At 59.3% G+C, this 57671-nt stretch carries 49 protein-coding genes, 1 tRNA gene and 1 pseudogene (2 of these 51 only partly in view); 35 read left to right on the forward strand and 16 right to left on the reverse strand.

The window, feature by feature from the left end:
- From F0184_RS01475 to F0184_RS01485, 3 genes are all read left to right on the forward strand, one after another.
- A protein-coding gene (locus tag F0184_RS01475) for a DUF294 nucleotidyltransferase-like domain-containing protein (protein WP_150493722.1) crosses the window boundary here: on the forward strand, window positions 1-1291 show its 3' portion. Its footprint begins 539 nt before the window's first position; 1291 of the gene's 1830 nt are visible here — the last part of the coding sequence; its start codon lies beyond the left edge, outside the window; it ends in the stop codon at window positions 1289-1291.
- A 151-nt stretch (window positions 1292-1442) separates the two neighbouring features.
- The gene (locus tag F0184_RS01480) at window positions 1443-1964 is read left to right on the forward strand and encodes a hypothetical protein (protein ID WP_150493724.1); all 522 of its coding nucleotides are present in this window, start codon (window positions 1443-1445) and stop codon (window positions 1962-1964) included.
- Complete coding sequence (locus tag F0184_RS01485; RefSeq protein WP_150493726.1) at window positions 1964-3376, forward strand: 3'-5' exonuclease; 1413 nt, start codon at window positions 1964-1966, stop codon at window positions 3374-3376. Before F0184_RS01480 ends, F0184_RS01485 begins: the two co-directional genes overlap by 1 nt.
- Window positions 3377-3456: 80 nt before the next feature.
- On the opposite strand, the gene F0184_RS01490 is transcribed toward F0184_RS01485, so the two are convergent.
- A complete protein-coding gene (locus F0184_RS01490; protein WP_244298947.1) occupies window positions 3457-3792 on the reverse strand; it encodes a hypothetical protein in 336 nt (111 codons plus the stop codon).
- Between the two features lie 228 nt (window positions 3793-4020).
- Window positions 4021-4680, reverse strand: coding sequence for a GntR family transcriptional regulator (locus F0184_RS01495; RefSeq protein WP_150493728.1), 660 nt, complete (start codon window positions 4678-4680; stop codon window positions 4021-4023).
- A gap of 190 nt (window positions 4681-4870) precedes the next feature.
- On the opposite strand from F0184_RS01495, the gene F0184_RS01500 reads away from it, so the two are divergent.
- The 10 genes from F0184_RS01500 (at window position 4871) to F0184_RS01545 (ending at window position 14627) form a co-directional block, all read left to right on the forward strand.
- A complete protein-coding gene (locus tag F0184_RS01500) occupies window positions 4871-5671 on the forward strand; it encodes a transporter substrate-binding domain-containing protein (RefSeq protein WP_150493730.1) in 801 nt (266 codons plus the stop codon).
- A gap of 64 nt (window positions 5672-5735) precedes the next feature.
- Window positions 5736-6398 (forward strand): amino acid ABC transporter permease, encoded by a 663-nt coding sequence (locus F0184_RS01505; RefSeq protein ID WP_150493732.1) that lies wholly within the window; start codon window positions 5736-5738, stop codon window positions 6396-6398.
- Window positions 6399-6408: 10 nt separating this feature from the next.
- Complete coding sequence (locus tag F0184_RS01510; RefSeq protein ID WP_150493734.1) at window positions 6409-7071, forward strand: amino acid ABC transporter permease; 663 nt, start codon at window positions 6409-6411, stop codon at window positions 7069-7071.
- Window positions 7068-7790, forward strand: coding sequence for an amino acid ABC transporter ATP-binding protein (locus F0184_RS01515; protein WP_150493736.1), 723 nt, complete (start codon window positions 7068-7070; stop codon window positions 7788-7790). Before F0184_RS01510 ends, F0184_RS01515 begins: the two co-directional genes overlap by 4 nt.
- Window positions 7791-7871: 81 nt before the next feature.
- The gene (locus F0184_RS01520) at window positions 7872-8831 is read left to right on the forward strand and encodes a dihydrodipicolinate synthase family protein (RefSeq protein ID WP_150493738.1); all 960 of its coding nucleotides are present in this window, start codon (window positions 7872-7874) and stop codon (window positions 8829-8831) included.
- The gene (locus F0184_RS01525) at window positions 8822-9754 is read left to right on the forward strand and encodes a 4-hydroxyproline epimerase (RefSeq protein WP_150493740.1); all 933 of its coding nucleotides are present in this window, start codon (window positions 8822-8824) and stop codon (window positions 9752-9754) included. The genes F0184_RS01520 and F0184_RS01525 overlap by 10 nt, the downstream gene beginning before the upstream one ends.
- A gap of 15 nt (window positions 9755-9769) precedes the next feature.
- A complete protein-coding gene (locus F0184_RS01530) occupies window positions 9770-11200 on the forward strand; it encodes an aldehyde dehydrogenase family protein (protein WP_150493742.1) in 1431 nt (476 codons plus the stop codon).
- A 38-nt stretch (window positions 11201-11238) separates the two neighbouring features.
- Window positions 11239-12477, forward strand: coding sequence for an NAD(P)/FAD-dependent oxidoreductase (locus F0184_RS01535; protein WP_150494596.1), 1239 nt, complete (start codon window positions 11239-11241; stop codon window positions 12475-12477).
- Between the two features lie 12 nt (window positions 12478-12489).
- The gene (locus F0184_RS01540; RefSeq protein ID WP_150493744.1) at window positions 12490-13593 is read left to right on the forward strand and encodes a cis-3-hydroxy-L-proline dehydratase; all 1104 of its coding nucleotides are present in this window, start codon (window positions 12490-12492) and stop codon (window positions 13591-13593) included.
- 8 nt (window positions 13594-13601) lie between these two features.
- Window positions 13602-14627, forward strand: a complete 1026-nt coding sequence (locus F0184_RS01545; protein WP_150493746.1) for a trans-3-hydroxy-L-proline dehydratase — start codon at window positions 13602-13604, stop codon at window positions 14625-14627.
- Between the two features lie 320 nt (window positions 14628-14947).
- On the opposite strand, the gene F0184_RS01550 is transcribed toward F0184_RS01545, so the two are convergent.
- Window positions 14948-18121, reverse strand: coding sequence for an efflux RND transporter permease subunit (locus F0184_RS01550; RefSeq protein ID WP_150493748.1), 3174 nt, complete (start codon window positions 18119-18121; stop codon window positions 14948-14950).
- A gap of 33 nt (window positions 18122-18154) precedes the next feature.
- Window positions 18155-19309 carry an efflux RND transporter periplasmic adaptor subunit gene (locus F0184_RS01555; RefSeq protein WP_150493750.1) on the reverse strand — a complete coding sequence of 385 codons (1155 nt, stop codon included), beginning with the start codon at window positions 19307-19309 and terminating at the stop codon, window positions 18155-18157.
- Between the two features lie 627 nt (window positions 19310-19936).
- Here F0184_RS01555 and urtA point away from each other — a divergent pair.
- From urtA to urtE, 5 genes are all read left to right on the forward strand, one after another.
- Entirely contained in the window at window positions 19937-21232 is a 1296-nt protein-coding gene (gene urtA, locus F0184_RS01560; RefSeq protein ID WP_150493752.1) for an urea ABC transporter substrate-binding protein, read from the forward strand.
- A gap of 69 nt (window positions 21233-21301) precedes the next feature.
- Entirely contained in the window at window positions 21302-23254 is a 1953-nt protein-coding gene (gene urtB, locus F0184_RS01565; protein WP_150493754.1) for an urea ABC transporter permease subunit UrtB, read from the forward strand.
- 3 nt (window positions 23255-23257) lie between these two features.
- A complete protein-coding gene (gene urtC, locus F0184_RS01570) occupies window positions 23258-24454 on the forward strand; it encodes an urea ABC transporter permease subunit UrtC (protein ID WP_150493756.1) in 1197 nt (398 codons plus the stop codon).
- Entirely contained in the window at window positions 24454-25194 is a 741-nt protein-coding gene (gene urtD / locus F0184_RS01575; RefSeq protein WP_150493758.1) for an urea ABC transporter ATP-binding protein UrtD, read from the forward strand. The genes urtC and urtD overlap by 1 nt, the downstream gene beginning before the upstream one ends.
- Before the next feature lie 5 nt (window positions 25195-25199).
- Window positions 25200-25895, forward strand: a complete 696-nt coding sequence (gene urtE / locus F0184_RS01580) for an urea ABC transporter ATP-binding subunit UrtE (RefSeq protein WP_150493760.1) — start codon at window positions 25200-25202, stop codon at window positions 25893-25895.
- 25 nt (window positions 25896-25920) lie between these two features.
- Here the strand turns inward: urtE and F0184_RS01585 are convergent, their stop codons facing one another.
- The gene (locus F0184_RS01585) at window positions 25921-26847 is read right to left on the reverse strand and encodes a LysR family transcriptional regulator (RefSeq protein ID WP_150493762.1); all 927 of its coding nucleotides are present in this window, start codon (window positions 26845-26847) and stop codon (window positions 25921-25923) included.
- A 138-nt stretch (window positions 26848-26985) separates the two neighbouring features.
- On the opposite strand from F0184_RS01585, the gene F0184_RS01590 reads away from it, so the two are divergent.
- The 8 genes and pseudogenes from F0184_RS01590 (at window position 26986) to F0184_RS01620 (ending at window position 31888) form a co-directional block, all read left to right on the forward strand.
- Window positions 26986-27531, forward strand: coding sequence for a phosphoribosyl-AMP cyclohydrolase (locus F0184_RS01590; protein ID WP_150493764.1), 546 nt, complete (start codon window positions 26986-26988; stop codon window positions 27529-27531).
- A 357-nt stretch (window positions 27532-27888) separates the two neighbouring features.
- Window positions 27889-28143, forward strand: a pseudogene (locus F0184_RS21100) (integrase arm-type DNA-binding domain-containing protein); the annotation flags it as partial.
- 105 nt (window positions 28144-28248) lie between these two features.
- Entirely contained in the window at window positions 28249-29367 is a 1119-nt protein-coding gene (locus tag F0184_RS01595) for a tyrosine-type recombinase/integrase (protein ID WP_244298948.1), read from the forward strand.
- Between the two features lie 485 nt (window positions 29368-29852).
- Entirely contained in the window at window positions 29853-30194 is a 342-nt protein-coding gene (locus F0184_RS01600; RefSeq protein WP_150493768.1) for a hypothetical protein, read from the forward strand.
- Between the two features lie 74 nt (window positions 30195-30268).
- Window positions 30269-30508, forward strand: coding sequence for a hypothetical protein (locus F0184_RS01605; protein WP_150493770.1), 240 nt, complete (start codon window positions 30269-30271; stop codon window positions 30506-30508).
- Between the two features lie 305 nt (window positions 30509-30813).
- On the forward strand, window positions 30814-31020 hold the full coding sequence (locus F0184_RS01610) for a hypothetical protein (RefSeq protein WP_150493772.1): 207 nt from the start codon (window positions 30814-30816) through the stop codon (window positions 31018-31020).
- Window positions 31007-31501 (forward strand): hypothetical protein, encoded by a 495-nt coding sequence (locus tag F0184_RS01615; RefSeq protein WP_150493774.1) that lies wholly within the window; start codon window positions 31007-31009, stop codon window positions 31499-31501. Before F0184_RS01610 ends, F0184_RS01615 begins: the two co-directional genes overlap by 14 nt.
- Window positions 31502-31888, forward strand: coding sequence for a hypothetical protein (locus F0184_RS01620; RefSeq protein ID WP_150493776.1), 387 nt, complete (start codon window positions 31502-31504; stop codon window positions 31886-31888).
- 170 nt (window positions 31889-32058) lie between these two features.
- On the opposite strand, the gene F0184_RS01625 is transcribed toward F0184_RS01620, so the two are convergent.
- The 3 genes from F0184_RS01625 to F0184_RS01635 all read right to left on the reverse strand — a co-directional run bounded on the left by F0184_RS01625 (window position 32059) and on the right by F0184_RS01635 (window position 34933).
- Window positions 32059-32433 carry a hypothetical protein gene (locus tag F0184_RS01625; RefSeq protein WP_150493778.1) on the reverse strand — a complete coding sequence of 125 codons (375 nt, stop codon included), beginning with the start codon at window positions 32431-32433 and terminating at the stop codon, window positions 32059-32061.
- A gap of 212 nt (window positions 32434-32645) precedes the next feature.
- Window positions 32646-34511 (reverse strand): relaxase/mobilization nuclease domain-containing protein, encoded by a 1866-nt coding sequence (locus F0184_RS01630; RefSeq protein WP_150493780.1) that lies wholly within the window; start codon window positions 34509-34511, stop codon window positions 32646-32648.
- Window positions 34508-34933 (reverse strand): MobC family plasmid mobilization relaxosome protein, encoded by a 426-nt coding sequence (locus F0184_RS01635; protein ID WP_172971943.1) that lies wholly within the window; start codon window positions 34931-34933, stop codon window positions 34508-34510. The genes F0184_RS01630 and F0184_RS01635 overlap by 4 nt, the downstream gene beginning before the upstream one ends.
- Before the next feature lie 484 nt (window positions 34934-35417).
- On the opposite strand from F0184_RS01635, the gene F0184_RS01640 reads away from it, so the two are divergent.
- Both F0184_RS01640 and F0184_RS01645 read left to right on the forward strand, forming a co-directional pair.
- Entirely contained in the window at window positions 35418-36611 is a 1194-nt protein-coding gene (locus F0184_RS01640; RefSeq protein WP_172971945.1) for a DUF262 domain-containing protein, read from the forward strand.
- A complete protein-coding gene (locus F0184_RS01645; protein WP_150493786.1) occupies window positions 36608-37363 on the forward strand; it encodes a HEPN domain-containing protein in 756 nt (251 codons plus the stop codon). The genes F0184_RS01640 and F0184_RS01645 overlap by 4 nt, the downstream gene beginning before the upstream one ends.
- A 354-nt stretch (window positions 37364-37717) precedes the next feature.
- Here the strand turns inward: F0184_RS01645 and F0184_RS01650 are convergent, their stop codons facing one another.
- Window positions 37718-38740, reverse strand: coding sequence for a hypothetical protein (locus F0184_RS01650; RefSeq protein ID WP_150493788.1), 1023 nt, complete (start codon window positions 38738-38740; stop codon window positions 37718-37720).
- Between the two features lie 48 nt (window positions 38741-38788).
- On the opposite strand from F0184_RS01650, the gene F0184_RS01655 reads away from it, so the two are divergent.
- Complete coding sequence (locus tag F0184_RS01655) at window positions 38789-38989, forward strand: hypothetical protein (protein WP_150493790.1); 201 nt, start codon at window positions 38789-38791, stop codon at window positions 38987-38989.
- A gap of 388 nt (window positions 38990-39377) precedes the next feature.
- Here F0184_RS01655 and F0184_RS01660 read toward each other — a convergent pair whose 3' ends face one another.
- The 7 genes from F0184_RS01660 to mnmA form a co-directional block, all read right to left on the reverse strand.
- Window positions 39378-40319 (reverse strand): hypothetical protein, encoded by a 942-nt coding sequence (locus F0184_RS01660; RefSeq protein WP_150493792.1) that lies wholly within the window; start codon window positions 40317-40319, stop codon window positions 39378-39380.
- 402 nt (window positions 40320-40721) lie between these two features.
- Window positions 40722-41942: a GIY-YIG nuclease family protein gene (locus F0184_RS01665; RefSeq protein ID WP_150493794.1), complete on the reverse strand. Its 1221-nt coding sequence runs from the start codon at window positions 41940-41942 to the stop codon at window positions 40722-40724.
- Window positions 41943-41945: 3 nt separating this feature from the next.
- A complete protein-coding gene (locus F0184_RS01670) occupies window positions 41946-43994 on the reverse strand; it encodes a DEAD/DEAH box helicase (RefSeq protein WP_150493796.1) in 2049 nt (682 codons plus the stop codon).
- Window positions 43995-43997: 3 nt separating this feature from the next.
- On the reverse strand, window positions 43998-46676 hold the full coding sequence (locus F0184_RS01675) for a class I SAM-dependent DNA methyltransferase (RefSeq protein WP_150493798.1): 2679 nt from the start codon (window positions 46674-46676) through the stop codon (window positions 43998-44000).
- 804 nt (window positions 46677-47480) lie between these two features.
- Window positions 47481-48383 carry a hypothetical protein gene (locus tag F0184_RS01680; protein ID WP_150493800.1) on the reverse strand — a complete coding sequence of 301 codons (903 nt, stop codon included), beginning with the start codon at window positions 48381-48383 and terminating at the stop codon, window positions 47481-47483.
- Window positions 48384-48711: 328 nt separating this feature from the next.
- Window positions 48712-48788 (reverse strand) — tRNA-Met (locus F0184_RS01685).
- Window positions 48789-48923: 135 nt separating this feature from the next.
- Entirely contained in the window at window positions 48924-50102 is a 1179-nt protein-coding gene (gene mnmA, locus F0184_RS01690; RefSeq protein WP_150493802.1) for a tRNA 2-thiouridine(34) synthase MnmA, read from the reverse strand.
- Between the two features lie 395 nt (window positions 50103-50497).
- Here mnmA and F0184_RS01695 point away from each other — a divergent pair, with 395 nt between their 5' ends.
- The 6 genes from F0184_RS01695 to F0184_RS01720 form a co-directional block, all read left to right on the forward strand.
- The gene (locus tag F0184_RS01695) at window positions 50498-52705 is read left to right on the forward strand and encodes a flagellar hook-length control protein FliK (RefSeq protein ID WP_244298962.1); all 2208 of its coding nucleotides are present in this window, start codon (window positions 50498-50500) and stop codon (window positions 52703-52705) included.
- A 60-nt stretch (window positions 52706-52765) separates the two neighbouring features.
- The gene (locus tag F0184_RS01700) at window positions 52766-53431 is read left to right on the forward strand and encodes a flagellar hook assembly protein FlgD (RefSeq protein ID WP_150493806.1); all 666 of its coding nucleotides are present in this window, start codon (window positions 52766-52768) and stop codon (window positions 53429-53431) included.
- Window positions 53432-53949: 518 nt separating this feature from the next.
- Window positions 53950-54225: a CtrA inhibitor SciP gene (gene sciP, locus F0184_RS01705; protein WP_150493808.1), complete on the forward strand. Its 276-nt coding sequence runs from the start codon at window positions 53950-53952 to the stop codon at window positions 54223-54225.
- 324 nt (window positions 54226-54549) lie between these two features.
- On the forward strand, window positions 54550-56166 hold the full coding sequence (gene fliF / locus F0184_RS01710) for a flagellar basal-body MS-ring/collar protein FliF (protein WP_150493810.1): 1617 nt from the start codon (window positions 54550-54552) through the stop codon (window positions 56164-56166).
- A complete protein-coding gene (fliG, locus tag F0184_RS01715) occupies window positions 56166-57215 on the forward strand; it encodes a flagellar motor switch protein FliG (protein WP_150493812.1) in 1050 nt (349 codons plus the stop codon). Before fliF ends, fliG begins: the two co-directional genes overlap by 1 nt.
- 33 nt (window positions 57216-57248) lie before the next feature.
- A protein-coding gene (locus tag F0184_RS01720) for a FliH/SctL family protein (protein ID WP_150494598.1) crosses the window boundary here: on the forward strand, window positions 57249-57671 show its 5' portion. 279 nt of this gene lie beyond the right edge of the window; the window shows 423 of its 702 coding nt (coding positions 1-423); its start codon is at window positions 57249-57251; its stop codon lies off the right edge, out of view.

Below are 57671 nucleotides of genomic sequence, written 5' to 3' on the forward strand. Positions count from 1 at the left end.
TGAAAACGGCGATCTGGCGGGGATCGTGACCCTGCGGGATCTGTCAGGCAAGGTTCTCGCCGAGGGCCTGCCGATTGAAACGGCTATCGAGAAGGTCATGACATCCGACCCCATGACGCTCGCACCGTCGGCAATCGGATCCGATGTTTTGCATTTGATGATGGAACGGCGGATCGGCCATGTGCCGATTGTCGAAGGACGCCGCCTCTCAGGAATTGTGACGCAAACCGATCTGACCCGTTTTCAGGCGGTGAACTCGGCGGAGCTTGTCAGCGAGATTACACGGGCGCAGTCGGCCGAGGACATCGCCAAGGTCACCGGCCGGATCCCAAAACTGCTGGTTCAACTTGTGGCCGGGGGGCGGCGCCATGAGGTGGTGACGCGTTTGATCACGGATATCGCGGATACCGCGACCCGCCGGCTTTTGGGATTGGCCGAACAAGAGCTCGGGCCTCCGCCTGTGCCTTACCTCTGGCTGGCCTGCGGATCACAGGGCCGCCAGGAGCAGACTGGGGTGAGCGATCAGGACAATTGCCTGTTTCTGGACGATGGGGTGAGCGTTGCCGATAGAACCGGGTATTTCGCCGATCTTGCGCGATTGGTGACGGATGGTTTGAACACCTGCGGCTATGTGTATTGTCCCGGAGACATGATGGCGACCAACCCGCGCTGGTGCCAGCCCATACATGTTTGGAAGAACTATTTCACTGGCTGGATCCACACTCCGGATCCGGAAGCGCAAATGCTGAGCTCGGTGATGTTCGACCTGCGCCCGATTGGCGGCGAGATGAGCCTGTTTCAGAACCTGCAGGCAGAAACCTTGGAGCTTGCTTCGAAAAATTCGATCTTCGTGGCCCATATGATTGCCAATTCCTTGAAGCACACACCTCCGCTGAACCTGCTTCGCGGGCTGGCGACGATCCGGTCCGGCGAGCACAAGAACTCCCTCGACATGAAGCTGAACGGCGTTGTTCCGGTCGTGGATCTGGCCCGGATTTATGCGCTCAGGGGGCAAATCACGGCCGTCAACACGCGTGCCCGGCTGGTGGAAGCCCGCGAGACCGGTCAACTCAGCAAATCGGGCGCCGGGGACTTGCTGGACGCCTATGACCTGATTGCCGAGACACGGCTTCAACATCAGGCCTCGCTTGTGAAGTCGGGGCAGGCGCCGGACAACTTTTTGTTGCCGTCCGCGTTGTCGGACTTTGAGCGGAGCCACCTGCGAGATGCTTTTGTCGTCGTCAAGACGATGCAGTCAGCGGTCGGGCACGGGCGCGGCATGCTAGGCTAGGTCATAGAGGGGCATTTTGCCGGAAACGCCCGAAGATGACCGGCCAATCAAATGGGATCACTTCGGGGCGTTCATGCAAGGCCCGCTGATCTTCAAAGGGACGACATGCGCAGGCCGGCGCAAGACCTGGCCGCGCTGAGGGAGGACCGGAATGTTCGTCGAACTCATCGCAACCCTGATTGCGGGGCTGGCCGGAGCCGGGTTGGTCATGTTGGCCAACCTGATGATCGGCCGCCGTTTGCCGCGATGGTTCGCGCCCGTCGGCGCCGGCGCGGCCATGCTCGCGACAACCATTTCCAGCGAGTATGGCTGGTACGCCCGAACCACGGAGACTCTTCCCGAGGGCCTGATTGTCGCTGAGACCGTCGAGAACCGGGCACTCTACCGCCCTTGGACTTACGTAAAGCCGTTCGTCGAACGGTTTGTCGCGGTCGATACCGTCACACTCCGCAATCATCCGGATCAGCCGGGCCTCAAACTCGCGGATGTCTACTTTTTCGGGCGCTGGGCGCCGGTGCATAAGCTTCCCGTGCTTGCCGATTGTCCCGGATCGCGGCGGGCGGCGCTGGCCGACGGAATTTCCTTCGGCACGAGTGGACAGATCGAGGGTGCGGATTGGATCCAAGTTCCGCCAGCCGACCCTGTCGTGCGGACGATTTGCGGGGCCGGGTGATGTTGCGCTCGCTTAGTCTGCGGCTTCGGATCTTCTTGATGTTTGCCGGTCTCGCGGCTGCGGGCTGCGCAGGTGTCGGAGGTGCTCTCTACGCGGGGTATCTACGGGCTTCAGAGGCCGGGCCGGAGGCGGGCTTCGTGTTTGCCGGAATTTTGGCCCTTTTCATTCTGGCGGCGATTTGCACCGGCGTTTGGCTGCTCTTTGATGAAAATGTCGCCAAGCCGATTCAGCGGATTTCGGCGGCCATGCGGGTCAAGGCCCATTCCGATCCGGGCATCTCCATCGATCTGGAACAGGCTCGCTACCTCGGCGATCTGGCGCCCGCGATCGGGGCGGTCACCGGCCGGCTCGCCAGCGTCATGGAAGATGCGGATCAGGAGGTGGCGGCGGAAACCTCCCGGCTTGCGGCTGAACGGGCCTATCTGGCACTGCTGTTGACCGAGATCCCCGTTGCGATTGTTCTTGTCAGTCCAACCCATCAAATCATGCTCTATGACGGCCAGTCGGCGGATATTCTCGGGCAAGTTCATGTTCCGCGCTTGAGTTCTTCGGCCTTTGACTATTTCAACGAAGGTGATCTTCGAGCCGCCTATGACCGTCTTTCGGGTCATGGCGGCGAGGTTGAAGCCGAGGTTCGGGGCGCGCGCGGCAATTTTTCCTTCCGGTTGAAACTGAAGAAGCTCAGTCAGGCCTCGGGTTACATGATCCTGATCGACAGCGCCGAATCCAAGCTGGCTCCGGCGGCCGGGCGCCCATTAATCTATGATTTCGATCTGTCGGAGCACGAATCGGAACGCGCCATCGAAGACCGGAAGCTGCGCGATCTGAGTTTCGCCGTTTTCGATACGGAGACCACCGGTTTGATGCCCAGCAAGGACGAGATCGTCCAGATCGGTGCCGTTCGGGTGGTCAATGGCCGGGTTGTCGTTGGCGAGGTGATGGATCAACTGGTGGACCCGGGCCGGCCGATTACACCTGCCTCCACGAAGGTCCATGGGATCACGGATGCCATGGTGGCCGGCGCGCCCGATGCTCCGACCGTGGTTGCGCGGTTTCACGAGTTTGCCGAAGGCTCTGTGATTGTCGCGCATAACGCACCGTTCGACATGGCCTTCCTCAAGCGGCACGGCCAGGCTACGGGCTTGGCGTTCGATCATCCGATTGTCGATACCGTGCTGCTTTCGGCGGTGGTGTTCGGGGCGACCGAGGACCACAGCCTGGATGCCGTTTGCGCGCGGCTGGGCGTTGTCATTCCTCCTGAAGACCGCCACACCGCTCTCGGCGATGCCAGGGTCACCGCCGCGGTCCTTTGCAAGTCGCTGCCTATCTTGAAATCGCGGGGGATAGACAGCTTCGGCGATCTGGTGCGGGAAACCCGAAAGCACGGCCGTTTGCTGAAAGACATGAATTAGACACTTGTCCCGACTGGACAGCGCCGGTTCATGGATTGGGCGCTCGTGCCTGGCCCGGCGCAGGTTTGACGCCGGTCTCGTCAGCGCCTGTTTACGGGCCGCTCCTGGCAGACAAAGCCGATGGTGCACGATGCATTGTCTTTCGTGGGCGCGAACGCCCGTTGAAGGATCTGGGTGTTGCTCACGCAATAGCGCCCATTGGCAACGAAACGCTCGAACGTGAATTGCCCTGTTGTCAACACGGCGGCGCCGCGTGATTGCACCAGTGTGCGTGCCTCGAGGCAGGTCATTGTCCGGGTGTCTGGACGGGCCTGGGCATTTGCGCCCTCAATCAGGAAGCCCTGGGCGGCCACGATCATAGCAGCGGTCAGCCAGCGGATTGGAGGCGTTTTCCGCCAGGTGAAAACCTGTTCCATGTGACGTCTCCGTGTGTTCCGCCCGGCCTCAATATGCGGGCGATGTCGGCATGGTCAATATGACTTCGATCACAAGAAAGAGAATGAAACGATAACGGTCTTCCAACTCGTTGCCAGATCTGGGTTCTACGGCATCGGTCGTTTGTGAGAAACGCCCAAAGATGCTTGGAGTCTCAGGGGCCGCTCAGCTTTAGTTGGTGAGCCGGTTCTGAATGAACGCCACCTGGTCTAGACGTTCTTGAGATGCTCAAGCAGTGATTCTTTCGCGCCCTCGATATGCGCCCGCGTGAGTTCTGAAGCGAGGTTGGCATCGCCTTTCTCACACGCGTCGAGAATGGCGAAATGCTCGCGGCCAGCCCGCTCCATGCCGTTTGACATGACCAACTGGGCGCGTATCTGCCGTTCGACCCGATCGATGGCGTTGTTGGCCACATCCTGAAAGAACTTCAGGTCGCTGGCGCTGTAGAGCGTTTCATGAAAGGCGCGGTTTAGATCGCCATAGGCCATCGGTTCGGTGCAGGACGCGAATGCAACGCATTTTTCTCTCGCTTGGGTCAGAAGGTCTTTGGACATGCGAGGCACGGCATCCCGCATGATCTCCGGTTCGATAAGCGCTCGCAGATCGAAGACTTCCGCGGTTTCTTTTGGCGAAAGCCCTGCGACGATCGCTCCCTTGTAGCGTTGGGTCTTGACGAGGCCCTGCTCTTCAAGGCGCGATATCGCTTCGCGGACGGGTATGCGGCTTGTGTTGAAAAGACGGGCAATTTCGTCCTGACGCAAGGGTTCTCCCTCCGCCAGTTCTCCCTCGACGATCGCTTTGCGCAAGGCATCGAACACAATCGATGACGCCGATGCGGTCGCAGAAATATCCATCGATTTCAATTTCATAGCCGGGATCTCCTTGAACGAGCGTTTTACGGCAACTCGACTGTCGTTTGAAGGGAAATGTCATATTGAATATTTTATATTGAATATTGGATCCAATTAGGCTATCGGTTGCCCGTCGAGGGAGTACCGTGGGCTCCAGCCCCGTGCAGAAAAACTCGAACCAAAAAACTCGCACCAAAGAGGGGAACTCATGTTGAAGAAAATCATGGCAGCGGCAGCCTTATCGCTTGCCGCATCCGTTCCGGCGGTTGCCGATACACTGGACGACGTCGTTGACCGGGGTACGTTGCGCTGCGGTGTCGTTCTCGACTTTCCGCCGATCGGATACCGTGACGCCAACAACGAGCCTGCGGGCTTTGATGTCGACTACTGCAAGGACCTGGCCGCCGCGCTGGAGGTCGATGCCGAGATCCTCCCCGTGACCTGGGCCGAACGTTTGCCGGTAATCGTGACCGGCCGTGCAGATGTCGTGTTCGGGGCCACCTCGGACAGCCTCGCGCGGGCCAGAACCGTCGGGTTTACCATCCCCTATGCCGTTTACTATGCGCAAGGCGTGGTGAATGCGCAGAGCGGAATCGAGACTTTCGAAGACATCCGGGGCAAGCGCGTGGCCGCCGCCGTTGGCACGGTCCCGGAGCAGGAATGGCTGAAAATCGCAAAGGAGTGGGGCGAAGAGGGGCTCTATCAGGGGTATCAGTCAGAAAACGAAGTGTTTCTTGCCGTGGCGCAGGGCAAGGCAGATATCGGCATCACAACCAACACCGCCGTGAAGCCGATCACCGAGCAGTATGACACCGTAATCGCCGGGCCCCGCATGCCATGGACAACGGACTACACCTCCGTCGTCGGCAAGCGTGAGGACGTGACTTGGCTCAACTATCTGAACCTGTTCATCACGCACCAGGTGCGCTCGGGCCGCTACGCCCAGCTTTGGGGCAAGTATGTCGGCGGGGAGGCACCAGACCTCCGCATTCCGGGTGTGATGTACTGACCGCTGATCAATCAGGCCGCCCTGCCCGGGTTTCGGGTGGGGCGAGGCGGAGCTTCAAAACCTCATGTTTGACTACAACTTCCATTGGCGGCCGGTGATGAAAAATCTGCCGGATCTGCTGGAAGCGGGTCTGTTGACGCTGCAGGTGGCCGTGCTTTCGATGGTGATCGGCATAGGTATCGGGTTGTGTCTGGCGTTGATCCGCATGAACCGGAACGGCGTGCTGTATTGGCTGGCAACAGCGTGGGTGGAACTGGCGCGCAACACGCCGGCCCTCTTCCAGTTGTTTTTCTTCGGCTTCGGTATCGGCGCTTTCGGGGTGCACCTGACGCCATTCGCGATTGTATTGGCTGCCCTGAGTTTCAATTGCGCCGGTTACCTTGCCGAAAACTTCCGGGGCGGTTTTCAGGCCGTGCCCGAGACCCAAATGCGCGCCGCGCGTTCCCTTGGGATGACGCAATGGCAGACCTATACCCGCATCATCATCCCTCAGGTCTTTCGCATCGTCTATCACCCGATCACCAATCAAATGGTTTGGGCGGTCCTCATGTCCTCGCTCGGGATGTTGGTCGGCTTTCGTGAACTGAGCGGCGAGACACAGTTTTTCGCCAGCCGGACCTTCCGGATCTTCGAGTATTTCGCTGTCACCGCCGTCATTTACTACGTGATCGTGAAATGTATCCTTGCCGCTTCGCGCCTTCTGGCCATGCGCTTGTTTCGGTACTGAGGAGGCCGTCATGGATCAGACCATCAGTTTCTTCTCGGGCTTTACCATCAAGGACGTCTGGTTTTTGGGCGAGGCGGCGCTTCGCACACTCTGGACTTCGGTCTTGTCGATTTCCATCGGAACCGCGCTGGGTGTGATTTTCGGCTGGTTGCTCCACGAGGGCCGGATCCTTGCAGCGCTCACTCTCGCGCCGGTTCTGGATATCTTCCGGTCGGTCCCGCTGATCATTCAACTCGTGCTCTTCTACAATTTTGCGCCGATCGTCGGTCTCAACCTGGATCCATTCTGGTCCGGAGTGGTGATCCTGACGATCTATACCGCAGCGCTGGTTGCAAACGTGGCTCGCGGCGGGATCGAGGCGGTCGGAAGGCCAATGCGCCGCGCGGCCCGGTCGCTGGGTATGAGCTACTGGCAGGACATGCGCCACGTGGTGCTGCCAATCGGCGGGCGGGCGGTATTTCCCGCGTGGGTCGGTGTTGCCCTGGGTGTCATGAAGGACAGCGCCCTGGTGTCGGTCCTCGGCTACGTGGAGCTTCTCAAAGCGAGCCAGATCCTCATCACCCGGACCCAGGAACCGTTCCTCATTCTTTCGCTTGCGGGTGCGTTTTACTTCGCCCTGTCCTTCCCGATCTCGCGCTATGCCGCAAAACTGGAAAAAAGGTGGGCCCAATGATCGAGATACGCGGCCTTGAAAAATACTTCGGCGCTCTTCAGGTTCTCAAAGGCATCGATCTTGATGTGCGAAAAGGTGAGGTTCTGTCGGTGATCGGGGCATCGGGCTCCGGCAAATCGACACTGCTGTATTGCATCAACGGTCTGGAGCCCATCCAGAAAGGTTCTGTCTTCGTCGATGGCACCGATGTTCATGCAAAAGGAACGGACATCAACAAACTGCGCCAGAAGCTGGGGATGGTGTTCCAGCAATGGAACAGCTTTCCCCACATGACGGCGCTGGAAAACGTTGCGCTCGCACCGAGGATCGTGCGCGGCAAATCCAGCGGCGAGGCGCGTGAGATCGCTGTCCGGCAACTCAAGCATGTCGGTCTTGAGGACAAGCTGAATGTCTATCCCAGCGCGCTGTCCGGTGGACAGCAGCAACGGCTTGCGATCGCCCGCGCGCTTGCAATGGAGCCAGCCTATATGTTGTTCGACGAAGCGACATCGGCGCTTGATCCGGAACTCGTCGGTGAGGTCCTGGATACGATGCGCCTTCTGGCGGACGAGGGCATGACGATGATCTGCGTCACCCATGAAATGGGATTTGCTCGGGATGTTTCGGACCGGGTCGCTTACTTTCATCGAGGTGTGATGGAGGAGATCGGCCCGCCGTCTCAGATATTCTGCGATCCCCAATCGGAACACACCCGCAAATTTCTCGCCAATGTGCGTTAACCTCACAGCCGGTTCATATTCGCGGCGCGCTCTCGCCAGCGTGTGAGCTGTCGCGCCGGTCCGGTATTCAAGGAGCCAAACATGACGTGCAATATTTTTACCGGCTGCATGCCGGCCCTCATGACCCCGTGCAAGCCCGACCGAACGCCTGATTTTGAGGCGCTTGTCGAAAAAGGGCAGGAACTGGTGAACGCAGGCATGTCCGCCGTGGTTTATTGCGGCTCGATGGGCGATTGGCCTCTGTTGACCGATGATCAACGGATGGAGGGTGTCGAGCGCCTGGTCAAGGCGGGTGTTCCGGTTGTGGTAGGGACCGGTGCCGTCAACACCGCGTGCGCCGTAGCCCATGCCGCCCATGCCGCCAGGGTGGGCGCGCATGGCTTGATGGTCATCCCAAGGGTTTTGTCACGCGGAAGCTCGCCCGCCGCGCAGCGCAGCCATTTCAGCGCGATTCTGAGCGCTGCTCCGAACCTTCCGGCAGTGATCTACAACAGCCCCTACTACGGATTTGCGACCCGCGCGGAGCTCTTCTTCGATCTGCGGTCCGAATTCCCGAACCTGATTGGTTTCAAGGAGTTCGGCGGGGCGAGCGACTTGCGCTATGCGGCCGAAAACATCACCTCGAAGGATGAGCATGTGACGTTGATGGTCGGTGTCGATACGGCTGTCTATCACGGGTTCGTCAATTGCGGGGCGACGGGCGCGATCACCGGGATTGGCAATGCAATCCCGAAGGAGGTTCTGCATCTGGTTTCGCTTTGCAAACTGGCGGCGCAAGGCAATGCCGAGGCCCGCCGGCGCGCGCGCGAACTCGATGAAGCGCTCGCAGTCCTGTCAAGTTTCGACGAAGGGCCGGACCTGGTTCTCTATTACAAGCATCTGATGGTCTTGAACGGAGAGGAGGCGTACCGTCTGCACTTCAATGAAAGCGATGCCCTCACGGACGCGCAGAGGAATTACGTTGAAACCCAGTATCGTCTCTTCAAGGCGTGGTATTCGGATTGGTGCAAGCAGCAAGGCGCGATGGCCGGATGCGCGTGATCGACAGTCATACGGCGGGCGAACCAACCCGCGTTGTTCTGGACGGAGGGCCCGATCTTGGATCCGGTCCGCTTGCCGACCGTGCCCGGCGGCTGGAGGCGCATCATCTCGATTTTTGCGCCTCGATCGTTCTGGAGCCACGGGGGCATGATGCGATCATCGGCGCGCTTCTGGTGCCGCCGGACGATCCTTCCTGTGCCGCTGGCGTGATCTATTTCAATAATCTCCAGAACCTTGGAATGTGCGGCCATGCAACCATCGGCCTGGGTGTGACCTTGGCGCATCTCGGCCGGATCGGCCCGGGGCAGCACCGTCTGGATACGCCGGTGGGACAAGTCTCGTTCGATTTGCAAGATGCCCAGACAGTGTGTGTGGAGAATGTCGAGAGCTACCGGTACAGGAAGAATGTCAGGGTTGAAGTCGAGGGCGCTGGTCCTGTCACAGGGGATGTTGCCTGGGGCGGGAACTGGTTCTTTCTGGTGAAGGAGAGCCCGATCTCGCTTCGGGGGGAGAATATCCGCGCCTTGACGGATTTCACGCTGAAGGTGCGCTCGGCTTTGGAGCGGGCCGGTATCACGGGCCGGGATGGTGCCTGGATCGATCATATCGAGCTGTTCGGGTCGCCTATGACACCGGGTGCCGACAGCCGGAACTTTGTGCTTTGTCCAGGCGGGGCATATGACCGTTCACCTTGCGGGACCGGATGCTCGGCAAAGCTCGCCTGCCTTTCCGGGGACAATGCGCTGGCGCCCGGACAGCCATATGTCCAGGAAAGCATCATCGGCAGCACATACACCATCAGCTATCGGCACGGCATAAACGGCGGCGTTATTCCAAGCGTTACCGGAAAGGCGTTCGTGACATCCGACGCCACGCTGATCTTCAATCCGGCGGACCCGTATCGGTCGGGCATCCGCCTCTGACATTGGAAGCCAATCATGGATTACAAGAATTTCGTCGGTGGACACTGGCTGGAGACCCCGGACGGGGTCCCGAACATCAATCCGTCCGACGTCAGCGACATTCTGGGGTATGCCGCGAACGCGGATGCCGCGCAGCTCGATCAGGCGATCGATGCGGCTCATCAGGCGGCCCCTGGCTGGGCCGCCTCCACACCGCAACAACGATTTGATGTGCTGGATTTTGTCGGCACCGAACTTCTGGCCCGCAAGGCGGAACTGGGGCGGCTGTTGTCCCGCGAGGAGGGAAAAACGCTGCCGGAAGGGGTCGGCGAGGTGGCGCGCGCCGGTCAGATTTTCAAGTTTTTTGCCGGCGAAGCTTTGCGTCTTGCCGGCGAAAGACTGGCTTCCGTGCGCCCGGGGATCGATGTTGACGTCACCCGCTCCGCCATCGGCGTGGTCGGCCTCATTACACCATGGAACTTTCCCATTGCGATCCCGGCCTGGAAAATCGCGCCGGCGCTTTGCTACGGCAACACGGTTGTGCTCAAACCTGCCGAACTCGTTCCCGGATCCGCGCATGCCCTGACCGAAATTCTTTCCCGTTCGGGGCTTCCCGACGGCGTCGTGAATTTGGTGATGGGGCGCGGATCGCACATCGGGCCCCAGCTTGTGGAAAGCGCCAAGGTGAATGCGATCTCCTTCACCGGGTCTGTGCCGACCGGACGCGGGATTGCCGCCGCCTGCGGCCGGCACTTGAAAAAGGTGCAGTTGGAGATGGGCGGCAAGAACCCGATGGTGGTGCTGGACGATGCCGACCTCGACGTCGCTGTCGCCGCATGTCTGAACGGTGCTTTTTTCTCCACCGGCCAGCGCTGCACGGCCAGTTCCCGGTTGATTGTCACCGAGGCGATCCATGACCGGTTCGTCGCGGCCCTGACCGGGGCCATGACGGCGCTCAATGTGGGCAACGCGCTGGAAGATGGGGTTCAAATGGGACCGGTGGTGGATGAGCGTCAGCTTCAGCGCAATCTCGACTATGTGGATATTGCGGCGAAGGAAGGTGGTCGCGTTCTGGGCGGGGAGCGGCTCAACCGGGAAACCGAAGGCTTTTACATGGCGCCCGCGCTCGTGAGCGAGACCGACAATGGCATGCGCATCAACCGCGAAGAGGTTTTCGGACCGGTGGCGTCGGTGATCCGGGTGAAGGATTACGAAGAAGCGCTCCATACCGCGAACGATACGGAGTTTGGCCTTAGCGCCGGCATTTGCACGACCTCGCTGAAACATGCCAGCGATTTCAAGGCAAGAGCGCAGGCCGGCATGGTGATGGTCAATTTGCCGACGGCCGGGGTCGACTACCATGTGCCCTTCGGGGGCACCAAGGGATCCAGTTTCGGGTCGCGGGAGCAAGGGCGCTATGCCGCCGAGTTCTACACGACGGTCAAAACCGCCTACACGCTTCCCTGACCCCCAACGCTTTGGAAAACACTCCCATGGCGGCTTCCATGCCTTCCGACATGATCGTGATTGGTGCCGGTATCGTCGGCATCAGCACAGCGCTCGCCTTGCAGTCGAGAGGGCGCGCCGTGCTTGTGCTCGACCGGCCTGACCCGGCGCTCAAGGCCTCCGCCATGAATGCGGGTGCCTTTGCCTTTTCCGACATTGTTCCTCTGGCAACGCCAGGCATCATGCGCAAGGCTCCGAGGTGGTTGCTGGATCCGTTGGGGCCCCTGTCGGTGCCGCCTGTGTATGCGTTGAAAATCGCTCCATGGATGATGCGCTTCTGGCGTGCCAGCTGGCCGGATCGGTATCGCGCTTCCATGAAAGCTCAGGCGTCGTTGATGCGGGTGTCGCAAGCCGCCTTGACGCGCCAGGTCACCGATGCGTCCGCCCAACATCTGCTGCAGGCCGAAGGTCAACTCCAGCTTTATGAGGGGGAACGGGAATTCCGGGCCAGCCTGCCGGGCTGGGAGCTGCGGCGTGAACATGGGATCCGGTTTGAGTTGCTTGAAACCCGGGAGGCCATTGCCGCCTATCAACCGGGCCTGGATCCCCGGTTTACCCATGCGGCCTATACACCGGATTGGACGAATACATGCGATCCGGCCCGGTGGCTGAGCCATCTTCGTCACGTTTTTGAAAGCCGGGGCGGGCGCTGCGAGGCGGAAGACGTTCTCCGTCTGGTTCGGCATGAGGACCATATCGAGATCATGACGACAAACAAAGCCGTCACTACCCGGCAAGTTGTCGTTGCCGCGGGCGCATGGTCGCACAGACTTGCCGCCTCGCTTGGCGATCACATCCCGCTGGAAACCGAACGGGGCTACAACACGACCCTGGACAAAGGGGCCTTTGATCTGAAAACGCACCTGACATTTCCCGCCCACGGGTTTGTGGTGACCAAGATCAATGGCGGCGTGCGCGTGGGAGGTGCGGTTGAACTCGGCGGGCTTGCCCTTGGTCCGAACTACAGGCGCGCCGACATCTTGCTTGAAAAGGCCCGCCGGTTCCTGCCGGACCTGAAAACCGAAGGTGGTTCGCAGTGGATGGGGTTCCGGCCATCCTTGCCGGACAGCCTCCCGGTGATCGGCCGCTCACCCGGCGACGGGCGCGTGCTCTACGCGTTCGGCCATGGTCATCTCGGTCTTACCCAATCGGCGGGAACCGCCGAGCTGATTGCCGATCTTGTGGGCGGAAACCGTCCGCCGATCGATCTGACTGCCTTTTCCGCCAGCCGCTTTTGAGGATACCCGATCATGAAGATTTCCGCCCTCACCGTCTATCAGGTCGACCTCCCGCTGAAAGAGGGGCGGTATAGCTGGTCCAACGGAAATTATGTCGAGGTGTTCGACAGCACGGTGGTCGAAATCGAAACCGACAACGGGCTGAAGGGGTATGCCGAGTGCTGCCCGCTCGGATCGGCTTACCTTCCGAGCTTCGCACGCGGTGTTCGGGCCGGTCTGGAAGAATTGGCACCGCACCTGATCGGCCGTGATCCCCTGAACATTGGCGAGATCAACCGGGTGATGGACGCGGCCTTGCGTGGACACCCCTACGCCAAGGCCCCGGTCGATATCGCGTGCTGGGATCTTCTGGGCAAGGCAACCGGGCAGCCGGTGTACACATTGCTTGGCGGGGCAGTGCAGGACGATGTGGTGCTGTATCGGGCGATCAGCCAGGAGGATCCGGACGCGATGGCCCGTAAGATCGAAGGCTATGCAGCCGAGGGATACACGAAGTTTCAGCTCAAGGTGGGGGGCGACGCCGATGCGGATATCGAACGCATAAGGGCCACGCGCGCCGTCTTGCGACCTGCCGATCTTCTGATCGCCGATGCCAACACCGGCTGGACCAAACAGGAGGCCGCCCGTGTCGTGGGGGCAGTGTCCGATCTTGATGTATACATCGAGCAGCCGTGTGTGACCTATGAGGAAAGCTTGTCCATTCGCCGCCGAACTGCGCTGCCCTTTGTTCTCGACGAGGTCATCGACAGCGTGAATACCCTAGTGCGGGCCTTGGCCGAAGATGCGATGGACTGCATCAATCTGAAGATCTCGAAAGTTGGCGGGCTGACCAAAGCCAAGCTCATGCGGGATGTGTGCGTGGCGCATGGCATACCCATGACCATTGAGGACACCTGGGGCGGGGATATCACGACGGCGACGATCGCCCATCTTGCCCGTTCGACCCCGGCCGACTTCACTTTTTCGGCGACGGACTTCAACAGCTACGGCACGGTCGAGATCGCCGAAGGCGCACCGAGACGGGTGAATGGCCGAATGACGGCGCCGGACCGTCCGGGCCTTGGTATTTCGCCGGTTTTCCAGGCCTTGGGTGAACCTGTCGCCAGGTATGTGTAGGGGGCGCCATGCGTAGCACAAAGACCATTCATGTGATCTCCTGTCATGCCGAAGGCGAAGTCGGTGACGTCATTGTTGGCGGGGTCTTGCCTCCACCGGGGGAAACGCTTTGGGACCAGCGCAATTTCATTGCCAGTCACGCTGGCCTGCGCAACTTCGTTCTGAACGAGCCACGCGGCGGTGTGTTCCGCCATGTCAATCTGCTGGTCCCGCCGCGTCATCCGCACGCGGACGCAGCCTTCATCATCATGGAGCCGGAAGACACCCCGCCCATGTCCGGGTCCAACTCAATTTGTGTTTCAACCGTTCTGCTGGACAGTGGCATCGTTCCCATGCGGGAGCCCGTCACGGAGATGGTTCTCGAAGCGCCGGGCGGATTGGTCCGGGTGCGGGCCGAATGCAGAAACGGCAAGGCGGAGCGGATCTTTGTTCAAAACCTCCCCAGTTTCGCGGACAAGCTGGCGGTGCCCCTGGACGTGGAGGGTTTGGGCACCCTGACAGTGGATACAGCCTATGGCGGCGACAGCTTCGTCGTGGTGGATGCCAGGGCGCTCGGATTTGCCATTGCCGAAGACGAAGCCAAGGACCTCGCCCGGCTGGGCGTTCGCATCACCAATGCGGCAAATGAACAGCTTGGTTTTTCTCACCCGGAAAACGCGGGCTGGAACCACATTTCCTTCTGTGCCTTTTGCGGTCCCGTGTCGAGAACCGGGAGGACCCTCACCGGACGGTCCGCCGTGGCGATCCAGCCTGGAAAAATCGACCGCTCTCCAACTGGAACGGCCGTGTCCGCGCGCATGGCGCTGATGGCAGCGAAGGGGGAAATGAGGGTGGGGGACAGTTTCGAGGCGATGTCCATCATCGGGTCCACGTTTACCGGGCGGATCCTGGGCGAACAGGCCATTGGCGGTCGGAAAGGAATTCTGCCGGAAATCTCCGGGCGGGGATGGATCACCGGACTGCACCAGCACATGCTGGACCCGGACGACCCCTGGCCCGAAGGATACCGGCTGAGCGATACATGGGGCGCCTAGAGCAATTTCAGTAAAAGTTGGAGACTTTTACGCTCGCGAAATTGCGAAAAAACCAGAACATAGAGCATTTCAAGTGATTCAGCTTTCACGAAAAATGCTCTGGAGTAAGTGCCCGGTCAGATTGAAGCGGGACGCTTTGATCCGGCCGCGACAAATTGCTCTTTGCTGTTAAGTTTCAGAGTGTCCGTCCCAGACCCGATTGAACGCGAGGCGGTCCAATCCTGTCAGGAGATACCTTGAAACCAGCGGGTGGCCGCTCGGCATGTGTTCCGGACTTGTCTCCGAAGTATCGCGTCGAGCAGCAAACCGGACAATGGGCCTTATTCGGCGGGTGCCGCGGCCGGTTCCGGAGTGGTGGACCGTGTCACATCGACCGACAGAATGACCCTCAGCAAGGGGGGCACCGTCAGGAGGGTGAGGAAGGCCGACATCGAAAGACCGCCGACAACGACCGCGCCGAGCCCGCGGTAGAGTTCGGAACCCGCTCCCGGAAACAGAACAAGGGGCAGCATCCCGCAGATGGATGTCAGGGTGGACATGAAGATCGGGCGGATCCTGTTCCGGGTCGCTTCCTCGATGGCGGCGGCGGGTGCCATTCCTTCCTCACGCAGATGATAAAGCGTTTGGTGCACGATCAGGATTGCGTTGTTCACCACGATGCCGACCAGAATGACGAAGCCCAGCAGGGTCAGCATATCCAGGGGCTGGGTCTGGAACTGGTTCAAAAGGGCAAGTCCGCCAACACCGCCGGCGGCTGCGACGGGAACCGAAATCATCACCACAAGCGGCAGCAGGAAGGATTCAAACAGGATCACCATGACCAGGAAAACGATCAGCATCGCCACCACGAGGTTGATCTGGATCGCATTCCAGGTCTGGGACAGCTGATCGGCCGTGCCCGATACGGACAGCTGAACGCCGGGAGGCAGGCCCTGATTGTTGAGGACATCGACAACTTCCGCTTCCAGGAGTTCGACAGCGGCTTCCAGTGGCAGGGCGTCCGACGGCCGAACTTCCAAGGTCACGGTGCGCAACCGTTCCCGGTGCAGGATTTCCGTCGGTCCCGCCGTGAGCCGGACTTCGGCGAGTTCCGATACCGGAATGATCTCGCCATTCGATGTCACGACGGGGAAGGCTCCGATATCCTGGGTCCGAAGCTCACCCAAGGCGCTCGGATCGCCCAGAAGCTTCAGGTCGAGCCTGCGGTTACCGACGCTGATCTCGGCAATACGGATGCCGTCATTATAGGCGTCGACCGTGCTGGCCAAGGCCTCGGTGGTCAGCCCGGCATCGGCGAGGCGCACCCGGTCGGGAACGATCCGCAATTCCGGCGCGCCAAGCTCCAGACCCGGTATCGGACGGAATTGGTGGCCATCGGATCGTGGGAGCACATCTGAAATCAAACCGGCGGCTTGCCCTGCGACCCCGAGGATCTCCTCCAGTTCGTTCCCGGACACGTTCAATTCGATGGTCCGGCCTCCACCGACGCCGCGGCCAAACAATGAGGGCTGCGTCATGAAACCAAATGTGCCGGGCTCCGAAAAGATCGGGCGTGAAAGCAAGGGGATCAATTCGCCAACCCGCGTTTCGTCCACGGCTGCGGCCCCTACGAAACTGTTGCCCGGGGTGGCGACGAAGAAAAAGCTGCTGACCGCCGGGGCGCCATCGTTGGTGGCTGGGGCCGGCCGTGCTTCCCAAAGCGGCCGGGCCACATCCTCGATCCGCTCGGCGATGGTTTCGGTCGTGTCGAGATTGTAGCCGGGCGGAGGGATCAGGAGGCCGAACACCAGGTTGCGGTTCCCTTCCGGCAGATACTCCAGCTTGGGCAAAAAGGCCCAGGCGAGCGTCAGGGCGCCCCCGGCGATGACCGCCACCATGACAAGACCAATCGCCCGGAAGCGGACGGTGAGCTTGACATAGGCCATGACTAGCCAGCTGAAAGCCGCCGCGACGTGATCAATTCCGGGCAGGCGGCGTGTGCCGACTTCAGCTCCGGACAAGAGCCGGGAGGAAAGTGCGGGAATCACGGTGACGGCGACGAGGAGGGACAGAAGCACCGAGACCGAGATCGCCACCGCGATATCGCGGAACAACTGGCCGGCCTCAAGTTCCATCATGAGAATTGGAATGAACACCATGACCGTGGTGAGGGCCGAGACGAGGATCGCGCCCCAGACCTGGCGCGTGCCCTCATAGGCGGCCTCGCGCTTCGACATCCCTTTTTCCCGCAGCCGGTAGATGTTTTCCAGAACGACGATGGCGGCATCGACGATCATGCCGACCGCGAACGCGATCCCGGCAAGAGATATCACATTGAGGGTTCGCCCGGTCCCAGCCATGGCCACGAAGGTGGCGACGATGGAGACCGGAATGGCCAGGGAAATCACCAAGGTGGCGCGCGGGCTCCGCAAGAAGAGAAGCAGGACCCCGGCTGCAAGCAGCCCGCCGATCCAGATATTCTGAACCACAAGATCAATCGCGCCCTGGATGTAGATGGTCTCGTCGTAGACCTGTTCCATGATCAAGCCGGCATCGGCCACCGGGCCGGCCGCGAGCTCATCAAGAACCGTTTTGACCTCTTCCATGGTTGCGATGACGTTGGCGCCCTGTTCGCGAACGATATTGAAGGCAAGGCCGGGTTCACCCCGGAATCGAAGGCGGGAGGTTCGCTCCTCATAGGCAAACGCCACGTCCGCCACGTCGGCCACAAGCACGCGCCCGCGCGCGCCGCCATTGGCCGAGCGCTCGGATCTCAAGACGACGCTTTTCACCGCGTCCACCGTGTCGAGACTGCCTTCGGCGCGCACGACATAGCGCCGTTTGCCTTCGTCCACGTTCCCGGCCGACAGGGAGATATTCTCGGCCCGCAACTGGCGGACGACATCGGGGATTGTCAGCCCATACCGTGCGAGTTCCTCGGGGCGGATAACGATCTGCAACTCACGTGTGACGCCGCCGAAGACATTGACGGTCGATACCCCATCCACCCGCTCGAGCCTCTCCTTGATCACATCTTCAAGGAAATCGCCATATTCGGGAAGGGCGCGGGTGTTTCCAGCTTCGGCGCGCAGGGTTACCCAGGCGATCGGACTGTCGTCCGAGCCTGAGGTGTTCAGGGTCGGTTCGCTTGCCTCGGCAGGATACCCGTCGACACGGTCGAGACGGTTCGACACGAGAAGAAGGATGTCAGCCATCTCGGATCCGATGGCGAATTCCAGGGTGACCTGGGCCCGGCCGGTGCGCGACCGGCTTGTCATTTCCTCCAGGCCTTCAAGTCCGCGAAACGCGTCTTCCTGCAAATTGACGATTTCACGTTCGATTTCTGCAGGAGCGGCTCCCGGCCAGTTTGTCTCGATCACGACCACCGGTTTACGGACATCCGGCGCGAGTTGCACCGGGATCCGGGTGAGGGCCAGGGCGCCGAACATCACAGCCATGGCGACGACGGCCAGAACGGCAACGGGGCGTTCGATGGCAATGCGGATTGGGTTCATGAGATCTCGCCCCAGCTGGTTGTCTGGGCAGGGTTAGTTTGCAGACCGGGCCGCGGCTTGCTTTTGCGGTTCGGTGTCTTCGGTCTCGTCGGTTCCGCTGCTGACCGGGGTGGGCGCGATCGGCTGTCCCGGCCGCAAACGCTCGTTGCCGCGCACCACAACGACATCGCCGATTGAAAGTCCCGAGATCACCTCGAACCGGTCGCCGAGCGCAATTCCGATTTCAACCGATCTGGGCTCTGCAACACCGTCGCGCGCCAGAAAGACTTGCCAACCGTTGCGCCCCTGGATTAGGGCGTCCTTCGGAACGGCGGGAACGCTGCGCGGCGCGCTGACCGGCAGGTCGAGAGACAGGGACTGCCCGGCGGCGGCGGCTCCCTCCTTGGACACGACGTCGAAGATCACCGGCCTTGTCCGCGTCGCGGAGGATTCGGTGGGCAATACAGCTCGCATCTGGAGCACTACGGCACCCCCGGAACCGGTGCGGCCGTAAATCGTTTGGTCTGGCTGAAGCGCCTCGACGAACCGGGCCGGAACTTGCGCCTCGGCCCGGATTTCACCGGTGTCGATGAGCCGTGCCACTTCGGTGCCAAGCCCGACGAATTGTCCGACTTCCGTTCCGACCTCGATCACGACCCCGCTGAAGGGGGCGCGCACCGTCGCATTGTCAAGGTCGTATTGTGCCCGCCGCAGCGCCATCTTGGCGACGTGAACCCGCGCCTCGGCTTCCGCCTGACGCCCCTTCGCCACTGACAGCACATTGAGGCGCTCCTCGTAGGTCGCGTCTGAAATGATCGACCGCTCCTGAAGCCGTTCCGCGCGGGTATAGGCCGTCTCGGCGGTGTTCACCTGCAATCTTGCCGTATTGACAGCCGCTTCAGCCACTGAAAGGTCTGCCTGAGCCCGTGCCAGCTCGATGCTCAGCAATTCGCCGTCGATTGTCGCCAGAATGTCGCCCGCTTCAACGCTGTCTCCCACTTGAACGGAAACCATGTCCGCCACACCGGCGATCCGGGAGGCAACGCGGCTTTGACGTTCCGCCACGAGTTCCCCGAGGATCGAGATCGTTTCACTCGTCTGTTCTTCGGTGACAACGTTCGTCAGAACGCCTGCCGGCCGGCCCTGCGCCAGAACGGTGGACGGGGCCAGCAGCCCCATCAGCAACAAAAGAACAAGTGCCCTTGGCATAATCTTTACTCCTGCGAGGCATACGCCGGGGCCCCGCGCCCAGATCAAAATGGTCGTATCCGCATCTTGCCGTTCCCTGCGATCGCGGGCGGGTGTCCACCCCTTGTTGAAGGGTTAGGGACAGCGTGGCCTTGCGGGTGCGATACGAAATGCCCCCGTTTTCCGATGGCGTGCGGACGGGGGTGAATGTTTTGGCCATGAGACATGTCCAAAAAGAGGGCCAACTCAAGGCCAATGCACGTCAGTGCGGTTCAAATCGACATTCGGTATGCGACGGGGGCTTGATCGCGTCTTTTCCGGTGCTTGCGGCCAAAGGGTTTTTGAATTTGCCGTCTTCCTTGCTGGCCAACGGTGCCGGCCTGTCACGGGGCAGCGGTACTCCCCTCGATCCGTCGTTGAAATATGCCTAAAAAAACAACAATGTTTTAATGGTGATTAATGCCTGTGCATTTTGACGATGAATGGCAATCGTCAGCACGATCCGGGAAGCCGGCGCCTCCGTGGCTGAAGGTAATCAAGTATCGGATTTAATGATAAAATTTTCCCGTCTCGACCATCTTTTGCTGCATTGCGCAATCTGGCACGTGAACTGCATTGATTGGAGCGTAGCTAGATCGGAGTACGTTCATGACCTCATTCACACGCCGCGCAGCCCTATGCGGAGCGACTGCACTGGTTTCTGTTTCATTGTTTGGAAAACTCGCCGTCGCGCAGGAAGAAACCATTAAAATTGGTGTATTGCACTCGCTATCCGGGACCATGGCCATTTCGGAGACCACGCTGAAAGACACCATGGAAATGCTGATCGACCAGCAGAACGAAAAGGGTGGTGTCCTTGGCAAGAAGCTCGAAGCCGTCGTGGTCGATCCGGCTTCTGATTGGCCGCTTTTCGCCGAAAAAGCCCGCGAACTACTGACGGTTCAGGACGTCGATGTCATTTTCGGCTGCTGGACGTCTGTGTCGCGCAAGTCCGTTCTGCCCGTGATCGAGGAATTGAACGGGCTTATGTTCTACCCGGTCCAGTATGAAGGCGAGGAGTCATCCAAGAACGTCTTTTACACAGGGGCCGCGCCGAACCAGCAGGCGATCCCGGCCGTCGACTACTACCTTGAAGAACTCGGTGTCGAAAAATTCGCCTTGCTCGGAACGGACTACGTCTATCCGCGCACGACAAACAAGATCCTTGAGCAGTACCTGAAGGACAAAGGCATTGCTGAAAGCGATATCTTTGTGAACTACACCCCGTTCGGCCATTCCGACTGGTCGAAGATCGTGGCAGACGTTGTCGCGCTTGGTGCCGATGGAAAGAAGGTCGGTGTTGTCTCGACCATCAATGGTGACGCCAATATCGGTTTTTACAAGGAATTGGCCGCCGCGGGCGTATCCGCTGACGATATTCCGGTCATCGCGTTCTCGGTTGGCGAGGAAGAGCTGTCCGGATTGGATACATCCAATCTTGTTGGGCATCTGGCCGCCTGGAACTACTTCCAGTCCGCCGATACAGATGCGAACGCGCAGTTCATCGAGGCATGGAAAGCCCGTATGGGCGACGACCGGGTGACCAACGACCCGATGGAGGCCCATTACATCGGTTTCAATATGTGGGTCAACGCAGTTGAGGCCGCTGGCACAACCGACGTGGATGCCGTTCGCGAAGCCATGTACGGCCAGACATTCCCGAACCTGACCGGCGGAACTGCCGAGATGCTGCCGAACCATCACCTGAGCAAGCCCGTTCTGATCGGGGAAATTCGGGAAGATGGACAGTTCGATATCATCTCGCAGACCGATCCGGTGCCCGGCGATGCCTGGACGGATTTCCTGCCCGAGTCCGCGGTCCTGAAATCCGATTGGAAGGACCTCGGCTGCGGGATGTACAACACCGAAACGAAGACATGCGTTCAGATCAAATCCAACTACTGATCTGAGCTCACGCAACTCCAGCCGGGGCCAGCGCGCCCCGGCCCCTGCCTCTCTTGATGTCAGAGTGCTATGCGCCTCCTCATTCTTTGTCTGTTGTCCGCCAGTATCTTCTTGACGATCCGGCAACCTGTTGCGCTTGCGAATGACCTGCAGCCCGTTCTTCAGGAAAATGCATCGGTCATTGAGCGCCCCTCCCGTCAGACCGCTGGCATTGCGATTGAGGCGCTTTTCGCGTCGGGAGCAGCCGGGGTCACGCATTTCCTCGCCCAATGGCGCGACAAGCAGGTGTGGAGGACCAAGGAAGACGGCATCTTCTATTTCGGACCGGATGCCCGCGGGGACATCGAGCTTGTCGACATCGATACGGGGGAAAGCGCCGGAACCGTCTCGTCCAGAGATCTGGTGCAAGTCAAACCGAATTCAGGCGTTCGCGCCGTGATTGATGCGGCCCTGGTGCGTTTCCAGCTGTCCGACCCGGATCCAACCGTGCGGGCGGTCGCGCTCGATACGCTCGAGCGCAGCGCTGATGCCTCCCAGTTGATCCCGCTTCGCGCGTCCATCCAAGAGGAAACGGACCCCGATTTGCGATCGCGGAAGGAGCGGCTGGAAGGTCTGCTGATCATCTCCTACGGACAGAGCGCAGAAGAGCGGATCGCCGCGATGGAGCGGTTCAAGGGCGACACGGGTATCGATGTCCGCGCCGCAATCAACCCGCTTCTTGCAACGCGTCTTGAAGTCGCCAAATCGCTGCCCGGGGACAAAAACGTCGCACGCACGCTGGTTCCGGGCCGGGACATCGACCTGGACGTGGCGTATGCCATGCTTGTCGACGCTGATTTCGCACCGGCCCCCGTCACACGGGCGGACCGCAATGCCGCGCTCGTCAGCCATGCGGCGGACGGGCGGATCGGCGCCATTCTGCTTGAAACCCTCAACACGGAGGCCGCTCGAGACGCGGCGTATCAATCCCTTGCCGAGACCGGCAAGGTGCCGCCGACCGTGGGGGCCGAGGAGCGGGGCTCTCTCCTTGCCAATCATGTTTTCTACGAGGTTTACGCCGAGCCCGACCGGGCGGTGACGGCAGCCGCGGTCGGAACGCTCAACTCGATCAACCGGGCCGTGGACCTGAATCAGCTTGCGGATCTGGCCCTCGATGCCTTGTCGCTTGCCTCAATTTACTTTCTGGCGGCCATCGGTCTGGCCATTACCTTCGGCGTGATGGGGGTCATAAACATGGCCCACGGTGAGTTCATCATGATGGGGGCCTATACCGGTTATGTCGTCCAGCAATTCATCAGCAACTACACCGTTTCGATCCTCGTTGCCTTGCCGCTTGCCTTTGCCGTGACTTTTGCTGCGGGCGTCCTTTTGGAACGCCTGGTCATTCGCCACCTGATGCACCGGCCGCTGGAGACGCTTCTGGCAACCTTCGGGGTATCGATCGCCCTGCAACAACTGGCAAAGAACATTTTCGGCACCCAGGCCCGGCCGTTGACCGCACCGGAATGGCTTGATGGGTCATTGGCGTTCAACGACATTGTTTCCATCTCCTATATCCGGATCGCAATCTTCGTCTTGGCGGTGATCTTTTTCCTCCTGCTGTTGTTCATTCTCAAGCGGACACGGCTCGGTCTGGAAGTGCGAGCCGTGACCCAGAATCCTTCAATGGCTTCTTCGATGGGCATCAACCCGGACCGGATCAACATGCTGACATTTGGCCTTGGATCCGGCATTGCCGGGATTGCCGGTGTCGCCATCGGATTGTTTGCCCAGGTCACTTCCGAACTTGGAGCGAACTATATCGTTCAGTCGTTCATGACAGTCGTGGTCGGTGGTGTTGGCAACATATGGGGAACACTGGCCGGCGCGGGCATGATCGGCTCGCTGCAAAAGATCATCGAATGGTTCAACCCGTCAAACACGCTGGCGGCCCAGACCTACATGATTATGTTCGTCATCATCTTCATCCAATTCCGGCCGAAGGGCATTATCGCCCTCAAAGGCCGCGCGGCAGGGGATTGATCCATGTCCGAAACGGCGCTCAACACCCTCCAGCAGCGATCCTTCTTTCTGCGCAATCCCTCCGTTCTTGTTTTCCTTGCGATCCTTTCGCTGCTCACCCTCGGTGCAACACTGATGTCCGAGGCCTTCGGTATCGGATTGCTGTCAACGAGCTTTATCAAAACCTTGGGAAAGACGTTGTGTCTGTGCCTGATCGCCATCGCGATGGACCTCGTGTGGGGCTATTGCGGAATTCTTTCGCTGGGTCATTTCGCCTTCTTTGGCCTTGGCGGGTACATGATCGGCATGTGGCTGATGTATGAGCGGACCAAGGACATTGTCGTGGAGTCGCTTGCCGGTCAGGCTTTGCCGCCAACACCGGAGGAAATCCGCGATGCCATCGGGACGCAGATTTTCGGTGTCGTCGGCGGCTCCGAGATACCGGCGATTTGGTATTTCGCGGACAGTCTTGCCGTTCAACTCGCCTTTGTTGTTCTGGTGCCTGGGGTTTTGGCGCTCGGGTTCGGCTGGCTGGCGTTTCGATCCCGCGTGACCGGCGTGTACTTGTCGATCCTGACACAGGCGATGACCCTGGCGCTGTCGCTTTATCTCTTCCAAAACGACTCCGGTCTTCGTGGCAACAACGGCCTGTCCGGTCTCCAGAACATCCCGGGTCTCACACTGGTGCCGCAGGCCGTCATTTCCGTCTGGTTCCTGTGGGCCTCGGCCCTGGCGCTCGGACTTGGCTATCTGCTGGCGGCATGGGTCGTCTCCGGCAAATTCGGCAATGTGATCCGCGGCATCCGCGATGACGAACCGCGCGTCCGGTTCCTCGGATATCCCGTTGAAACGTATAAGTTGTTCATTTTCACATTGACCGCTGTGATCGCCGGGATTGCCGGTGCGCTTTACTATCCGCAGGCGGGTATCATCAATCCGGCCGAGCTTGCCCCCATCGCCTCGATCTTCCTGGCGGTCTGGGTCGCCATCGGAGGCCGGGGACGCCTTTATGGTGCGGTGATTGGCGCGGCACTCGTTTCCCTGCTGTCTTCCGCCTTCACCGGGGGGCAGGTCCCGGACATTCCGCTCGGATTTGCGACGATCCAATGGGTTGACTGGTGGACCGTGCTTCTGGGTTTCGGCTTTGTGCTGGTCACTCTCTTCGCGCCCCAGGGCATCGGCGGACTGGTTGATCAACTCGTGCGCAAGGGAGACCGGTGATGGGCGCCTTGTTGGAAGTTTCCGGCGTGTCGGTCTCCTTCGATGGGTTCAAGGCGATCAACAACCTGTCCTTTTCCATCGATACCGGAGAGTTGCGTGCGGTGATCGGGCCGAACGGGGCCGGCAAGACCACCTTCATGGATATCGTGACGGGCAAGACCCGCCCGGATAGCGGAAAGGTCGAATGGGGCCGCCCAGGGCGCGATCTTCTGCGCCTGTCCGAAAGCCAGATCGCGCGGTTGGGAATCGGCCGCAAGTTTCAGCGTCCGACCGTTTTCGTCACTCAAACCGTGCAGGACAACCTGCTGATGGCGCTGAAGAAGGACCGGGACCCGCTGTCCGCCCTGTTCTATCGCGCCGATGCAGTCGACCTTGGCAAAGTGGAAGAGCTCGCGGTTGAAATCGGGCTGCAAGAGCATCTGCCACGTCTGGCCGGAGAACTGTCCCACGGGCAGAAGCAATGGCTCGAGATCGGCATGCTGCTGGCGCAGGATCCGCAGCTTCTGCTGGTCGATGAACCCGCGGCCGGGATGACGCCTGCGGAACGCGAGCACACGACCGATCTGTTGAAGCGGGCCGCGCAGACCCGGGCCGTTGTCGTTGTCGAACACGACATGGAGTTTGTCCGCAGGCTGGGGTGCAAGGTCACCGTGCTGCACGAGGGGGCCGTCCTTGCGGAAGGCTCCCTCGACGCCGTGACGAGCAATCAAGACGTCATCGACGTCTATCTGGGGCGGTGAGTGCCATGTTGGAAATCCGTGATTTGTGCCTTCACTACAGACAGTCCCAGATCCTTTACGATGTCAGCCTCGATGCCGAAAAAGGCCACGTGACCTGCCTGATGGGCACCAATGGCGTCGGCAAGACGAGCCTTTTGAAAGCGATTTCCGGAACGCATCACCGAACATCGGGGACCTACCGTCTTGACGGTGAGGAGGTCGGGAAACCGGCGCCGCATGTGCTTGCCGCGTCCGGAGTCGGCTATGTCCCGCAAGGACGCATGATCTTTCCGCTTTTGACGGTGAAGGAAAATCTTGAGACCGGCTTTGCCTGTCTGCCCAGGGCCGATCACGCGGTTCCAGACGAGATCTACGAGTTGTTTCCGGTGCTCAAGGACATGCAGGGCCGGCGCGGGGGCGATCTTTCTGGCGGGCAGCAGCAGCAGCTGGCCATCGGCCGCGCGTTGATCACACGTCCCAAGCTCCTGCTTCTGGACGAACCGACCGAAGGCATTCAACCCAACATCATCCAGCAGATCGGCCGGGTGATCGCCTATCTGCGGGATCAGGGCACCATGGCGATCGTGCTGGTTGAGCAATATTTCGATTTTGCCTACGGGCTGGCCGACCATTTCGTGGCGCTGGAACGGGGCCGGGTCACCCTGGATGGCCCGCGTTCGGATGTCACCCGCGAGGAGATTTTCGGGAAGGTGACGGTTTAGAACAGCGTGCAAGACGGCTCTTCGGTCACCGGAACCGTTCGCTGCGAGCGGCCCGAATCTGCTGTTTCACTTCAATAAGATCGTTGGCCAGTTGCCGGAAGTCGTCCGCGTGCACGGAGCTCGCGCGCCAGTGCAGGAAAATCTCGTGAACAGCCTCTTCGTGCTCGATCCGGCGGATGTTGAATTCCGGGTCGCGGATGGCCTCGGCCAGCGCATATAGCGAGGGCAGGACCGCAACGCCCGCCCCCATCACCGCCATCTGCCGCACGGCGTCGAGGCTCCCGCCCTGATAGTCGCGGCTGACAAAGGTCCCGGCCAGCTGGGCGAGCCGCTCGACGATTTCCGCCAGCCTGAATTCGGGGCTGAGGGAGAGGAGGGGTTGACCGGCCAGGTCGGAAAGATGCACCGGGCCTTGCCCGCTTGAAAGCGGATCGTCGCTGGCGGCGCAGATCCACAGCGTTTCCGAGAACAGGGAAATGCTGTTGATGCCCGGTTCGTTCGTGCGCGTGCCGATGACCGCGTCGATCCGGCCTTCCTGCAGGAGGCCGAGCAGCTCGAAGGTCGCCCCTTCCTGCACGATCAGGCGCAGATCCGGATAGCGCAGATGCAAACGCCGGTTCGCGATCGGCATGAAATAGGCCCCCACGGAAGGCAAGACACCGATCGCAAGCCGGTCGCCGAACAAGCCGAGCGAGCCCCGCGCGGTTGCCCGGAACTCACGGACCTCCGCCAGGATCGCCCGGCCCCGGTTCAACAGTTTGCGGCCCAGCGGTGTCAGCTTCACCTTGCGGGAGGTGCGCTCGAAAAGCTGGATCCCGAGTTCGTCCTCCATGGTCGCCAATTGCTTGGACAGGCTCGGCTGGGTGACGCCCAGGCTGTGCGCGGCGGCGCCAAAGGCTCCGCGCTCGGCGACGGCAACAAAATACTCGATCTGGCGCAGGCTGGGCCGCATGAAATTGCCTCATTATCAATGCGTTTTATCTATCAATCTTCGGAATTCTTTTCATTGGTGTTATCGATCCCGGCGCACGATTTAAAGCTTGGCGATGCGCGATGTGCGTTTTGCGCCCTGAAACCTGAGGAGATGTCTATGTTCAAGCCAACTGTTTTGACGGCCGCGCTGGCCCTTGCCGTTTCGACCGCCGCCGTTCACGCGGGCACGGACGCGCCGTCCGGTCTGACCGAGGAGAAGGTGACCGCGCTCAAGACGGCGTGGGGCGAGGGGATTGTGAGCATCGGCGCCGTCCATACCGAAGGCGGCGACTACCGCGCGGCCGCGCGCGCGCACATCGAGACATTCTACGCTTATGATGACGGCGTTGTCCTGTTCAAGCCGACGCTCGCGAGCGAGGACCAATTCCGCGGCACCTTCGAGGAGGCGCTGTCCTACTTCGTCGGCGGGGACATCGCCGAGGATGGCGGTTTTGCGATCGCGCCTTACACCGCCGTGCGCTGGGAAAACGAGGGCACCGTCATCAGCGGCGATATGGCCATGGCGATGGGCAATTACTACTTCATGACAACGGAGGGCTCGGAAATCAAAGTCGAGTACACGTTCGGTATCGCGCAATTGGACGATGGCAGCGCGAAGATTGTGCTGCACCATTCGTCCCTTCCGTTCGCCCCTGCATCGTAATCCGCCCGTCCCCGAACAGGCCGTCCCGCGCAGCGCCCGGGGCGGCCCTTGCTGCCGGAGGGTCCGCGCCCTCTGGACGCCCCATGCCCAGATGCACTGGTCGTGTGTGTGATCAGATTGCCCGAAAATTCAAGGAAAATGGTAGCGGGAGAGGGACTCGAACCCCCGACACGCGGATTATGATTCCGTAAACTTTTATTCTCGAATCCTTGGTGTCCGAACGCGAATCCTTCCTAAATTGTTGACAATATGAGGATTTATGCCATTTAAAGCACCCGTATGGACCGACATAAAGGGATGAATCCTTGCCTCAGGGATTCGTTGAGTCGGTACGGAGTCGGTACAAGGATTCGAAGAATGGCCACTACCCGCGACGCACTGACCGCAACTCATGTCCTGGAGGCTGTCCAACTGGCGGAGAAGGGGACGGAGAACTTAAGGGACTGGTCAGACGTTCGCGAGGAAGGACTGAGGATCCGTGTACGCCGGTATAAAGCCACGTGGCTTTTCCGTTTCCGGAACTCCACTGTCACTCTTGGCCCGGCTAATCGTTGGACGCCGAAACAGGCTCGTGAATTGGCCTCTCACATTCGAGGAATGCTCCGCTCTGGACTAGATCCTCGCCCGTGGGTTGACGCTCGACTCGCCGGAGCCTCGCATGACGAAGCGGCCGGGGTGGTTCTCCGGAGGGAGGGAAAAGAGCGGCAGGACTGGACGATGGAAACGCTCGTCCAGCGCTACCTAGAAGATCACATCAAACAAGGAAGGGTCGTTCGCGGCGTTCGGCGTCCGCCGTCAGCCGCGACGGCAAGAGATGTCGAAGCCGTTCTATCGTCTGATCCCTTCAGCGATATCGCATCGCTGCTTGCGCGAGAACTGGACGAACGGAGCCTTGAGGACTTCCGGGACGAAATGGCGGCCGAGCATGGCGGCTCTGCTTCCCGGAAAGCGCTGGCCTACACCAAGGCCGCGTTAAACTGGGCGAGACGCCATCATTCCGCAGCGGCTGGACTCGCGGGCGTCTCCGGCTGGTGGCGCGATGTGGCCTCTGTCCACGTCGAGCGAAGCAAGGACAGAATGCCGACGATTGAAGACGTCGGCATGACCCTTGCCTTAGCGGAATGCTTCCGCCGGGCACCGGGTAGGACTATCAACACCGAGGCATCAGATCGAACCATACTCGGATTACGGCTGCTCGCGTTTACCGTCCAGCGGCGCGCCATTGTCGGAATTGAACGCGGTTTTCTCATTGACGACGAGCGGCAGGGAGACGGCTGGGGCATTCTCTATATTCCGCCGCACCTTATGAAATCCCGACGGGAACACGTCCTCCCGATCCCTCCGGTTGCCATGCAGCTATTGACTCCAGCGGCCGAGGCGTCAAAAGAGAAAGGATCTCAGTATCTGCTGCCTGCATCGCGTTCCGGCAGAACCGAAAGCGACGTTCCGTTACACGGCGCATCATTGAATAGGATGCTGGCTCGGCTGCGTGGTCGGGACGAGATAGGAAAAGCGCGAGGCGCGCCGGACCTGCTCGTAAGAGCTGGCGTCACCGTGCCGGACTGGTCTCCGCACGACCTAAGAAGGACCTTCGCGACAATCGTCGAGGATGAGACGACGCGGGGCGATGCCGTGTCGGCAGTACTCGATCACGCGCAAGGCGGTGCTCGGAGTTCAACTCAAGATGCCGCCGCGATTACCCGGATCGCGTATTCCAGGGCGCAACGGTTGCCTCTCAAGCGGATCGCCATGGAGCCATGGTGCGAGGCCGTCGAGGCCGCTTACCGAGAAGCTCTGCCGAAGGCCGAGGAAATTGTGGCTTCGCTCGCTAAATGAGATAGGTGCGGAGGGAGTTCTAGGTCCTCTTCCCACAACAAATTGATTTCATTATTTTTTCAGAGCGACCAGAAGCCCGGAGCGGCGTCGGATGATCCGACGTGCACCTGTTTGTGTACGCTCCTCCCCGTTTTGACAACATTTCGAATCCCAGTCGGTTGGATAGTCCCCACGCGAATCCTTACACGAGTCCTCGCGCGCTCTTCGAGACCGGACGTCGCCGTGCATTGAGTCCTTTGCCACCGCCAATTGAATCCTTAAATAAAAAAACCAAGTCTTAAAGTAATCTTCGAATCCTTATAGCGTAGATGATGAAGCAGCTAATTGTTGACAAAATGACGTTAATCAGTTTTTGAGTGCCAATCTAATATTTTCACTATAGATACTTGACTATTGATTGTTGATACGGGCTATACTGAGCCCAGTCGCTCGAAAATGTCGGCGCGACGGGTTTCAATTTCTCATGAGCAAGAAAAGGAGACTTCATGAGTGACGAGTGTAGGAAGTATCTGATTGAGCAGGACGACGGTCCGGATCTGCGGTTCACGGGAAAAAGAATTGCGTCCGCCGCGTCCAGTACCGAACGCCAGAGCGGGGTTTACAGCGGACAGGTCGGCACCTGGGATGAGTTAGAGCTCTATCAGACAACCGCGGGCAGCTTCGTCTGCGTCTTTGAGAATTGCACGGCATGGCAGGGAGAACGCAATGTCCGGCGCACCACCGTCGCCAACGACGCGACGGCGGTCATCAACTTTTTCGGTCAGGGCTGGCTCGCGAAAATGATCTACGACGAAGCCGGCATTGAGAATGTCCAAGACGTCGCCTGATCCTTGGCTCGACAACCTGGTGCCGGAAATCCGGCACCATTTTCAGAATATTCCTGACAAGCATAGGAGGATTCATGGAGTTCAACTGGAAACCCGAGTTCCACGTCACCACTGATCAAACGCGAATCGGTTCCAACGTCATCTGGAGCGACGTTTTCCCGATCGATGACCGCTTCCGCTGGGTAATACACATCATCCCGCAGTCCCCTGAAAAAGAGAAACGTGGCGTTTCTGACACGTTTGTAGAAGCGATCGCGGTCGCCGAGTCTGCCATGCGGGAAATCGCTACGGAGATCGAAGCCGAAGCGGCATGACCATTCTCACCTCACTCGCACCCATGCAACTTCTTGCTCTCGCGCCGAGTTGTTGTCGGGACTGCCCCAGCGCGCGGCGGATCGGGGATGGCATTCGCGCACTCCGGCTGATCGGAGATATGACGCCGGATGATGTCGAGGATATCGCGGAACAAGCTTGCGCCGGATGCGCGACACAACGAGCGCAGGCGCATTTTGGAAAATACCCGACGGATCCAGATGGTGTGAAGACGGACATCTGGGTCCGGATGTACCCACACGGAGACCACCTTGGACCGATCACACACGGATTATAGGAAAAAAGCATGACGGCAGACGACGTTATTCGGGCTCATTTCGAGTCTCTGAAACCCGCTCCGGAAGAAGTCCAGGCCATGATCAACCAGTGGCCCGTTATCGCCGAGACGGTCGACGAAGCTGAGCGGGCTTGGCAGCTCGGTTGGACCTTGGATCTCGCCGTCTTTTTCTCGACGGCAGATATCGATACCGAGGATGACGATGGCGGAACATAACAACCCGAAGGTCCTTGAGATCCTTCAGCGCGAAGGTTGCGAACACTCACCGGCTGATCTCGCTCGGATGCGTGCGGAAGAAGAACAGAAGTGGGTCGATGACGGTAACCGTCTGGATGACATCGAAGAAATCGCCTGGTTCATCGAGCGCATCATTCCGGATCTCCACCAAGGCGACGACGACAATATCCTGGTTGCGAAAGAAGTCGCCTTCGAGCGCGGCTTTAAGGACGCGATAACCGAGAGGCGTTTTGATGTGTCGGTCTGGAATACGACAAGCGGCGACATCATCCGATGCGAACGCGACCTGACACCTGATGAACTCGCAGAAATCGAAGTCGAGTTCAATGACGAGCCGTTTGCGGATGTCGTGATTGATGAAGAGCGCATCTTCAAAAGACGTGCAGACGAGGCCTTGGCATGGCCCGTCGTGATCGAGCCTGTAACACCGGCTCAGTCTCTGGGACAGGAGGAGGATTGAATGACCAGTTCTCCGTCGAGCATAGAACCGATGGCACGCGAAGAATATGAGGCCATTTGCCGTGAACACGGCCATGACATCCTTGACGACGATACACTTTCGTTGCTCGTCGAATTGCACGAGCTGGATAGTATCGATTTGTGTCTACCGAGCATGCCATTGATCGAAGGTGTCGAACTTGCGATAAACCTCCAACGTGGTCAGACGGTGAAAATCGAGGAGCCCATTCCAACGCCCCGCACTCCAACGAAACACATTGACGAAATGGGGAGGGTTGTTCCGGAGAAATACGGTCAACTCTGGGAGGGGTGCGAACAATGTGGGCGGGAACCGGTCCAAATGCCGCTCTTCCTTTGCGAGGATTGTTGGCCAAAGGCTTCCACTTAATTGTGCGAGAAAAAGTCCCCGGAGATCGGATCTCCGGGGGGCTTTTCTATTGAGGTACTGAAGAGGCTTCCGGGAGCGGAGCGCGCCAATCATCAGGCGCCGTAGCGAGCGACCGGAGGCCGGGCGGCGTTTCGTGAGTCACGAAATGAAATGAACATCCTCTGTCGACGTCACAGCCCTGGAGGCAGCGGCGATCCGTCGTCAACCCCATCACCGTCGTCGTCATCGTCATCCTTCTTCTTCGGCGGCCGATAACCCGGACGCAGTTCCGGGAAATTTTTATCCCGGCTCCGCGTCCACATGCTAAAATACGCGAGGTCGTCGCGCCTGCCGCCGCTCGGCTGACAATGTAGTCTCCAGGGTTCGCGAAGCTCGCGCAGAATGTAGGCTAAGTACATTCTCAAGCTTTTCGGTGTTCTGTTCCAGATTTCGGCGGTTTCCGGAAGCTCCATGAAGTCCCTTTTCGAGCCCGATGCTGAGATCTTTTTGACCAGTGCGCCGATATCCATTTGCCTCAAGTGCAACGATTTTTTCATTTTGTCCATGATCTGACCTCCCTTGTAGCTGCCGTGACACAGGTGTGAATCTCGGTAGCAGCAGCCGTGAAAAAATGCTGGCAATCAGGATAAGCCAGAACAGAGGCCCAGGTTTTCGCCGGCGCCGACGTCGCATTAAAAACTGATGCTGGAGACGGTCCCGGCAGTCCCGTCGCTTTTTCTGATGCCGGGCAGCCGCCTCGCTAGACTTAAGTTTCCGTTTATCTGCCCCCATTGAGACCTCCTTGAGTGTGCCCAGCAGGCGCTAAATCCAGCTCCGCCCTCCGTTCTTCAGCCATACGGGCAGCCTGCCGCTTGCGAGCGGCGGTGGCGAGCGCCTTTCGGCCGCCGGCCGCGATCGTCGGATCTTCGGCCAGTGCCGCGCGAGCTTCGGGGACAAGCGAGAGATTTTTCGACAGACGTTCCCGCTCCTCGCTCCGCGCATCGTCGTATGCCGCCTGCCGGGCCTCGTGAGCCGATTTCAAAATGCGGACCGCCCTCCGCGCCTGGGCGAGGGGACGCGATAGAGACTCGCGTTCTTCGGCGAGCTTCGAGAGCTCGCGGGCTGCCGCATCGTATCGCCCGGTGGCCCCGGTCGCCCAGGCAAAAATGCCCGCGGGGCGAGCGGCTCCGGTCTTGAGACGGAGCTCGGTGATGCGGCTGCCGTGGCGAGCGTCCCATGCAGCGCGTTCCTGAGCGGCGGCGGCAAGGCGCTGCCGGGTGTCGGTCATCTCGGACGACTCCGGAAGGCGATCCGGGCCGGAAAGATGAGTAATCTTCTTTCGGAGTTGAGCCTCCACGCGGTCAAGGTAGCGCCCGGCGGCGGCTTCCTCCGGAGAGCGAGGTGGGCGCCGTTTTTCGGATGATAGATCGCCCACGGCCGCGCCAGTGTCGCGCTGTATTGGCGTACTAGGCGGTAGAGTATTCTCGGAATTACCTGTTTGACGCGAATTCAAGGGCTCTTCGGCAGATTCCGCCGTTGACGATCGTCTTCGGACAGCGGCGGCGAGCGCGGCATCTAGACGACCGTCAAACGCTTCTGCGAGCCGCCGCGCCTGGTCGGCGGCAGCTTCGGAAACCTGTTCGGCACCGGACTTCTTTTTGCCGCGAAGGGGGGCACGGGCCGTGCCCAATCCAGATCGCTCCGGACGGATTTTTTCTGATTTTTCGGATGTTGGATCACTCACGGCAGGTTGAGAATTGCTCTCAGCGGGCTTCCTAGAGCGTTGAGTGTTTTCGGTCTTGCTCTCATTACGCGAAATCTGATCCGGAGCGGCTTCCATCGCGTTCCGGATCGCGGCGCGCTTTTCCCCGGTCAGGCGGTCGAGGGAGCCGATTTCCGCGCCGTTGCGGGCGACGACGAAGACACCGGATTTGCGACCGGGCGCGATTTCGTAACCGGCGTTCCGGACGGCTTCAGCGCCGCCGGATGCCCAGGCACTCCGGATCGTGGCGCGGACTGCGGACAGGCCGATGCCCTCCCGGGAGAGTGCCTGCCGATGAGCGGGCGAGGCTGCGGACTGCGGTTTGTCCGGATCGGGGCCGTGAGCGGCGGTCAGCCAATCAGCGACGTCGGCGCGGCCGTGCTGACGTAGCCAGCGGACGGCACTGGCGTGATGTCGGGCGAGGACAGGCTCCTCGCCGAGTTCAAATTCAATGAGCCGTGAAGCAGTTTCAAGTTTGATTTTCTCGAAGCCGGATTCAAGCACCGCGCCGGACGGGGAGACGCGGCCGAGGACAAGGTGGGCGTGGGAATGGCCTTCGCCCGACCGACGTTCCTTGTCGTGCACGACCAATGCGGCGGCATGGTCGGCGGCGCCCAGATGTTCACGGACGATTTCGGCGGCGCGGACAAGTTCGTCGTCAGTCATCGCGTGTGACGGCGACAAATATATATGCAGAGCGGCCGCGTCGGCGGATGTCGAATCCCTCAGGCGCTGCATGTCGGCGACGGCTCCGGAGAGTTCGGTCGCGAGCGTCCCGCCCAAGATCATCGTTCGCGGATTGTTCTCCGGTTTGAGCAGGTGCGAGATCAGAGCGCGGGATTCGCGCTGGGTCCGCGCGTGACGGGATACGCCGGCGATCACGGCGCGCTCGCTTCGCCACCTCCGGACTCATGCGAGGTGACGGCGGTATGCAAATCGCGGACGACGGCGGTCAGGCGGTCGAGCGCGGCGGCATCAACGCGGCTGCCCTGGTGGGCATGGCGGCTCAATTGATTCAAATTGTTGCCGATTTTGCCTACCTCGCCCGTCCAACGACCGACGGCGCGGGCGAGATCGGTGCGCGCTGCGCGCCGGGGCGGGACCGGCGCACCAGCGGCCCGGGTCAGGACTTCGCGCGTCCAGGTGCCTGGCCCGCAGCCGGCCGCTTCGGCCGCGGCATCGATCGCGGCGCGTTCGGCGGGCAGGAGTCGGGCGGAGACGCTCGCCGTCCGCTGCCGCGTCTCGGAGCGGCGACGGCGGGGAGCGGTAGTCGTCTCGGCGGGCGTGATGTCGTTGAGCGTCACAGCGGCGTCTCCTTTTGTCAGCGCCAACGGCGCGGGTGGGGGTCAACGGGGGAGTCTTCTCCCCCTTGCCAGATCGGGCGGTTTACCGCCCGCTGCTGGCTCCCTTCCCGGAGGAAGCTCCCTTCCCGGAGGAAGGACTTTTTTTCATACGAGAATTGTTTGAGATGAACGCGAAGAGCGCAAATCGCCGGCGGAAATGCCACCCGACTGAGCGGCAGGAAGAATCTTTGTTGGCTCCGAGAGACGTCGATCCCTCGTCGAACAAAAAACAAGAGGCTAAGGCTAAGGCGCAAAAAGTCACGAAGGCGAAGCGATCACCTGCCCTGTAAGAAGTTCGCGATGGCGTTCGACAGACCGCTGAACCGACGAACTATTGTTTTCGGTGGGACCTTCAGCATAAATGTCCAGAATCCAGCGCTAGATGTCGAAGGCTCTTAGCTCTTCTGGTTTTCTAGGAACTGGCGAAGGAATGGAGAAAGTCAGTATGGCAGTCAATGACGACATTGTCGCGGAGATTGAAGAAGAGGACGATAACGGCGAGCTCCACGAGGAGTTGCCGAAGTCGGATCAGGAAATCGAGGACGCATATGCCAACAATGTCTTTCGCGTCATATACCAGACCAACAATTTTTTACTTCCTCAGCTTCGCGACTTAATTAATGGGCGTGAAGTCCTCAACCTTCGTCCTGAATATCAACGCCGTCTGCGATGGTCTGCGAAAAAGAAGTCTCTCCTCATCGAGTCGCTCCTGCTAAATATACCAGTGCCACCCATTTACTTTTTCGAGAACGACCTTGCCCGCTATGAAGTGATGGACGGCCAACAGCGGTTGAATGCGATCCACGAATTTCTAGAGAACGACTTCGTTCTCACCGGGATGGTTAAGATGGCCTTCCTGAACGGGCGCCGTTATTCTCGATTGCCTCCGAAGGTCAGGCGAGGTCTTGATCGCGCTTCTGTGAGTGCGATTGTCCTACTACAAGAGACCCGTAGCGATGAGAAAGATCCGTACCTAGTGCGCCGATACGTCTTCGAACGTCTCAATACCGGTGGGGAAAAGCTCAACGCACAAGAGCTTCGCAACAGTATCTATAAGGGTGACTTTAACGACCTTGTTGTTGAACTGGCCCGAAATCCTTCATTCTGTCGGATATTCAATATTCCAGTCTATTCCGCGGTAGACGATAACGAGTATTACGAAAACGAAACCCGGCAAAAAAATACGCTTTACCGGACGATGGGTGACTGCCAGCTCGTTCTTCGGAGTTTTGCCCTTATGGACGATGATCGCATTTCCGGTTCGATGCGTAGCATCCTCGACCGTTACATGAGAGATAACAAGGACATCTCTCAACTTGAGATCGAAGCGAAAAGGAACTCCTTCTCCGCGGTGATCGAAGCATGCGAGGCCATTTTTGGGGAGGAGACTTTCCGTCTTCCCCCAGACAAGTCTGGTCGCCGCCGCGTGTCAGCAGCACTCTACGATTCTATCACCGTCTCGTTGATGCGGCGCATTGATAACCTGCCAAAATTCGTAGAAAAAGGATTCGAAATCAAGGCGAGTGTAGACGCATTGCTGGACCGCGACCTTGATCTTATGACCGGTCAGGCGAACACCTCAGACGCCACTAAAAAGCGGCTGGCGGCGGTAGGTTCGATCCTCGACAGTATCTGTTGACGGCCTATCGTATGGTGGATCCTCAACCGCGCCTCCAATCTGTCGTGGACGACTTCGAGACTGCGTCTTTGCGGCTCGAATCGATTCTTCAGCACATTGAGAACGATGGTCCTGTCGATGGCCAACTCCGAGTGACGATGCAAAATAACATGGTAGTCGCTCTGTGCGCGACCATTGAAGAAACCATCCGATCGATATTTTCGGAATACCTAGCAGTCTTGGAGGAATCAATCCGGGATCATCGCAACCTACGAAAGACACTTCAGAATGCGAATTTGGACTCATCAGTCGCAGCGATGAAAAAGTTGAAGTCCGAACACGAAATTGACCGCCGTGCGGAGATTGCGCTGAACTTTGAGAAATGCATGAAGGGACGTGAGAACTATTTCTTGTTGCGTGAGGACATCACGTACAACGTTGCGAACTTTCGAACTGAACAAGTCACGGAGGTCGCCAAACGATCAGGAGTGGCCGAAATTCTACAAAAGGTCTGCGACTGCAACGAACTCGAAGAGTGGACAGGAAGGGAAGTCCTCGACACGCGTGTTACAGTCCTCTGTAACCAGTGGAACGAGATTTTCAGCGAACGGGATCTCGTGGTTCACAGAATATCGAGTGCGAACGGCTGGGCCCCAGACAGAATTCGACGTGCCATCGATCTCGCACGTCTCGTAATTGGCAGGATTAACGTTTGCCTCCGGGAGGATGCGAGAACCCAGCTGGAAAATGAAGTGCAAAGATCCGGAAGTTAATTGTATTATCAACAGAGACCACTGCATTGTCTTGACGTTGGTTTCATCTCGGGTCTGCTAGGTGGATTTTCGCGCCGAACGGGCCGGACCACGAAAGTCCGAATATCTGGTTGGCCATAGATACGGGGACGGATCGCCTAAGGCGTCCAATTGAAGTATTGCACCACTCCACCCCGATAGACGGAAGCGCTATCGAAATCAGCATATAAGGCAAAAAGACCGATCAAACGAGACGAACGCTTTGAGTGATCGTCACTGTTCAGCGGTCTGTCCGGCCGCCGAATGATCTGGCTTTTTTTCTATACACTGAACTTTACACTTTTTCGGGGCGCCGGTCGGATCAGTCGTCGGAAATCAAGAATTGGCGGCGTCCCAATGAGCGTGAACCGTAGGGCGCGACAGGCCCGTCCGCCGGGAAATTTCGGATTTCGAAATTTTTCGGCCTTCAACATGCAACGCCGCAATTGCCTCTCGGATCATCTGGGCGGATTTCCGCGCACGTTCAGCCGCGCCGTACCGGCCCCCGACGGCATGGCGTTCGTGTAGATCGAGACCTTCAACCTCGGCCGCACAGGCGCCCCGGTCTTTCCGATCATCACGGGAAGCTCGTGCCGGGTCCCAGCGCTCCGCTGCGAACGGCGTCACCCGGTAGAGGATCGCCATGGCCTGTTTCGGATGTGACGCCATTGAAATGGCTTCCGGAACAAGACGGTTAAACAGAGCCTCCGCCAGCCGGTCGCGGTCACCGGACGCAATGGTTTCGACGTAGACGGGATCATTCGACGTCCGCATTTCCCTCAGGAGCTCGAATGCGCGCCGCTGAAGGGTTGTGAACAGTGCGTTGGAGGTGGTCTTGTCGAGCCTGGAGAGCCTTTCCGCGCTTTCCCTGATCATTGCGTCCCGGGACGTGGAGGTATCCACCCATGAAGCCCACTCAGACAGGTCAGGAAACGTCTGCTCGTTCCACACTTGAATGTCCCAGAAGGGGCTCAAGGGATTCTTGACGCGCATCGGATTTGCCAACGCTCCCGGGTCCGCGCCAAGCGGCAGGAATTCCTTTGTGATGCCGGCGTGGACGCCCCGCCACAAGCTCATGATGTCTTTCCGGCAGCGAGGATCCTCCGGGTCGAACCATACCTCCGATCCATGCGGCAAAACGTAGAGCAAATGAGGCCGCTCGATCACCCCATCCGGGAGTTCGTGCCCGACGACGACATGCGGCAGGCACGGCAATGACATCTGCTCGATTTCGTATCGGAGCGTATCCCAGCCACGGAAGGTAATATCCAGGTCGATCCGGAAAACGCCACGGACTTTGCCGTTGAGCACCAGCCAGGGCTCGTCCAACGCGAGAACCTTCGCGTCAGTTCCCAGCATTACAGCCTTGTCCCTGCCGGACTGGAGACGCGACGTCCGGGGCGTCAGGTGAACGAGTCGCCGCAGGACATGATGATCATCCGAGCGAAGGCCATGCTCGGTGAAGGGGACGCGATACCGTCCACCGACGGTTTCGCCGAAACACTGGAAACCCTCATTCAGTCTGAGTCGCACCGCATCCCGCCGGCTGTTTGCACGGTCAACATAGAATTCATCTACAGGTCCGGCGTTGCGTTTCGAGCGCTTTGATTCATTGCCGATCCCTCGGAGCCATTGCGCCTCTGCCCATGCGGTCTCGAAATTGAGGACAGATGCGGGTTGGTCAACATTTTTGACTGGGGGGGTATTTTTCGGCGTCGGCTCGGAGGGGTCATATCCGAGCCTCAGGCTCAAGTATCAACCGACCTGCGGTTGACTGCGATGGGAAGCAATCCGACCATGTAACCGTCCAATAGATACACCCCAGGGAGCGGTTATCGCCGCGAAGATCTGGGATTTATCTTTATAGGCTGGCTGTCGGCGGAACGACCGTCAAGGGGGACCGAACTGTACAGATATCGGTTCCTTATGGCTGATATCCAAACAGTTGATCTGAAAACTCCGAATTTCGGCTGCCAACCAGCAATGTTTTCTGACGTCACCGCATTGGTTCAGCTTCTGAACCGACGGATGTATCGTTCTGGACGTCACTATTTTTTCCGTTCGACTTGATTGAGACGGTGCCGAGGTTGGCCAATCGCGCAGCGATACTCTCCTTGGTCAACGGCTCCGTAGAGCGTGTGGTATTCCGTTCTTGTGAAGTCGGTCTTGCGGACAGCTGGGGACCTTTCCCGGCTTTGTTCCGCCGCAATTCCTCCGACGTCGTATCGTTGAATACCAATGCCAAAAGGAAGTACACCAACCGAGGCGTCCAATTGGAACCGTCAGCAGTCCGGAACCCCAGAAAATTGAGCCTGGGTGCCACGTCCTTGGGCTTTCTCGTTCCTTCCCGCGCCAGCTGTTTTACAACTGGCTCCATCCTGCGATACAGTTCGTCGAAGGTCACAGCTCCGCTTTCGAAATGCACCATCTCGGATTTACGCATATCGAGTTTTGACTTCGGTAAGATGCCCGGTTTCTTCCGATTCCGGCCCAACCGACTCCGACCTCCATCCAACGTTTCTTTTGACTGAGCCGATTTTCTAATCGTCTTCCGCTTTATCAACTGGGCATCTTCCGGGGAAACAATTGGGGCGGCGGCAGTTGGCGTCGGATGTTTCCTTTCTTCGGCCTCCGATTTGTTGTCGAGGTCCACGGTCCCACCAAATGTGAAGAAGGTTGGCGACAAGGAGTGCCTGGAAACACAAGACGCCTCATTTCCCTTTACGCTGATGAATTCACCAGGCGACAGGAACTCTCGATCCGAATAGCAGGCGAAACCAAACATTCCGCCCGACTTTATGTCGAGGAACTCCGCTTCGATCTGGTTTTCATTCCCCAGCCTACGAACCGCATGGACGACCGCCAGTGACCAAGCATCCTCCTGCTTGCCTCCTGACTTGCCTGGCTTGCTTAATCCAGCTCTTTGGGCCGCGGCCAAGAGTTCCTTGACTTGGCCTGCGGGTCTTCTGGTTGGCCCGCTATTCATCGCCTCTGCGGGGGAAACCCTTTGGGGACCATTATCCGTGCATGGATGTTTCGGCCATGGAGGCCCCAGATCATCGAAATAGACGCGACTGCCTGCTGCATTCGCGTAAAAGAAAACGGGTGCATTGCAAACCGGGCAGCGCGCATTCGGATTCACATAACATCCTGCGACCGAGTTCGCGTTGTATTGCTTGAGAAGCGAGCGTGCGTCCCGGTATCCGAAGTCCAGTTGAACGTCGGTTCTGTTTAAACCACTTCGTCCGTAATTGACGCACCAGCCGCATGCACAGTCAGGATAATGATTATAACCTGGCACACCATCCCACCTTCAATTATTGAGCCCTAAAGCCTTCCATCACCGCTTCCGGATCGACTGTGTCTCCACGTCGTATTCCAGACTCACGATCGATCCATCCTTGATGGCCGCGACCGCCTTGGCGACCGTGTCCGGACGCACGTAGAACCATTCTCTCGGGCGGACATTCCTGCCGAAGCGATCCGGAACGGAAATGTTAGCACGAGCGCCTTCGAAAAAGGCATGCAGGATGTGTTCGACCCGGTCACGGCGCATACCGACCAACTCGAAAGTCGCGACTATTTCGACGGGGGCAAAAAGAAAGGTCGGATCGTTTCTCGCGTCGGCAATGCGGCGCTGGACGTCGCCTGACGTCACCCCGATCTTGTGAAGGATAAGCCTGTCCCGCTGGATGTCCGGTTGGGTGGATTTACTCCGGGCGACGTAAACCACACCATTCACGATGGCCTTGTCGTCCTGCCACCTGTCGTCCAGAGGGCCGAAGCCGCGCCCCTCGACGCGACGTGCGGTCGGATCGTCATACATACCCTTTTCGAAGGAACGCATCAGGATGTCGCTTTCGGTCCCGTTCGAATAGATCACGCGTAACCGGTGATCCGAGCGGCCGCCCTTCATGGTGCGTTCGCCCTTCTCGGCGACATAGGCGTATTGCCCCTTCTGGATGAAAAAGTCGCCTTCCACGGTTTCCGTGCCGCCCTTCTTCGTGAAGGGAACGAGTTCGCGATCCCCACGCTGGACAGCGGCATGAATGTCCTCGAACAGAGGTTCGAAGATCTTGAAATCCCGGCAGGGGCGGCGTTCCGCGCGATGGTCGCTCACGTTCCTTTCCGCCGCGGGTGTCACCTTCGACGGCTTGACCAGTTCCGCATCGAGCTCGAAATCTTCATCGTCGAAAATTTCATCGAGTGACAAGTCGAAGGCCTCGTCTTCCGGAACTTCGTCTCGCCATGAAGGTTGAGACGGCTCCGCAGGCTCTTCTTGCAGGACAAGCATGCCGGACGCATCGTCGCCGAGAAGATCGACGGCATAGGCGCCGTCCCGGACTCGTGCCAGCTTTCGTCCCAGAATGGCTTCGTTGATGTCAACGGCGTCACGGTCCGGCGCGCGGCCATTCTCCTTGAAGAAGGCGGTCGCCTGTTCAAGAACAGCCCGGTCCTTTTCCAGGTCCGCGGATGCACCACCGCTTCTTCCGGGTTTCACATCGAGCAACCCGTAAGGGTCATCATCTTCGAATATGTCGTCCAGCGTTCGGCGCGCCATGGATCAGGCCTCCGCCGCCCGCATGCGTTCGGCTTTTTTCGCCCGGATATAGGAATGGGCTTCGCCGAGACGCTTTTCGAGAGGATCGGCCGCGTTGGGATTGGGCGCCCGTCCCTCCTGTTCACGGAACCGTTTGATCCGGGGCCAGAGGGCGACTGCTTCCGCCTCGGTCATCTGGATCCTCTGGGCGACCATCATCGCCTGGATCTGCGACAGCACCTGACTGTCGAGCGCCTTCGAGGCAACGTCATAGGATTCACGGAAAGGGTTCACGCTGTCGATCAGATCGATATCGAGGTCCCGGACGTTGATGAACTTCTTCACCATCCTCAAAAGTCCGGAATAGTCCCGTTCGGCGGCGTCTTCGCCGATTTCGCCGCCCGAACCTTCGCCTTGCGTGTATTCGGTGTCATTCTCTTCGGCCTGCCGCTGTGCTTCCCGGCGCGCCATGTTCATCAGGTTCATCCGGGCGGCTAGGTGCTGGCGGACTTCCTCGGTTTCATCAACCGACAGATTCTCGTAGCTGCGTTCGATGATGTCCGTCATCGCCATCTGGGTGGCGACTTCTGGGGCGATGTCGTTGGCAATCGTCCGGCGATCCATCGACTGGCAGGCCTTGGCGACCAGATCGTCCATGTCGTTTTCGATGATGGCCTTGGAGCGATCCGTTGAAGGCATCGCCAGCCCTTTGATCTCGACATGGATGGTGCCGTTTTCATCCTGCCAGGCGTCGCTCTCATCGGCGTCGTCCGGACGGCGATGAAACTTGAAGCTGGGGGCCAGAACCTGCTCCATCAGCAAAGCGCCGGAGATTGCTTTCAGCATGTCGTTGACGGCATCGACCACAATACCTTCTTCGGCAGCCGGTTCCGCGATCAGGTTCGTGAATTGCGCATGGGGCTTTCCGGGGGCGTCCCTGGTCGCGCGCCCTATGATCTGGATGATTTCCGTGAGGGATGATCGATAGCCGACCGTCAGGGCGTGCTCGCACCAGACCCAGTCGAACCCCTCCTTCGCCATACCGAGGGCAATGATGATGTCGACGTCTTCCTTGTCCTTCGCCTTCTGAAGGGAAGAAACGACCTTCGGTCGTGTCGCGCTGTTATCATCGACAAGGTTGGCGACCTTCAGCACCCTTCCGTCCGACGCCCGCTTGATCAAGTCGTACCCGGTGTCTGGATCGATGCCCCGATGGTCGCCGATAGTGTCCATGATTGCGCCGACCTGCTGGTCCTTGTGGTCATAGGCTTCCGCCGACATGACATGCGGAATGTGAACGATGGTCTTCTTCGACGTGTCGAGGACATCCATCAGGGCGTCGACATACCGTCCCCGGTAGAAGTGATAACCGATCCCCAGGGTCTTCAGGTGCTCATAGCCATCCAGCTGCTCGTAATAGGAATAGGTGACGCTGGTGAACTTGGCTTCGTCCTCCGGGCGCAAGACGGGTGCGTCGTCGCCCCGGAAATATGATCCGGTCATCGCCATGATGTGCGCCTGGTCCCGGGCGACCAACTCCCGGAGAATTTCACCAAGACGGTTTTCCTCCGACGCACTCACATGATGGAACTCGTCGATGGCCACCATGGACTTGTCGAAGGCTTCGACGCCGACTTCCTCGAAGGCGAAGCGGAAGGTCGCATGGGTGCAGACCAGGACCCGGTCAGGAGACGCCATGAAATCCTTGAAAGCCTTCACCTTGGCTCTCGCGGCGTCGCCCGCATCCGTCCCGGCGGTGCAGAGGTTCCAACGAGGTTCCACTTGCCAATCAGCGAAAAAGCCGTGGCTGGTCAGGTCCGTGGAGCTGAAGGACGATCCGATGGAGCGCTCAGGAACGGCGACAATGACCTTCTCCAGTCCCTGATGATGAAGCTTGTCCAGCCCGAGGAACATCAGGGCGCGGGATTTCCCGGCGGCCGGCGGCGCCTTCAGGAGCAGGCATTGGGCATTGCGGGCGTCGTAGACTCGGGCCTGCATGGGGCGCATACCCATTTCGTTTGTCGTCTTCGACTTGCCGCTCTGGGAATAGGTGACTTTGACGAGATCGGTCATGGATCAGGCGCCTTTCTTCAGCTCGGCAACGCGGTCGGCATATCGCTTGAAGAGGTGCTCCAGCCGCTCGGTATCGTTCCGGAAAGGACGCCCGATATACATGGACTCCAGCAGTTCATCGTTGCGCCGATGCGCCTGCCTCAGATCGTCCGGCATCTTGTCCGGGTCGTAGAGTTGCGCGATGGTCTTTGGGTGATGATCGGCACGCACCAGAAGGATTTCACGCGCGCTTTCTTCAAGCGCGGATTTCTGCACTTCCGTGAAATCCGGAACGGGGAACGTGTTCCAGCCGAGGGTATTGGAATAGCGAAAGTCGGATTTCAGTTTACCGCAGACTGTAGCGACCCAAACGAGGTGTAACCTCGACCCAATTATCGACATACACCAAGTGCCCCCATCGTAAATTGCGAATGCAAGGTTCGAAATGATCGCATCATCGCCCCGATAGTCGACAGGTAGGTATGGTCTGTTTTCTGATGACACGCTGGGAACTACAACGACATTATTCTCGGCTACATTTTGAATCTGAAGAAATCGATAAGGTGTTTTTGCGTGAGGCCTTGTTGTTGGCGCCTTACTAATTGCTCGCATATCGGCGACCTCTTTGAACCGTCGCGCAAATTCAGGTATCGCAGAAGCTTCCTGAGCGTCGTGATGATCAACCCAAATGCAATAGCGCTCTATCCCCCTTATCAACTCTTGTGACCCCATGTATCTCTTAATAAATTTCTCGGCCTGCGGTGCACTATTAAGCAAGGCCGATCGTTCATCGGGGGTAAGACTTAAATGGCCTCCGTCGGTTGGCATGTTTCCTTTTTCCATCCTCGGCAAACGAAACAACGGCGGAGAGGCAAGAACAAATACGTCTGGAGCGTCTAGTAAGTAGGCATTAATGTTGAAGCATGAGTAAGAGACGCCGCCGTCAAATATTTTATTCTCTTTTTTACTCCTATTTCTAAGCCCAACTACTACACATATGACGGCGGCATTCGACGCGGCATTATTTTTCCATTTAAAGGAACGATGAGCAAAATCGATTTCTAACCCGTCACGCAGAATGTTTGACCACAGGGCTCCAACGGCTTGACCTTGGCAAATCGAATTCGTTGATACCAATGCCGACTTGGCATTTTTTCCGCGAATGTACTGTGCCGCCTTGAAAATCCAGCATGAGACGAAATCAATTCGGCGGTAGGCCTCCAAATGCCCTTCAAGGACATAATCCATGTCAGCGTTTTGTTCAGGCGACCGTGAGTTGTCGCCTAAAAATGGCGGGTTCCCGCAAATGAAAACCTCTTCAATGAGATCGGGAGGGGGACATACGGACTCCCAGTTCACCCTCAGGGCGTTTTCGCAGACGATGTGTCCGCCATCCCGGAGAGGTAGCGCGGGCGGCATGCGACCGAAGACGTCCGCAAAACGCGCATTCGCCTGATACTCGGCAATGAAGAGCGCCAGTTTCGCCGTTTCCGCCGCGAAATCGGTGATTTCGATGCCGTGGAAATTGCTGAGGGAAACGGCGGAAAACATTTCCATCGCATGGCCCGGATCGATTTCCTCTAACCGCTTCAGGATCCGGATTTCCCTGTCCCGAAGTTCCCGGTAGGAGACAACGAGAAAGTTTCCAGATCCGCAGGCAGGGTCGAACACCCGGATCTTGGATATCCGTTGCAGGACGGCGCGCAGGGCCGAAGCCTTGGTCCAGGCCTTCTCGATGGCCTCGTCCAGGTCGTCCAGGAACAGCGGGCCGATCACCTTCAGGATGTTCGGCACGCTGGTGTAATGCATGCCGAGTTCCGACCGGGCCTTGGGGTCGGCAATGGACTGGATCATCGAGCCGAAGATGTCCGGATTGATCTCCTTCCAGTCCATCCCTGCGGCGTCTTTCAGGTACTGAAAGGCTGTTCGCGAGAAGATGGGTACCGCAATTCCTTCCGCGAACAGGCCGCCGTTCACATAAGGAAAAACATCTGCCCATTTAGGCAGGTCGTGTCGCTTGTCCGGCGACGTCGCCATGGCCGTGAAAGCCGCAAGGATTGCCTCTTGGGCCGTCTCGCCTGCGTTCCCGCCATAATCCGTCAGACAACGGGCAAAGAGATTGTCGGGAAGGATTCCCGTATCCTCCGCGAACAGACAGAAGACGATCCGCGTCATGAACTGGTTCATGACATGCCGGTTCTCGTCTTTCCCCCATTCCGGATTGGCCTTGATCAGGGCGTCATACAGTTTCGCGAGGCGGCTGGTGGCGCGAATATCGACCGGGTTTTCATCAGCCGCCTTGAAGCGCTCGAACCCTGCCAGCGGCAGGAAGAAGCCGAAATTGTCCTTGAGTTCCGCGTAGTCGCAAAACCGTGCCTCACCGGATTTCATGTCCCGGGCGGCAACGGACGTTCCGTCCGTTGTGATGGCGACCCGGACCTTGCGGGTCTTCGTAGCCTTGGATCCACAGAGGGTTTCCAGCGCCTCTTCAGTCTTCCCTTCTTCGGCGGGAAGGAAGTGGAACTTTCCGTTGAGCAGTGTACCGCCTGGAAGATCCGTCCGGTTCATCGCTCCGGACTTCAACTTGGAAATGTTGGCATTTGAGGTGCCTATGGCCTCGGCCAAGGCAATCGGGAAAACTTCCGGCTCGAATTCTCCGGCAAAAAGCCGCTCAAATGCTTCTTCAACTTCAACGACGTTCACGAAACACCCATCCCCAGACGACGCCGCACGAATCCTTCGACGCCTTGCAATTCTCAGTTTTAATCAGAGAGAATACCGGTTTGCATTCATAGGTCTAGGCCGGAAGCCTGGAATTCGAATTCCTTGCCGGGGAGAGTTTCAAGCACACCGACTTCCGGGGCCATCCACAACAAGAAAAGGCGCCCCATTTCGGGGGCGCCTTCCTTGCTTAGAGCAACCTTCCGACTACAAAAAACCAGGAAGCCAGTGCATGGAAATCCCACACCACAACCGCCCGGTAGTCCGTACCGTCAGGCTTGCTGGCTTCGATAGCGAGCAACACCTTCATGGCGTTCTCCTTCTACCGTGCACCGGGTCCCTTACGGTAGTCGACAAGGTGCATTGGGCCAGCGAGTTTTGAGGTCTTTTTTTGCTGTATTCGGTCCGCTCGGTGATCCTCAAACACGCTTCGACTATTTCGTTAGCGATTATTAATGTGGGTACCGAAATTTGAATTGCAATGTTCAAACAGCAGGTCTGAAGCAAAAATACGATATGCAATTTTACCGTTGGAGCGATCGTCACAGAAGTCCGAGAATCCCTAACGGCGACTGAAGTAGGCCGAATACCCCAGATGCTCCAAGCCGCCAGAATCCATGTCGAAGCAGACTTATGCTGCCGCGGTGGGCTAGGATCATTCATCGGATCTGCGATCCGCTGTGAGACGCGCGCTAACGCGGCGTCTTGGCGCTTCCACGTCCCCTAACGGGCACATGAAACCCGGCCAATGATTGCGTTTCTAGGAAACCAGTAGCGAATCGACCTTCAGCAGAGAACCGCTCGCAACGTTTCTCTACCACGTCGTAGGAGCTCTGGAACATCGGACACCAAAATCCGCTCCCATGCCATCGAATGAGCGATGTCATGCAGAAATGCCGATAGTTCTGCCCAACTGCCGGGTTCGTGTGTCTGACGATCTAGAAACGTATTGCTGACAAGCTTTATTTCTGACCCGGAGCGACGTTGTGTAAGTTGCTCGAGAGCATCGGTAAGCCACTGGGCGCGAGTACGTAAATCTTTTTCGAGTTTTTTCTTGTTCGGTTTTCCCGCTTCAGCTTCCTCGATGATTTTGAGGACTTCGACCAGGCGCTCAATGACTAAAGGAATGAGCTCGTCACGCGCTCGGTCAGCCAATGACCGAAGTTCCTCGGACGCAGATCGCTTATTGGCCTTAAGTTTTCTTGGAGGATCCGGTACATCGGCATTCTTTTCCGCGAGCTCGCGATGATGCTTCACAATCTTGCTGACGTCGGATACCCGAAGCCGTTCCCCCCTTTCAAGACATTCTCTCACTTCCGCGAACGCGGTGTAGGGGGCTGTCGCGAGACGGACCAACGCGGTCTGCGGTAAGGCTAAGCCTTCGTCCGTCAGAAACAGTGGATTGTCCCTAAACCGCAAGTACACGTTGATAGCGTCCCGGGCCCATTGCTCCGACATGCCGGTTTCCGCTTCGACCCAAGGGAGCCAAGCACCGTGAGGAAGGGTGTCACGCCAATGCGCCAGCTTTTCTCCTGCTTCCATGAGAGATCGCGCACCAGCGATTAGGTCTGCACGGATCGCAATCGCATCGGATCTGAGCTGTTCGCGAAGAGCGGCGGGAATAGCATCGTAGTTGAAGCCAACTGCAATGTTGTCTCCACCATTCTTAATGGTCGCAGATTTGGTCATGAAAACACCCCGGAACGAATTGCTCCTACCGGACTATCTGATGAAAGTTCTTAAATCCCCAATAATTGGGGATTTGAAATCGCGGGAGCCACATGGCGTTGGCTAAGGCTGTGCAGCCATTCCGGGGTTTGCCACCGCGATCTTATATGTCGGTCGCTCAAGGAATCGTTTCCGTGGATTTCGGACCAATCTCAAGGATTCATCCATTCGGAGGTTCAAGCGCTCATGAGGTCGGTACAGAGTCGGTACAAATTGCCGAAACAGCAATTATACGCTACCGGTCTCAATTTGCTGATTGAGTTAAATCTCTGTATTCATTTAGAAAATTTGGTAGCGGGAGAGGGACTCGAACCCCCGACACGCGGATTATGATTCCGCTGCTCTAACCACCTGAGCTACCCCGCCATCTCTCGCGGCCGGGAGGCCCAGCCGGACGATGTCGGCGCTTATAATCGGGCCATCGACGGGCGTCAAGCGCAGAAATGGCGGGCCGGCCCAAACCGGCTCTCTCCCCTCTTCCCATGTGTCGTCGCGCCGCTGTCAGGCGGCGGAAACGGGGCTTTCGGCCTGTGGAAAATCGACCGCCCAGGTGCCGGTCCGCTCGGTCTTGTGGATCCAGCCGCCGCCCAGAACCCGGGCGGTTTCATCGTCGCTGTCGAAGAACACGCAGGCCTGCCCGGGGGCCACGCCGGCCTCGCTGGTGGCAAGGTCCACGAAAGCCCGTCCGCCCAGAAGCCGGAGCGTCGCCGGCGCCGGCGGGCGGGTCGAGCGCACCTTGGCGAACAGCGGCAGCCCCTCGCCTTCGTCCAGCGGGGCGTCGCCGATCCAGTTCAGTTCACGCAGCAGGATCGTGCGGGTGGCCAGGGCCTCGCGCGGCCCGACCACCACGCGCTTTTCGTCCGCATCGAGGCGCACGACATAGAGCGGCTCTCCGGTCGCCACCCCAAGGCCCCGGCGCTGGCCGACCGTGTAGTGGATGATCCCGTCATGGCTGCCCAGGACGCGGCCGTCCATATGGACGATGGCGCCCGGTTCGGCGGCATTGGGCCGGAGCTTGCGGATCACTTCGGCGTAGTCGCCGTTGGGAACGAAACAGATGTCCTGGCTGTCCGGCTTGTCGGCCACCGCCAGGCCGAATTCGCGGGCCAGTTCGCGCACCCTTGCCTTTGGCAGGCCGCCGAGGGGAAAGCGCACGAAATCGAGCTGATCCTGCGTGGTAGCGAACAGGAAGTAGCTCTGGTCCCGGTCCAGATCCACCGGCCGGTACAGGGCCCGCTTGTTCCCGGCGGGGGCGGAGCGCACGTAATGGCCGGTCGCAAGGGCATCGGCCCCCAGATCCCGCGCGGTCTTCAGAAGGTCCGTGAACTTGACGGTCTGGTTGCAGGAAACACAAGGGATCGGGGTTTCGCCGGCGATGTAGCTGTCGGCGAAACGGTCCATCACCTGTTCCTTGAAGCGGCTTTCATAGTCCAGCACGTAATGCGGGATGCCGATCTTGTCCGCCGCCAGGCGGGCATCGTGAATGTCGACGCCCGCGCAGCAGGCCTTCGCCTTGCTCACTGCCGCGCCGTGGTCGTAGAGCTGCAAGGTCACCCCGACCACGTCATAACCCTCGCGCTTCATCATGGCAGCGACGACGGAACTGTCGACGCCGCCGGACATCGCAACGACAACGCGCGTGTCTTCGGGTCTTCCGGGAAGATCCAGACTGTTTCGCATATGGCCTACCAGGACACTGTTGATTTGACGGCGGATCGCTTGGCGATCCGCGGTTGCCGACCGGAGATTTCGCTGGCCGCGGCCGTCTCCCGTCTCGTTGGCCGCAATATAAGGGGAAAGGTGGCGGAATCCAATTCCCCTTGTGGCGCCCGGCGTGGCGCCCGGCGTGGCGTCTGGTGTGGCGCCCGGCAATCCTTTCCGCATTGGGGGCACTCCTTGCCGCGCTGGACCGGGTCTATTCAGTGCGCCGGTTTTCAGGTTGTTGGAAAACAACAGGAAAATCATCTTTTCAGACTTGGCCCGACATTTGCTGACAGAACCCCGACGAGATGTGTCCAGACGGACCGGAGACTTCGGGGGCGGATGTGCTGCCATTTGGATTTTCGACTGTGAGCATGCGGGCGGGCGCCGGACAGCCCGGTGCCGGAGCCGGTGCCGGAGCCGCCGAGGCTTCGCCGGCTGCTGCGATGATGGCCGGTGGCCCGGTCTCCGATACGGGCGTCAAAACCGGATCCGGCACCGGGCTGTCCTTCACCGACGTGCTGTCTGGCGGCAAGAACGCGGGCAAGCCGGAAGATGGCGCGCAGGCCGGTGCCGCGGACCTCGCGGTTCCGGCAGTGGAAGCGGGCGGCGGGGAGGCCGGCGCCGAGGCTGGCAATGTCCCGGCCGTGCCGCTGGATATGCCGGGTATCGGCTCCGCTTCGGTCCTGCCGCTCATGGCTTGGGCTGGGTCTGACGGGGCCGGGGCTGGCGGGGCGGCGGATGGCGGCGTGGCTCCTGGTCAGGGTGTTTCTGGGTCCGAAAGTGCGGGGACGGCGGCTGGTTCTGGCGGGCAGGGAGGCAGCGCCCCGGTCCCGTCCCCGTTCGCGTCGATGGTGCCTGGCGGACTGGAGCCCGTGACTGCCGGGGCGGCTGCCCCGGTGTCCCCGTCCGGCGCTCAGGGCGCTGGTGACGGGGCGGGGCCTCTTGCGGGATCTGCCGAACGGGTATCAGGTCAATCCAGCCAGTCCGGAGCATCCATCCCGGTCACCGGCCACCGCTGGCAAACGGAATTGCAGCCCGAGTTGCGCGCCTCCGCCTTCGTGTCCGCGCAGGCTCGCGGGCAAATGACGGGCGGTCCTGGTTCTCAAGGTCTTGCCAATCCCTCACCTTTGGCTGCGGCTGGCTCGGGGGCGGGCGCGGCCAATCCAGCCCTTGGCAGCGTTCTGCCGGGTGTCTTGCCGGCTGACGGGGTGTCCGATCTTCTGATGGCCGCGCCAGTCTCGGCGGATTTGGCCGCGGAATCTCCGACAGAGCCGCCCTCTGCCGGGGTTGCGGGTGCGGACGAGGCTGGGCTTGATGTGGCCCTGATCAAGCCAGGGGCCGGATCTGCCCAGGGCGGATCTGTTCCAGATGACGCCGGCGCGCCGGTGGCCGAGCGCGGTGCCGGTGCATCCCTGCTGACGGGTCTTGCGGCAAAGCCGGTCACCCAAATCAAGGCAACGGCCAAAACCACGGCCCAAATCCCGGCCCAAACCCCGGTGCAGACGCCAGCGGTCAGTTCTCAGGACGGTGCCAAAATGCCTTCGGTTGGACAGCCGGCTCCCGGCGCATCCATGAGCGCCCTTGAGGCTCTGCGACAGGAGGGGGCCACCAATGGCGCTGCCGTGGACGCAGACAGTCTCGCGGACCAGGTGCAGGATCAGATCGTGCGGCCCGACACCAAACCTTTGACCGGGCAGGTTCCGGTCCTGCCTGTGGCCGGACGGGCGGCCGGTCTGTCCTTGGCCCCGGGAGGGACTGCCGCCCTGCCGACACCGGATATGCCGCCGGAAACGGCCGCTGGTTCTCCAGACGTTTTGGGGGATGCGGCTGTGGACCCTGGGGAAGTGGATCTTACCCTGCGCACCGTCTCCTCATCGTCAGCGGGCATGGCAGGGCATGACGCCAACAAACCGGGCGCGCAATCAGGGCCGGGGACACTGGCTGCGCAGGGTGTGCCTGTTCAAACGGGCATTGCCGCCCTGGCTGCCGGGGGCATGCTTGCAGTGAGCAGCGAGCTATTCGCCAATCCTGACTATCCGAACGCCATCGGGCTCGAGTTCCGGTCCGGCGGGGCAGGCTTCGATCCTGTCGCCCTGTCCCGGTCCGATGCCATGACGAACCCCGGTCAGGCGCAATCGGGCCAACTGGCAACGCAAGTTGCCGGCGAGATGGCGCGGAACCTTCAGAACGGACAAACCCGTTTTCAGATGCGCTTTGATCCGCCCGAACTCGGCAGGGTTGAAGTGAAGATGAAGGTTGGGGCCGACGGAACGGTGCAGGCCCATCTGATCGTCGAGCGCGCGGAAACCCTGGACATGTTCTTGCGGGATCAACGCGGGCTTGAAAAGGCGCTGGAAGCCGCCGGGTTGAATGCGGATTCCGAGAGCTTGAAGTTCTCCCTGAAGGATCAGGGGAGCCAGGGATTTGGGTCTGGCGACAATGATCAAGGTGGCTCGAACCGCCTGGCAGATGGTGGCGGGCCGGACGGTAAGGAGGATGCGGATGAGACCGGATCTGTAATGCAGCCGGTTCAATTTCACTCCAACGGCCGTCCCATGGGATTGGATATTCAGGTTTGAGGACGTAGCGGTCGGTTCCGCGGCAGCCGAACACCCTCTTGTGTCTAAGGATGAGAACGCATGATAACCCTTCCAAGTCCGACGCAGAACGGCGGCGGCGTGCAAAGCAGTCCAACCGGCAGTGCCGAGCAATCACTCCTTGGCAATTACGATCTGTTTTTGACGCTCCTCACCACCCAGATCCAGAATCAGGATCCGTTGGAGCCGCTGGATTCCGCAGAATACACCAACCAGCTGGTTCAATACTCATCGGTCGAACAATCCATTCAAACCAATGACTATCTGAAAGAGCTGCTCGCCTCGATGCAAAGCGCGCAGGCATCCAGCTATGTCAGCTATCTTGGCACCGAAGTCTCGGCAAAGGGAGGAACGACCTCGCTGAGGGGTGGTACCGCCTCCTGGGATTTCACTTTGGGGCAGGAGGCCGCTGGCAAGGTGGAAATCGTGAATGGAAGTGGCAATGTCGTCTTCAGCGACGACATTTCCATGCCTGCAGGGTCCAATAGTTATGTTTGGGACGGCAAGAATGACGCCGGCGGTGTCGAGTCCGACGGTTCCTATACCATTCGCTTCGATCTGAAGAATGCATCGGGAAACACCATCACCCCTTCCGTTGAAATCAGCGGCGTGGTGGATGGGGTCGATTTGTCCTCGGGCACCCCGTTTCTGCAGATCGGGGGATCCAGAGTACCGGTCAGCAACGTCACGAGCGTGCGCGCGATTTAGGTGACCAGCCGCAGCATCGCAGGGGGGCGGCCGATGCTTGGACATGAGCTAACTGGGCTTTTGCGGTCTTACATTTAAACCGCAGCCGTGACAGTCTTGCCGAACTTGGCCGCCAACCCAGGAAGCTGCAGATCAGTTGCACCATCCATGATCCGGTCGCCTCAGTTCGGATCCGTGGATGGCGGAGCTGGGTTTGATCGCGCGTCATGCTCCTGACCTCTCTCCGCCGTCGCTTGAAGCAAATGTGCCTCCGAAAGTGTGGACGAGCTGATGTCTGGTTTGGGGCGGTTTTGGGAGAAACCGCGACATGCTTTGCGAATTGCAAGTACTCAGCCTGCTAGTTAACAAATCATTATTTGGATGGTTCAAGTTTGATTCTTTCTCAGGTCATATACCTAATAAACATTCATATTTTCGGGATTCTATAGTTAACGATTCGTCTATGGTGGCTTAGGTAAATTTTAAGCTACTGCTCGTAATCTCACAAATACCAAGGTCATGGTTAGTGTGAGAGTACAATGACCGAACAAGTTCGTTCGCGCGTAAAATATGTAATCGGTCCTGATGGCAGCCCGCTCACGATTGCGGATCTGCCGCCGACCTCGACGAAACGATGGGTTATCCGCCGCAAGGCGGAGGTTGTGGCCGCTGTGCGGGGCGGGCTCCTGTCTTTGGAGGAAGCGTGCCAACGCTATACCTTGACGGTCGAAGAATTCCTGTCCTGGCAAAGCTCCATTGAAAAACACGGTCTGGCTGGACTTCGGGCGACACGCATCCAGCAATACCGGAATTAGCAATCCGCTGTTTTCAAGTTGCCTGGATCGTTCTGTAGGGTCGGCCACGCCGGCCCTTTTTTGTTATCATCGATCGACGGGCCTCTCCCGAAGTATGACGAATGGTTAACGGGACCGGCAATTTTTCCCCATCCAATTTGCAATTTGCATAAACGAGTTTCGCGGAAATCCGCCATCCGGCCGTGACGGCGCTGTTTGCGTTAACCACTTGTTAACCTTCTGGGCGGCAGATTTTGCCCAGTGGTTAACAAGTGAGGGAATCCGCACGCCGATTCAGGCATTTAAGCGGGCGGGTTTCGCAAAGAACTGTGCGGGCGGGCATCTGTGAACGGGTTCATCGAATTCATCAGGACACTTGGACCAGCGCGGGTGGCGGCCATGGGGGCTGTCGCCGCCATCTTGATTGGCGTGTTTGCCTTCATCATTTTCCGCGTCACGGCCCCCCAAATGTCGACGCTGTATACGGATTTGACCCTTGAGGACTCGGGGGCGATTGTCACCCAGCTGGAAAGCCTTGGCGTTCCCTTCGAGTTGCAGCGGCAGGGGGAGACGATCCTGGTGCCGCGCGAGCGGGTTGCGCGGTTGCGGATGCAACTTGCCGAAGACGGCCTGCCCACCGGCGGGTCGATGGGCTATGAGATTTTCGACCGCTCGGACACGCTCGGGGCGACGAGTTTCGTGCAGAACATCAATCACCTGCGGGCCATGGAAGGCGAGCTATCGCGCACGATCGTCGCGATCGACCGCATCAACGCCGCCCGGGTTCATCTGGTTATCCCGGAGCGTCAACTGTTTCAGCGGGATCAGCGCCCCCCTTCCGCTTCGATCGTGTTGAACGTTCGGGGCGCGCTCGGTCAAAGCGAGGTGAGGGCAATTCAGCACCTGGTCGCCACCGCGGTTGAAGGTTTGTCGCCCGAACGTGTGTCGATCGTCGACGAAACAGGCCGTCTCCTTGCGTCGGGTGTCGGCAGCGAGGATGAGGGCATCGTCGCCGCTGCGCTCCAGGAGCGTGTGGTCGCGATCGAAACCCGCTTGCGGAACCAGATCGAGGAAATCCTCAACTCTGTCGTGGGACCCGGGCGGGCCCGGGTCCGTGTTGCGGCGGATGTCGACTTCAACAGAACGACGGAGACTACCGAAACGTTCGATCCGGATGGTCAGGTTGTCCGATCGACCCAGACCCGTGAAGAGGCATCGTCCAGCACGGATAACCCGGACCAGGTGACCGTGGGCAATCAGTTGCCGAACGCGGAAGCCGGGGACGCGGAAGGCGGTTCGCTCGACCAATCCACTTCGACCGAAGAAATCGTCAATTTCGAGATTTCCCGGTCCACGCGCACGGAAGTCGTAGAGGCGGGGCGGGTCCAGCGTCTGTCGGTCGCCGTTCTGGTTGACGGAACCTACGAGCCCAACGAAGATGGAACGGTCGTGTATGCGCCGCGGAGCCAGGAAGCCCTGGACCGAATCGCGGTGCTCGTCCGGTCCGCAGTCGGCTTTGATGAAAGCCGGGGCGATGTGGTTGAAGTGGTGAACCTGCAGTTCGCACGGCCACCGCAGGCCGACCTTGGTACAGATACCGGTGGGCTCTTTAACTTTACGCGGGACGACCTGTTGCGCTTTGCCGAGCTTGGCGTGCTGTTGTTGATCTCGATCCTACTGCTCCTGTTTGTGGTGCGCCCGCTGTTGAAGCGGATCGTGACCCCGGAGGAGAAGGAGCCGCAAGAATTGGTCATCGGGCCTGATGGAACCCTGATTGCGGACTCCAGCGGTGCTGCCAATGAGCCGGAAGAGGACGAAATGAGGATTGAATGGCTGGAAGAAGCGATGGCGGAAGGCGCGCTGCAAGCCAATTCGATCGCCAAGGTCGGAACGATGATAGCCGATTATCCGACAGAGGCCGTGACAATCGTGCGCGGCTGGCTCGATGAGGAAGCTGCTTGATGGCAAAGGATGCGCTTCAAAACCAGCTGACCGTAAGTGCCGATGAGGCAGAGCGCGAGCTGCGCGGATCGGAGCGCGCCGCGGTGCTGTTGCTTGCATTGGGCGAAGACCATGGTCGGCCAATCTGGGAAAAGCTGGACGAGATCGAAATCAAGCAGATTTCCGCAGCCATGGCCAATATCGGCCCGGTCACGCCGCAGATGCTGGAGAACCTGTTCATCGATTTCGTGCGCCGCATCAGCTCCAAGGGGGCGCTGACCGGAAATGTCGATGCGACGGAACGGCTGTTGGCAAACTTCCTCCCGCAGGATCGCGTGTCTCTCATCATGGAAGAGATCCGGGGGCCGGCCGGCCGGAACATGTGGGAGAAACTGTCCAACGTTCAGGAAAACGTTCTGGCGAACTACCTCAAGAACGAGTACCCGCAAACAGTCGCCGTTGTCCTGTCCAAGATCAATTCGGATCATGCCGCGCGCGTTCTTGGGATTTTGCCCGAAGAACTGGCGCTCGAGGTGGTCAGCCGCATGCTGCGGATGGACGCGATCCAGAAGGAGGTTCTGGAAAAAGTGGAACAGACCCTCCGGGTCGAGTTCATGTCCAATCTCACCAATACCTCGCGGCGCGACAGTCACGAGATGATGGCGGAGATCTTCAACAATTTCGACCGGCAGACGGAAGCCCGGTTCCTGGCGGCTCTTGAAGAGGAAAACCGGGAAGCGGCCGACCGCATCAAGACATTGATGTTTACCTTCGATGATCTGATGAAACTGGATGCCGCCAGCTGCCAGACCTTGTTGCGGAGCGTGGAGAAGGATCAGCTCGCGATTGCCCTCAAGGGGTCGACCGACAGCGCGCGCGATTTCTTTCTCTCGAACATGTCCCAACGCGCGGCGAAGCTGCTTCAGGACGATATGGATGCGCTTGGCCCTGTCCGGTTGCGCGATGTAGACGATGCGCAAAGCAAGATGGTCAACCTGGCGAAGGATCTTGCCGCCAAAGGCGAGATCATGATTTCCAAGTCGAAGGGCGACGACGAGATCATTTACTGATGATGAAGGCGGGGGAACTCCCCCTTGAACACTATGGGCAAGATGGTCAGTCCGTCGAAATTTCTGTTTGATGTGGATTTTGCCGCGCCGCCGGAGCCTGAAGAGCTGCCGTCGGCCGAACCCGAAATCCCGATGATTCCGGTGAACGAGCACAACCGGCTCTTGCAAGAAGCGAAGGCGCAGGCTTTCGAGCAAGGGCGGATGCAAGCGTTGCAGGAGCACCAGTCCCATCAGGACCGCCTTCTGACGGAAGAAGTGGGCCATCTTGTCGGCGCGGTCGGGCGGGTGCTTGGCGAATTGGAGGAAGATCAGGCGGCCTTGGAAAAAGACGCGGCCAGCCTCGCCTTCCTCGTGGCCCGCCGCCTGTGCGCGCACCTGATCGCGCGCCAGCCTCTCGCCGAAATCGTTGCACTGGTCAGCGGTGCACTCGGACCGCTGCGCCGCGCACCACACCTT

Source organism: Roseibium aquae (assembly GCF_008711285.1).
Lineage (GTDB): Bacteria > Pseudomonadota > Alphaproteobacteria > Rhizobiales > Stappiaceae > Roseibium > Roseibium aquae.

Bases quoted from the DNA above. Each gene is read 5' to 3' on its own strand.
- F0184_RS01480 (WP_150493724.1), top strand. From the start codon at position 1,443: ATGTTCGTCGAACTCATCGCAACCCTGATTGCGGGGCTGGCCGGAGCC.
- F0184_RS01485 (WP_150493726.1), top strand. From the start codon at position 1,964: ATGTTGCGCTCGCTTAGTCTGCGGCTTCGGATCTTCTTGATGTTTGCC.
- F0184_RS01490 (WP_244298947.1), bottom strand. From the start codon at position 3,792: ATGGAACAGGTTTTCACCTGGCGGAAAACGCCTCCAATCCGCTGGCTG.
- F0184_RS01495 (WP_150493728.1), bottom strand. From the start codon at position 4,680: ATGAAATTGAAATCGATGGATATTTCTGCGACCGCATCGGCGTCATCG.
- F0184_RS01500 (WP_150493730.1), top strand. From the start codon at position 4,871: ATGTTGAAGAAAATCATGGCAGCGGCAGCCTTATCGCTTGCCGCATCC.
- F0184_RS01505 (WP_150493732.1), top strand. From the start codon at position 5,736: ATGTTTGACTACAACTTCCATTGGCGGCCGGTGATGAAAAATCTGCCG.
- F0184_RS01510 (WP_150493734.1), top strand. From the start codon at position 6,409: ATGGATCAGACCATCAGTTTCTTCTCGGGCTTTACCATCAAGGACGTC.
- F0184_RS01515 (WP_150493736.1), top strand. From the start codon at position 7,068: ATGATCGAGATACGCGGCCTTGAAAAATACTTCGGCGCTCTTCAGGTT.
- F0184_RS01520 (WP_150493738.1), top strand. From the start codon at position 7,872: ATGACGTGCAATATTTTTACCGGCTGCATGCCGGCCCTCATGACCCCG.
- F0184_RS01525 (WP_150493740.1), top strand. From the start codon at position 8,822: ATGCGCGTGATCGACAGTCATACGGCGGGCGAACCAACCCGCGTTGTT.
- F0184_RS01530 (WP_150493742.1), top strand. From the start codon at position 9,770: ATGGATTACAAGAATTTCGTCGGTGGACACTGGCTGGAGACCCCGGAC.
- F0184_RS01535 (WP_150494596.1), top strand. From the start codon at position 11,239: ATGCCTTCCGACATGATCGTGATTGGTGCCGGTATCGTCGGCATCAGC.
- F0184_RS01540 (WP_150493744.1), top strand. From the start codon at position 12,490: ATGAAGATTTCCGCCCTCACCGTCTATCAGGTCGACCTCCCGCTGAAA.
- F0184_RS01545 (WP_150493746.1), top strand. From the start codon at position 13,602: ATGCGTAGCACAAAGACCATTCATGTGATCTCCTGTCATGCCGAAGGC.
- F0184_RS01550 (WP_150493748.1), bottom strand. From the start codon at position 18,121: ATGAACCCAATCCGCATTGCCATCGAACGCCCCGTTGCCGTTCTGGCC.
- F0184_RS01555 (WP_150493750.1), bottom strand. From the start codon at position 19,309: ATGCCAAGGGCACTTGTTCTTTTGTTGCTGATGGGGCTGCTGGCCCCG.
- urtA (WP_150493752.1), top strand. From the start codon at position 19,937: ATGACCTCATTCACACGCCGCGCAGCCCTATGCGGAGCGACTGCACTG.
- urtB (WP_150493754.1), top strand. From the start codon at position 21,302: ATGCGCCTCCTCATTCTTTGTCTGTTGTCCGCCAGTATCTTCTTGACG.
- urtC (WP_150493756.1), top strand. From the start codon at position 23,258: ATGTCCGAAACGGCGCTCAACACCCTCCAGCAGCGATCCTTCTTTCTG.
- urtD (WP_150493758.1), top strand. From the start codon at position 24,454: ATGGGCGCCTTGTTGGAAGTTTCCGGCGTGTCGGTCTCCTTCGATGGG.
- urtE (WP_150493760.1), top strand. From the start codon at position 25,200: ATGTTGGAAATCCGTGATTTGTGCCTTCACTACAGACAGTCCCAGATC.
- F0184_RS01585 (WP_150493762.1), bottom strand. From the start codon at position 26,847: ATGCGGCCCAGCCTGCGCCAGATCGAGTATTTTGTTGCCGTCGCCGAG.
- F0184_RS01590 (WP_150493764.1), top strand. From the start codon at position 26,986: ATGTTCAAGCCAACTGTTTTGACGGCCGCGCTGGCCCTTGCCGTTTCG.
- F0184_RS01595 (WP_244298948.1), top strand. From the start codon at position 28,249: ATGGAAACGCTCGTCCAGCGCTACCTAGAAGATCACATCAAACAAGGA.
- F0184_RS01600 (WP_150493768.1), top strand. From the start codon at position 29,853: ATGAGTGACGAGTGTAGGAAGTATCTGATTGAGCAGGACGACGGTCCG.
- F0184_RS01605 (WP_150493770.1), top strand. From the start codon at position 30,269: ATGGAGTTCAACTGGAAACCCGAGTTCCACGTCACCACTGATCAAACG.
- F0184_RS01610 (WP_150493772.1), top strand. From the start codon at position 30,814: ATGACGGCAGACGACGTTATTCGGGCTCATTTCGAGTCTCTGAAACCC.
- F0184_RS01615 (WP_150493774.1), top strand. From the start codon at position 31,007: ATGGCGGAACATAACAACCCGAAGGTCCTTGAGATCCTTCAGCGCGAA.
- F0184_RS01620 (WP_150493776.1), top strand. From the start codon at position 31,502: ATGACCAGTTCTCCGTCGAGCATAGAACCGATGGCACGCGAAGAATAT.
- F0184_RS01625 (WP_150493778.1), bottom strand. From the start codon at position 32,433: ATGGACAAAATGAAAAAATCGTTGCACTTGAGGCAAATGGATATCGGC.
- F0184_RS01640 (WP_172971945.1), top strand. From the start codon at position 35,418: ATGGCAGTCAATGACGACATTGTCGCGGAGATTGAAGAAGAGGACGAT.
- F0184_RS01650 (WP_150493788.1), bottom strand. From the start codon at position 38,740: ATGCTGGGAACTGACGCGAAGGTTCTCGCGTTGGACGAGCCCTGGCTG.
- F0184_RS01665 (WP_150493794.1), bottom strand. From the start codon at position 41,942: ATGGCGCGCCGAACGCTGGACGACATATTCGAAGATGATGACCCTTAC.
- F0184_RS01670 (WP_150493796.1), bottom strand. From the start codon at position 43,994: ATGACCGATCTCGTCAAAGTCACCTATTCCCAGAGCGGCAAGTCGAAG.
- F0184_RS01680 (WP_150493800.1), bottom strand. From the start codon at position 48,383: ATGACCAAATCTGCGACCATTAAGAATGGTGGAGACAACATTGCAGTT.
- mnmA (WP_150493802.1), bottom strand. From the start codon at position 50,102: ATGCGAAACAGTCTGGATCTTCCCGGAAGACCCGAAGACACGCGCGTT.
- F0184_RS01695 (WP_244298962.1), top strand. From the start codon at position 50,498: ATGCGGGCGGGCGCCGGACAGCCCGGTGCCGGAGCCGGTGCCGGAGCC.
- F0184_RS01700 (WP_150493806.1), top strand. From the start codon at position 52,766: ATGATAACCCTTCCAAGTCCGACGCAGAACGGCGGCGGCGTGCAAAGC.
- sciP (WP_150493808.1), top strand. From the start codon at position 53,950: ATGACCGAACAAGTTCGTTCGCGCGTAAAATATGTAATCGGTCCTGAT.
- fliG (WP_150493812.1), top strand. From the start codon at position 56,166: ATGGCAAAGGATGCGCTTCAAAACCAGCTGACCGTAAGTGCCGATGAG.